The sequence below is a fragment of the Chryseobacterium sp. JV558 genome (assembly GCF_033712365.1).
Lineage (GTDB): Bacteria > Bacteroidota > Bacteroidia > Flavobacteriales > Weeksellaceae > Chryseobacterium.
In genome coordinates, this window is record NZ_WJHU01000004.1 from 519043 (window position 1) to 576713 (window position 57671).

Annotated in this window: 51 protein-coding genes and 1 riboswitch (2 of these 52 only partly in view); of the genes, 31 read left to right on the forward strand and 20 right to left on the reverse strand. The window is 36.4% G+C overall.

Annotated elements, in window-relative coordinates; translation table 11 throughout:
* The 4 genes from GFU89_RS16740 to GFU89_RS16755 form a co-directional block, all read right to left on the reverse strand.
* Positions 1 to 388: the 5' portion of a DedA family protein gene (locus GFU89_RS16740; protein WP_309432818.1), read on the reverse strand. It extends 308 nt beyond the left edge of the window; the window shows 388 of its 696 coding nt (coding positions 1-388); the start codon lies at positions 386 to 388; its stop codon lies beyond the left edge, outside the window.
* A gap of 86 nt (positions 389 to 474) precedes the next feature.
* Positions 475 to 1587: a peptide chain release factor 2 gene (gene prfB, locus GFU89_RS16745; RefSeq protein WP_318848317.1), complete on the reverse strand. Its 1113-nt coding sequence runs from the start codon at positions 1585 to 1587 to the stop codon at positions 475 to 477.
* A gap of 486 nt (positions 1588 to 2073) precedes the next feature.
* Positions 2074 to 3180 carry an FAD-binding oxidoreductase gene (locus GFU89_RS16750; protein ID WP_318848219.1) on the reverse strand — a complete coding sequence of 369 codons (1107 nt, stop codon included), beginning with the start codon at positions 3178 to 3180 and terminating at the stop codon, positions 2074 to 2076.
* Between the two features lie 97 nt (positions 3181 to 3277).
* Positions 3278 to 4633: an ATP-binding protein gene (locus GFU89_RS16755; protein ID WP_318848220.1), complete on the reverse strand. Its 1356-nt coding sequence runs from the start codon at positions 4631 to 4633 to the stop codon at positions 3278 to 3280.
* Between the two features lie 116 nt (positions 4634 to 4749).
* Between GFU89_RS16755 and GFU89_RS16760 the strand changes: the two genes are divergently transcribed.
* The 4 genes from GFU89_RS16760 (at position 4750) to GFU89_RS16775 (ending at position 7863) form a co-directional block, all read left to right on the forward strand.
* Complete coding sequence (locus tag GFU89_RS16760; protein ID WP_318848221.1) at positions 4750 to 5652, forward strand: ABC transporter ATP-binding protein; 903 nt, start codon at positions 4750 to 4752, stop codon at positions 5650 to 5652.
* 2 nt (positions 5653 to 5654) lie between these two features.
* A complete protein-coding gene (locus GFU89_RS16765; RefSeq protein WP_318848222.1) occupies positions 5655 to 6500 on the forward strand; it encodes an ABC transporter permease in 846 nt (281 codons plus the stop codon).
* Between the two features lie 98 nt (positions 6501 to 6598).
* The gene (locus GFU89_RS16770; RefSeq protein ID WP_318848223.1) at positions 6599 to 7237 is read left to right on the forward strand and encodes a hypothetical protein; all 639 of its coding nucleotides are present in this window, start codon (positions 6599 to 6601) and stop codon (positions 7235 to 7237) included.
* A complete protein-coding gene (locus GFU89_RS16775; RefSeq protein WP_318848224.1) occupies positions 7234 to 7863 on the forward strand; it encodes a hypothetical protein in 630 nt (209 codons plus the stop codon). Before GFU89_RS16770 ends, GFU89_RS16775 begins: the two co-directional genes overlap by 4 nt.
* A gap of 42 nt (positions 7864 to 7905) precedes the next feature.
* On the opposite strand, the gene msrB is transcribed toward GFU89_RS16775, so the two are convergent.
* The 5 genes from msrB to GFU89_RS16800 form a co-directional block, all read right to left on the reverse strand.
* A complete protein-coding gene (gene msrB, locus GFU89_RS16780; protein ID WP_318848225.1) occupies positions 7906 to 9003 on the reverse strand; it encodes a peptide-methionine (R)-S-oxide reductase MsrB in 1098 nt (365 codons plus the stop codon).
* A 17-nt stretch (positions 9004 to 9020) separates the two neighbouring features.
* A complete protein-coding gene (locus GFU89_RS16785; protein WP_318848226.1) occupies positions 9021 to 9464 on the reverse strand; it encodes a DUF417 family protein in 444 nt (147 codons plus the stop codon).
* 79 nt (positions 9465 to 9543) lie between these two features.
* The gene (locus tag GFU89_RS16790) at positions 9544 to 9756 is read right to left on the reverse strand and encodes a hypothetical protein (protein WP_318848227.1); all 213 of its coding nucleotides are present in this window, start codon (positions 9754 to 9756) and stop codon (positions 9544 to 9546) included.
* Between the two features lie 60 nt (positions 9757 to 9816).
* A complete protein-coding gene (locus tag GFU89_RS16795; protein ID WP_318848228.1) occupies positions 9817 to 10368 on the reverse strand; it encodes a sigma-70 family RNA polymerase sigma factor in 552 nt (183 codons plus the stop codon).
* A gap of 145 nt (positions 10369 to 10513) precedes the next feature.
* Positions 10514 to 11428 (reverse strand): DUF2268 domain-containing putative Zn-dependent protease, encoded by a 915-nt coding sequence (locus GFU89_RS16800; RefSeq protein WP_318848229.1) that lies wholly within the window; start codon positions 11426 to 11428, stop codon positions 10514 to 10516.
* A gap of 244 nt (positions 11429 to 11672) precedes the next feature.
* Here GFU89_RS16800 and alaS point away from each other — a divergent pair, with 244 nt between their 5' ends.
* The 6 genes from alaS to GFU89_RS16830 all read left to right on the forward strand — a co-directional run bounded on the left by alaS (position 11673) and on the right by GFU89_RS16830 (position 22665).
* Complete coding sequence (alaS, locus tag GFU89_RS16805) at positions 11673 to 14276, forward strand: alanine--tRNA ligase (protein WP_318848230.1); 2604 nt, start codon at positions 11673 to 11675, stop codon at positions 14274 to 14276.
* Positions 14277 to 14884: 608 nt separating this feature from the next.
* Positions 14885 to 16363 carry a hypothetical protein gene (locus tag GFU89_RS16810; RefSeq protein ID WP_318848231.1) on the forward strand — a complete coding sequence of 493 codons (1479 nt, stop codon included), beginning with the start codon at positions 14885 to 14887 and terminating at the stop codon, positions 16361 to 16363.
* 65 nt (positions 16364 to 16428) lie between these two features.
* On the forward strand, positions 16429 to 18243 hold the full coding sequence (locus tag GFU89_RS16815) for a cytochrome-c peroxidase (protein ID WP_318848232.1): 1815 nt from the start codon (positions 16429 to 16431) through the stop codon (positions 18241 to 18243).
* Positions 18244 to 18547: 304 nt separating this feature from the next.
* On the forward strand, positions 18548 to 20875 hold the full coding sequence (locus tag GFU89_RS16820) for a hypothetical protein (protein ID WP_318848233.1): 2328 nt from the start codon (positions 18548 to 18550) through the stop codon (positions 20873 to 20875).
* Positions 20876 to 20950: 75 nt separating this feature from the next.
* Positions 20951 to 21187: a hypothetical protein gene (locus GFU89_RS16825; RefSeq protein ID WP_213278487.1), complete on the forward strand. Its 237-nt coding sequence runs from the start codon at positions 20951 to 20953 to the stop codon at positions 21185 to 21187.
* Between the two features lie 8 nt (positions 21188 to 21195).
* The gene (locus GFU89_RS16830) at positions 21196 to 22665 is read left to right on the forward strand and encodes a M20/M25/M40 family metallo-hydrolase (RefSeq protein ID WP_318848234.1); all 1470 of its coding nucleotides are present in this window, start codon (positions 21196 to 21198) and stop codon (positions 22663 to 22665) included.
* Positions 22666 to 23154: 489 nt separating this feature from the next.
* On the opposite strand, the gene ilvA is transcribed toward GFU89_RS16830, so the two are convergent.
* From ilvA to folP, 7 genes are all read right to left on the reverse strand, one after another.
* Positions 23155 to 24417, reverse strand: a complete 1263-nt coding sequence (gene ilvA, locus GFU89_RS16835; protein ID WP_318848235.1) for a threonine ammonia-lyase — start codon at positions 24415 to 24417, stop codon at positions 23155 to 23157.
* A 12-nt stretch (positions 24418 to 24429) separates the two neighbouring features.
* A complete protein-coding gene (ilvC, locus tag GFU89_RS16840) occupies positions 24430 to 25476 on the reverse strand; it encodes a ketol-acid reductoisomerase (RefSeq protein ID WP_318848236.1) in 1047 nt (348 codons plus the stop codon).
* A 41-nt stretch (positions 25477 to 25517) separates the two neighbouring features.
* Positions 25518 to 25799, reverse strand: a complete 282-nt coding sequence (locus GFU89_RS16845; protein WP_318848237.1) for a hypothetical protein — start codon at positions 25797 to 25799, stop codon at positions 25518 to 25520.
* A 10-nt stretch (positions 25800 to 25809) separates the two neighbouring features.
* Positions 25810 to 27534, reverse strand: coding sequence for a biosynthetic-type acetolactate synthase large subunit (gene ilvB, locus GFU89_RS16850; protein WP_318848238.1), 1725 nt, complete (start codon positions 27532 to 27534; stop codon positions 25810 to 25812).
* A gap of 6 nt (positions 27535 to 27540) precedes the next feature.
* Positions 27541 to 29235 carry a dihydroxy-acid dehydratase gene (gene ilvD / locus GFU89_RS16855; RefSeq protein ID WP_318848239.1) on the reverse strand — a complete coding sequence of 565 codons (1695 nt, stop codon included), beginning with the start codon at positions 29233 to 29235 and terminating at the stop codon, positions 27541 to 27543.
* A gap of 167 nt (positions 29236 to 29402) precedes the next feature.
* The gene (gene ilvE, locus GFU89_RS16860) at positions 29403 to 30275 is read right to left on the reverse strand and encodes a branched-chain-amino-acid transaminase (RefSeq protein ID WP_318848240.1); all 873 of its coding nucleotides are present in this window, start codon (positions 30273 to 30275) and stop codon (positions 29403 to 29405) included.
* A 365-nt stretch (positions 30276 to 30640) separates the two neighbouring features.
* A complete protein-coding gene (gene folP / locus GFU89_RS16865; protein WP_318848318.1) occupies positions 30641 to 31411 on the reverse strand; it encodes a dihydropteroate synthase in 771 nt (256 codons plus the stop codon).
* A gap of 385 nt (positions 31412 to 31796) precedes the next feature.
* Between folP and GFU89_RS16870 the strand changes: the two genes are divergently transcribed.
* From GFU89_RS16870 to GFU89_RS16890, 5 genes are all read left to right on the forward strand, one after another.
* Positions 31797 to 32363: a DUF1599 domain-containing protein gene (locus GFU89_RS16870; RefSeq protein WP_318848241.1), complete on the forward strand. Its 567-nt coding sequence runs from the start codon at positions 31797 to 31799 to the stop codon at positions 32361 to 32363.
* A 1-nt stretch (position 32364) separates the two neighbouring features.
* Positions 32365 to 33474 (forward strand): BT_3928 family protein, encoded by a 1110-nt coding sequence (locus tag GFU89_RS16875; protein WP_318848242.1) that lies wholly within the window; start codon positions 32365 to 32367, stop codon positions 33472 to 33474.
* A gap of 136 nt (positions 33475 to 33610) precedes the next feature.
* On the forward strand, positions 33611 to 33958 hold the full coding sequence (locus tag GFU89_RS16880) for a TerB family tellurite resistance protein (RefSeq protein ID WP_034692300.1): 348 nt from the start codon (positions 33611 to 33613) through the stop codon (positions 33956 to 33958).
* Between the two features lie 41 nt (positions 33959 to 33999).
* Positions 34000 to 34758 carry a triose-phosphate isomerase gene (gene tpiA, locus GFU89_RS16885; RefSeq protein WP_318848243.1) on the forward strand — a complete coding sequence of 253 codons (759 nt, stop codon included), beginning with the start codon at positions 34000 to 34002 and terminating at the stop codon, positions 34756 to 34758.
* 24 nt (positions 34759 to 34782) lie between these two features.
* Positions 34783 to 35064, forward strand: a complete 282-nt coding sequence (locus GFU89_RS16890) for a hypothetical protein (protein ID WP_318848244.1) — start codon at positions 34783 to 34785, stop codon at positions 35062 to 35064.
* Positions 35065 to 35128: 64 nt separating this feature from the next.
* On the opposite strand, the gene GFU89_RS16895 is transcribed toward GFU89_RS16890, so the two are convergent.
* A complete protein-coding gene (locus GFU89_RS16895) occupies positions 35129 to 36397 on the reverse strand; it encodes an esterase-like activity of phytase family protein (RefSeq protein ID WP_318848245.1) in 1269 nt (422 codons plus the stop codon).
* A 233-nt stretch (positions 36398 to 36630) separates the two neighbouring features.
* Positions 36631 to 36824: riboswitch (cobalamin riboswitch) on the forward strand.
* Between the two features lie 62 nt (positions 36825 to 36886).
* Here GFU89_RS16895 and GFU89_RS16900 point away from each other — a divergent pair.
* The gene (locus GFU89_RS16900; protein ID WP_318848246.1) at positions 36887 to 37990 is read left to right on the forward strand and encodes a T9SS type A sorting domain-containing protein; all 1104 of its coding nucleotides are present in this window, start codon (positions 36887 to 36889) and stop codon (positions 37988 to 37990) included.
* A 332-nt stretch (positions 37991 to 38322) separates the two neighbouring features.
* Here GFU89_RS16900 and clpP read toward each other — a convergent pair whose 3' ends face one another.
* Positions 38323 to 39009 (reverse strand): ATP-dependent Clp endopeptidase proteolytic subunit ClpP, encoded by a 687-nt coding sequence (gene clpP / locus GFU89_RS16905; protein ID WP_034726592.1) that lies wholly within the window; start codon positions 39007 to 39009, stop codon positions 38323 to 38325.
* A gap of 113 nt (positions 39010 to 39122) precedes the next feature.
* On the reverse strand, positions 39123 to 41108 hold the full coding sequence (gene dnaG, locus GFU89_RS16910; protein ID WP_318848247.1) for a DNA primase: 1986 nt from the start codon (positions 41106 to 41108) through the stop codon (positions 39123 to 39125).
* Between the two features lie 203 nt (positions 41109 to 41311).
* Here dnaG and tsaE point away from each other — a divergent pair, with 203 nt between their 5' ends.
* From tsaE to GFU89_RS16955, 9 genes are all read left to right on the forward strand, one after another.
* Positions 41312 to 41719 carry a tRNA (adenosine(37)-N6)-threonylcarbamoyltransferase complex ATPase subunit type 1 TsaE gene (gene tsaE, locus GFU89_RS16915; RefSeq protein WP_318848248.1) on the forward strand — a complete coding sequence of 136 codons (408 nt, stop codon included), beginning with the start codon at positions 41312 to 41314 and terminating at the stop codon, positions 41717 to 41719.
* 67 nt (positions 41720 to 41786) lie between these two features.
* A complete protein-coding gene (locus tag GFU89_RS16920) occupies positions 41787 to 42977 on the forward strand; it encodes an alanine dehydrogenase (protein WP_142719438.1) in 1191 nt (396 codons plus the stop codon).
* Positions 42977 to 43348: a hypothetical protein gene (locus tag GFU89_RS16925; protein WP_318848249.1), complete on the forward strand. Its 372-nt coding sequence runs from the start codon at positions 42977 to 42979 to the stop codon at positions 43346 to 43348. Before GFU89_RS16920 ends, GFU89_RS16925 begins: the two co-directional genes overlap by 1 nt.
* Before the next feature lie 15 nt (positions 43349 to 43363).
* Positions 43364 to 44137, forward strand: coding sequence for a histidine kinase (locus tag GFU89_RS16930; RefSeq protein WP_318848250.1), 774 nt, complete (start codon positions 43364 to 43366; stop codon positions 44135 to 44137).
* Positions 44112 to 44822 (forward strand): response regulator transcription factor, encoded by a 711-nt coding sequence (locus GFU89_RS16935; RefSeq protein ID WP_318848251.1) that lies wholly within the window; start codon positions 44112 to 44114, stop codon positions 44820 to 44822. The genes GFU89_RS16930 and GFU89_RS16935 overlap by 26 nt, the downstream gene beginning before the upstream one ends.
* Positions 44823 to 44933: 111 nt before the next feature.
* Positions 44934 to 45323: a hypothetical protein gene (locus tag GFU89_RS16940; protein ID WP_318848252.1), complete on the forward strand. Its 390-nt coding sequence runs from the start codon at positions 44934 to 44936 to the stop codon at positions 45321 to 45323.
* 97 nt (positions 45324 to 45420) lie between these two features.
* Positions 45421 to 47709, forward strand: a complete 2289-nt coding sequence (locus GFU89_RS16945; RefSeq protein WP_318848253.1) for a cation:proton antiporter — start codon at positions 45421 to 45423, stop codon at positions 47707 to 47709.
* A 105-nt stretch (positions 47710 to 47814) separates the two neighbouring features.
* Entirely contained in the window at positions 47815 to 48300 is a 486-nt protein-coding gene (locus tag GFU89_RS16950) for a hypothetical protein (RefSeq protein ID WP_318848254.1), read from the forward strand.
* 49 nt (positions 48301 to 48349) lie between these two features.
* Positions 48350 to 48874, forward strand: coding sequence for a hypothetical protein (locus GFU89_RS16955; protein ID WP_318848255.1), 525 nt, complete (start codon positions 48350 to 48352; stop codon positions 48872 to 48874).
* Positions 48875 to 48881: 7 nt separating this feature from the next.
* Here the strand turns inward: GFU89_RS16955 and GFU89_RS16960 are convergent, their stop codons facing one another.
* Positions 48882 to 49529, reverse strand: coding sequence for a hypothetical protein (locus GFU89_RS16960; protein ID WP_318848256.1), 648 nt, complete (start codon positions 49527 to 49529; stop codon positions 48882 to 48884).
* 395 nt (positions 49530 to 49924) lie between these two features.
* Between GFU89_RS16960 and GFU89_RS16965 the strand changes: the two genes are divergently transcribed.
* The 6 genes from GFU89_RS16965 to GFU89_RS16990 all read left to right on the forward strand — a co-directional run.
* A complete protein-coding gene (locus tag GFU89_RS16965; protein WP_318848257.1) occupies positions 49925 to 50953 on the forward strand; it encodes a LysM peptidoglycan-binding domain-containing protein in 1029 nt (342 codons plus the stop codon).
* A complete protein-coding gene (locus GFU89_RS16970; protein ID WP_318848258.1) occupies positions 50950 to 51780 on the forward strand; it encodes a DUF4280 and LysM peptidoglycan-binding domain-containing protein in 831 nt (276 codons plus the stop codon). The genes GFU89_RS16965 and GFU89_RS16970 overlap by 4 nt, the downstream gene beginning before the upstream one ends.
* Before the next feature lie 3 nt (positions 51781 to 51783).
* Positions 51784 to 54474, forward strand: a complete 2691-nt coding sequence (locus GFU89_RS16975; protein WP_318848259.1) for a hypothetical protein — start codon at positions 51784 to 51786, stop codon at positions 54472 to 54474.
* On the forward strand, positions 54461 to 55588 hold the full coding sequence (locus GFU89_RS16980) for an SH3 domain-containing protein (RefSeq protein WP_318848260.1): 1128 nt from the start codon (positions 54461 to 54463) through the stop codon (positions 55586 to 55588). The genes GFU89_RS16975 and GFU89_RS16980 overlap by 14 nt, the downstream gene beginning before the upstream one ends.
* Positions 55589 to 55601: 13 nt before the next feature.
* Positions 55602 to 56651, forward strand: a complete 1050-nt coding sequence (locus GFU89_RS16985; RefSeq protein WP_318848261.1) for a hypothetical protein — start codon at positions 55602 to 55604, stop codon at positions 56649 to 56651.
* A 237-nt stretch (positions 56652 to 56888) separates the two neighbouring features.
* On the forward strand, positions 56889 to 57671 hold the 5' portion of the coding sequence (locus tag GFU89_RS16990; protein ID WP_318848262.1) for a prephenate dehydrogenase. It continues 60 nt past the right edge of the window; only the first 783 of its 843 coding nucleotides appear in the window; it begins with the start codon at positions 56889 to 56891; its stop codon lies beyond the right edge, outside the window.

Below are 57671 nucleotides of genomic sequence, written 5' to 3' on the forward strand. Positions count from 1 at the left end.
TAGCTAATGCACCGTGTTTTTCAAAGAAATCATGAGCCTGATAAAGGTATTTTTTCTTGAAAAGCATTGAATCTGGTCTTTTATATAATGCAGGTCCTGCTTTTCTTCCAAAGTAATATCCTACTTCATTTCCAATGATAGCGGCAAGAGCTACTCCCGAAGCTAATAATGTAGTATCTAAGAAATCGCTCCCTGTAGAGCCAAAAGTCTCTTTGATGATTTCAACGGCATAAATTCCTGAAACGAACAGAAGTGAATCTCCTGGCAGGAAAAACCCTACAAAAAGCCCTGTTTCAGCAAATACAATAAACAAAATAAGCCAAAACCCTCCCATTTTAATATAAAATTCCGGGTTTAATAAATCCTTCCAGCTATTGAAATCTTCCATAAATATTGATGAACAACAAAAATAAGTCTAAAATGTCTGAAACAAAAATTAATTATAAGATTTTAACTAAAATTCAAACATGATTTTTATAAGTCGAGATCATCATCAGAAACTGCCGTCCCATCGGCCATTAAGAATGCTTTTAAGAATGGGGTAAGATTCCCATTCATTACCGCGTCCACATCTGAAGTTTCATGACCTGAACGTACATCTTTTACCAATTTGTAAGGGTGCATCACGTAATTTCGGATCTGGCTACCCCACTCGATCTTCATTTTGTTGGCTTCTATCTCGTTTCTTGCCTTCAAACGCTCTTCCAGTTCCATTTCATATAATCTTGAACGAAGGAGCTGCATGGCTTTTTCTTTATTCTGAAGCTGGGAACGGGATTCTGAGTTTTCAATGATAATTCCGGTTGGTGCGTGACGAAGACGTACAGCTGTTTCTACCTTGTTTACGTTCTGTCCTCCTGCTCCGGAAGACCTCATCGTTTCAAAGGATATATCAGCAGGGTTAATATTAATTTCGATCGTATCATCTACTAAAGGATAAACGTATACGGAAACGAAACTTGTATGACGTTTCGCGTTACTGTCGAAAGGCGAAATTCTTACTAAACGGTGCACTCCATTTTCACCTCTTAAATATCCAAAAGCAAATTCTCCTTCTATTTCCAGGGTAACAGTCTTCACTCCTGCAACTTCTCCTTCCTGGAAGTTTAATTCACGGATTTTATATCCTTGTTTTTCTGCCCACATCGTGTACATTCTCATCAGCATAGCTGCCCAGTCGCAACTTTCTGTACCTCCTGCTCCTGCAGTGATCTGAAGAACAGCAGAAAGCTCATCTCCCTCATTGGAAAGCATGTTTTTGAACTCAAGATCCTCAATTTTTTCAACCAATTGAGGGAAAGTCTCATCCAGTTCTTTTTCAGAATCCGGATCTTCTTTAGCAAACTCAAGTAAAACCTGCAAATCTTCAAATTGTGTCTGAATTTCGTCATAGCCCTCCACCCATTTTTTCTTGGAACGAAGTTGTTTTAAGAATGCTTCAGCAGTTTTCGGGTTGTCCCAAAATTCAGGAGCTGCTGTTTTTTCGTCATCATTGGCTATTTCTATTTTCTTTTTTTCAATCTGAAGGTATCTGTGTAAGTCTTCAATTCTGGATTGAACTTCTTTTATATGGTCGTTGTTAATCACGAATGTTTCTTTTTGCAAAAATAGGGAATTCTTTTAGAGTGGAGAGGTTTGAGTTTTGAGTTTTCGGGTACGAGTTTCGGGATTTGAGTTGTGGGTTCTAACTAGTGGGAAGATAATTAACTAAAAAAGTAGTCTCTTTTCAACATAAAAACAGTGAAAATACATATAACATGTATTGCAATAATAACTGGAAGGGCTATTTTTGTTCCAAATCTATCCATTAAAAAACCATAAATAGGTAATTGTATTATTCCTATAAATAGAGGTATTTCTTCATTAAAAAAAGTTCCCAGTAAACTAGACGGAAAGATAACTAATAAAGGAAAATAAGTTCCATGACCTCCACCTCCCAAAAGGATTACAAGAAATCCAAGAGGAATTATTAATATAGAGAACCATGTTGTATATTTATAACTATTCATACTATTTTATTCCAGTGTATTAGTGAAATCCTGAATTAAAATCTCAATTTATTTTTATCATTTATCAAATCATTTCTGCTACCATTTCACCCATCTTCGGAGCCAGTGCCACTCCCATTCCTGAAAGTCTTACAGCACAAAACTGTCTTCCTGAAAGTTGTTTTACAATAGGTGATTTTTCATCACCCATGGCCATGATTCCTGACCAACGGAGTGCTATTTTAAAGTCTTTATGCGGAAGTATGACTTCTTTTAAAAAGTTTTCCAAATGATGTTGCAGAAATTCTGTCGTTTCAAAAGCCGTTGTTTCTTCTGTTTTAAAATCCTGATTTCTTCCGCCACCCAGTAACACTTGATTTCCGACATTTCTAAAATAATAATACCCCTCATCATAGTGAAAAGTTCCTTTCAGCTTCAATCCTTCTATGGGTTCTGTCAGAAGAATCTGTCCACGGGCAGGAATGATATTTTCATTTTCCAGAAATCTGGACGTAAATGCATTGGTACAATAGATTATTTTATCTGCTTTTACAGAAAGATCATCAGAAAGACAAACCTCAACATTATTGATAGTTTCTTCAATATTCTTGACCTCTGTTCCGAATAAAAATTCAACTTTCAATTCATAGCATTTCTCCAGCAGTTTTTGCAACAGTTTCCCTGAATGCAGGCTTCCTTCACATGGATTTTCAATCAGAAACCGAGATTTCTCCAATCCGAATTCCTTTATTTTATCCTGTTTCAAAGAGTAGGTTTCTTCAAATCCGGTAATAGGTCTTAACTTTTCATTGATCTCATTGATATGAAGCAAAGGTTCTTCATTATTTAAAATTTCGTAGCCTCCATTGAGTTCAAAGTCAATTTCATCACTTTTAAAATACTGTTTGATCTTCTGAAGACCATCAAACCTCATTCTAACAAGATCTAAAGTTTTCTCCCAGCCCATCTTCTGCGAATCGGCAATCACTTCTGTAAGGCTACCAAAACAGGCAAATCCTGCATTTCTCGTTGAAGCACCTAATGGAATAGCATTCCGCTCAATAATGAGAACAGATTTTTCAGGATATTTTTCTTTAATGGATATGGCAGTCCAGAGCCCGGAAAATCCGGCACCAATAATGATAACCTCTCTTTTTCTGTAGAAAGTGTCCAGTTCCCAGATGCTGTTCATGAGTATTTTTTTGTAAAAATGTATTAATGAAGGATACAGATCTGATAAAAGACAGATAGTAAAAGTTTAAACATTAAACCTTGAACTTTAAACCTTCTTATCCCTTATCTTTCTCCTCATCATTATGTGAAAATCCAATAGCTCTTCTTGGTTCTTCAACAATTCTGTAGGTTTCCAATTCACTTTTTAGGGCCTGAATTCTAAACTGAAAATCATCAAAATTGTTGATAATAGCATCAGCCAGGAATCGGGCTACCTGATCAAGATATTCTTCGGTAAGCTTAGAAGCAGCATCTCTTAAAGCTCTGTTTAAAAGGTTCTGATCAATTTTCAGTTTTTCATTTCTGGTTTTTTGGTACAGGTTTTTGATTCTTTTCTTTAAGCTTTGGGTAAAATCGATCAGCATTGTATTGCTGAAAGCCTTCATTTTTGCAGAGGATTCATGCCAGAAAGGGATTTTATCTGCTTTGTTGTTTTTAAGTATTTTATACAGTAAAGAATCTTCTTCAAGACCTCTTGTCATTGCATATAAAATGATCTCCGAACGTTCTGAAGCGTTGGGTGGAAAGATAGGAATCATTACATCAAATCTTCCCGGAGCAAGGATTTCTTCATCTATTTCTGAAACAGAATTGGCAGAACCCACCATCAAAACGCCTTCTTTTTCAAATTTTCCTATATAATGAAGAATAAGTTCCTGAGCTTCCAGGTTGCATGATGCAATATCGGTTTCAGCTTTTCGCTGCATCATAATTTCATCAAAATCATCCAGGAAAAGGAGCATTTTATTTTCTTTCATCATGCTCAGCAGAAAATCACTGAAATTGATTTCATTGCCGTCAATCAATGAAGTTCCCAAATAGTGTTTTTTGACTTCTTTGAACTGGTAGCCAATGATTTCAGCAATCTTATTGGCCCAAAATATCTTACCACTTCCCGGAGGACCATAGAGTACTATTCCTGCAGGTTTGTTGATTCCCCAGTCTTTGATCTGCTGCGGATTCAGGAATGGCTCCAGCACGGTAGATGTATAAAAGAACACATCTCTGTATCCTATAAAGTCCCTTTGCTGCAGACTGGTTTTGTGTCCGAAATAATCATAGACAAACTGGTAGTTTCCACCCAATTTGTTATCAATTCCATAGCTTGATATCGAGGATTTGAAAAAACCGTTATCAAAAATATTAAGGTTGTTATCTTTAATCACTTTTTCAACCTTTTCTTTAGGCTGATTGATGACCTCGGCAATCTGTTCAAGGGTTTTATTTTTATCCAGGTCTTTTTCATATAACCTTAGAAAATCTATATTTTCCCGGGCAAATTTTTCAAAATCTTCTTTTACTTCAAAATTGGTACTGATGCATTCTACCAATTCCAGATCGAAATCCTGTATAAACTGTTTTATGGCTTCTGCAGAAACATTGAGTTCTTCTGCCAGTTGAATTAGCTTCATAAGTCTTGATTAATTCTATCAAATTTAATGTATTTACCAATAAACTGACATTGATTTATGATAATTCTGTAACATTATCTAATTTAGATAGACTACTACTATGTAAAACAAATTACATGGAAAAGATTTTATCAGTAAAAAATTTGACGAAAAAATTCAAAAGAGTTGTGGTCAACAATATCTCTTTTGACGTTGAAAAAGGAAATGTCTATGGCCTCCTGGGTCCCAATGGAAGCGGAAAATCCACTACTTTCGGAATGCTGCTTTCAACCATCAACCCTACCAGCGGAGATTGGTTTTGGTTCGGTAAAAAAGGAACTGATCCTGAAACTTTAAAAAGAATTGGAGCCATTATAGAACAGCCCAACTTCTATCCTTATTTAAGTGCAGAAACGAACCTTAAAATTGTGGCGGAAATTAAAAATACTCCCTATTCAAGGATTGATGAAGTTTTGAAAACCGTTAATCTGTATGAGAGAAGAAAAGATACTTTTAAAACCTTTTCTTTGGGAATGAAACAACGTCTGGCCATTGCTTCTGCTATGCTGAACAACCCGGAAGTGATGATCTTAGATGAACCAACCAACGGGCTGGATCCTGAAGGAATTATTCAGATCAGAGAAATCATCAGTGAAATTGCAAAACAGGGAATCACGATCATTATTGCCAGCCACCTTTTGGATGAAATAGAAAAAATATGCAGCCATGTGATTGTTTTAAAAGAAGGAAACTCCATCTACTGCGGAAGAGTAGACGAAATGACTTCCAACAATGGCTATTTTGAATTGAAAGCGGATAACAATACACTACTTTTCAATACGCTGAATGAACTACCATGGTTTAGTTTCGTCAATCAGGACAGGGATTATATTAAAGCCCAGATCCGTGATGATGCATCCATTTCAGCTTCGGCACTGAATCAGAAATTGGCGGAGAAAGGGATTTTCTTGTCTCATTTGGCCAAGAAAAAACTATCTCTTGAATCTCAATTCCTTGAACTTGTAAAAAACACCAATTAGTCATGATAAAATTATTAAAACTGGAATACTACAAAAACCTGAACTATAAACCGTTCAAAGTTTTTACGATATTATATTTTGCTATTCTTATTGCTTTACTTTTCATTGGATTGGTTGATTTTGATCTTTTTGGAGGAACCATTAACTTAAAGGAGCAAGGGATTTATAATTTCCCCGAAATCTGGAATTCCACCACATGGATTGTTGCTTTATTGAAGATTTTCCTGGGACTGATCATTGTTTTCTCTATTTCGCAGGAATTCAGCAACCGAATGTTCAAGCAGAATACGATTGATGGCTTAAGCAGAAAAGAATTTATTACTTCAAAACTGCTGACGATAAGTATTTTCACCATTGTTTCTACAGTAATTGTATTTGGTCTTACTATATTTCTGGGCTATCAATATTCAAATACAAAAGAATCTACAAAAGTTTTTGCAGAGATTTTCTTCATTGGAAATTACTTTGTAAAGCTATTTACTTTCTTTTCTTTCTTAATGTTCCTTTCTATTTTGCTGAGAAAATCAGTGTTTGTATTTCTTGCCCTTTTTGTTTTCTGGATTGGTGAAGGAATTTTAACAGCCCTTGAAGTGTATTCAAAAGTAAAAGGAATGCAGGGACCGCAAAGAAATGATATTCTTCAGAATGACTTTTTCATCACGCATCTTTTACCATTGGAAAGTATGTCAAGCCTTATTCCTAATCCAATGATGAGATTAAATATGGCTAAAATGATGGGCGTAAAATATGAGTTCCACTACCCTACGGAAAGTCTTATCGCATGTTTGGTGTGGTCTGCCGTTTTCATATTCGGATCGTACTGGATTTTGAGAAAAAGAGATTGGTAGGTTTCAATGATTAGAATTTAAAGATTATTTTTAAGTGGTTCGTTTTCGGATCACTTTTTTTGGCTTAAAATTTTCATTAGGTTCCGCTAAAACTATCCATGAAAAAAATATACTACATTCCGGGACTGATTAGTGCCGTTCTGATTCCAGTTTTATTCTGGTATTATGGAAATCAGAGAGTACATCCTCAATATACGGTAATGGATCTTGGGCTTCCTGCGAAAGTTAGATCCAATAGTACTTTTGACAATACCTTTGAGCCTTATAGAAATTGGGATTATAAAAAGATTGTTGTACAGCCTAATACAGCTCTTCAAAATCAGAAATTCTATATTTCTCAACTTAAAGAACTTCAAGCCAGAAATAAAAAAGAATCTGGAATTGAATTTGTAATCGGCGATGGAAACAGTTATCAGGATTTTATTGCTCTAATTGATGCTATGACCATTTCCAAACAGGATACGTATGGCGTTGATATGGAAAAAACAGGTCATTTTTTTGCCGTTCATTTTTATAAAAATCCTAACAAAATTGAAAGAAGTTATCATGGAGATGGATGTACAGTGTACTTTGATGATGTGAAAAAAAAGCATATCAATTTTATGGATATTGATGACCTGGCACAAAAGCTCCCGGAACAATCATTTTACATGATCTTCGGATTCTTATTTTTCTTAAATATCTCCATGCTCAGCATTAAAGAAAACCTTCAGGTTAATAAAAAAAGATGGTTATGAAAAAGATTTACTATGTTCCCGGACTGATTAGTGCATTGGTAATTCCGATTCTATTCTGGTATTATGGAAATCAGAAGTTTGAAAACATTAATCTCAATGTCATTGATATATGGATACCTGCTAAAAATGAACCAGAAAAAGAAGCATCTCCTTTAAGCTTTGAACCTTACAGAAACTGGAATTATAAAAAAATAAAAATAGAACCTGGTACAGCCAAACAAAACTCAAAATTGTATGTTTCCGAACTAAGAAACCTCCCAAAAAGAAATGAGAAAGAGTCTGGTATTGAGTTTATTTTAGATCAAAATAATACCTATGGTGATTTTGTTTCAGTTTTGAATGATCTGGCAATTGCCAAACAGGAACAATATACCATTGATATGGAGAAAACAGGACATATTTTTGCTGTTTACAGCTATATTGATCCTAAGCTGCAATATCCTGAATATGAATGTTTGTTGTGTAATGATGTTATCAGACCAGAATATAAACCTGATTTTTTTGAAAAAATACAATTGCTTCTCACAGAACTTCCAAAAGATACCTATTATTTTATATTCGGTTTTCTCATATTCCTGAATATTTCCATGTTAAGCATCAAAGAAAGATTTCAATTACCCCATTAATACAAAATAAAAAGGCTGCCATCAGGCAGCCTTCCTTTCACATTACTTTTTATCTAACAACGGAAGATATTTTCCGTATCCTTTTGTTTCCATTTCAGCTTTTGGAATAAACTTCAGAGAAGCACTGTTGATACAATAGCGAAGTCCTCCTTTATCTGTAGGACCGTCTGTGAAAACGTGTCCCAAGTGGGCATCACCGGTTTTACTTCTTACCTCTACTCTGTCCATTCCGTGGGTACGATCTAGTTTTTCGTCAATCAAAGCCTTTGTAATCGGTTTTGAGAAGCTTGGCCATCCACAGCCGGATTCAAATTTATCTGTAGAAATAAACAAAGGTTCTCCTGTGGTAATATCTACATAAATTCCTTCGCGGGTTTCATTCCAGTATTCATTCTGGAAAGGTCTTTCCGTACCGTTTTCCTGAGTTACGTTATATTGTTCTGCAGATAATTTTTCTTTTAAAACTTTTTTATCCTGTTTTTCATAAGCTGGCTTTGGAAGCGGATTTGCTTTTTTCGCCATTTCAAAAAGTCCCGGTTCAATGTGGCAGTAGCCTCCCGGATTTTTATCCAGATAATCCTGATGATAATCTTCTGCTCTGTAGAAGTTTTTTAATGGAATCGTTTCCACCAATAAAGGTTTATTATAGTTTTTTGCCAGTTTCTGAACTTCATCTTTTACAACCGCTTCATCTGTTTTGTTGGTGAAATAAATTCCTGTTCTGTACTGGTTTCCTCTGTCATTTCCCTGCTGATCTTTACTGGTAGGATCAATGGTTTTAAAATAAAGGTCAATTAAGAGTTTCAGATCTACCTGCTCAGGATCATACTTCACTTTCACTGTTTCAGCAAAACCTGTTGTATGACTTACCACTTCTTCATAGGTAGGATTTTGAGTATTTCCGTTGGCATAGCCCACATCTGTTCCTACAACCCCACGAATCTGTTGAAAAAAATGTTCTGTTCCCCAGAAACATCCTCCTGCAAAATAGATCTCTTTAACGTTTTTATTATCCATAATTTTCTCATTTTCTTTTTTTACTTCCACTTCATTGGGCTTCGTTTTTTTAAAAAGCCCGGATCCTGCAGCAAATACTGCTATACCCAGAACAATTCCGAGTACAATTAATATATTTTTCATATTTACTTTTTTATTCATTACTTATTATTTTGAACGATCATTAATCCAAATCCTAAGAGCATCAGGTCTTTTATAATAAAGAAATCTGTCACAGGAACTCCATCCACCACTTTCCACATTCCCGGCGTTGTAAACAAATAGCTTAATGTTACCAGAAAAGTGACAATCATTCCTATTCCTGCATACTTCTTCAGTACAGCAAATTTCGCACTAAATATGAGGAGTAAGGCAATGATAATTTCTATCGTTCCGATAAGATTTGACACTGCCTGGACGCTTATGATTTTATATACGAAAAAAGTTAAGAAATGGTTTTCCACCAAAGGTTTTATTGCCACAGCTTCTGTAGGGGTAAATTTGAAAATACCGATCCACAGTAAAATAAGTGCTGCTCCGAAAAGCGAGACGTAATACCCTGTTCGGGTGAATTGATTTTTAGATTCCTTTACTGTTCCGACCATGTTTTAAGATTTTAATTGAATACTTTATTGTTTTCAATAGTATAGTCGGAGCCTTTTTACAATCCTGACAGAATTTTTCTTAGAAATTCAATTTATCGATCATTCTATTTTTAAAATCCTGAATTTCAGACTCATTTATTTCAGTTTTTTGTTCAGAAAATGTCTTTTTAAAAACTTGATCCAGAAGTACCAGCTTTTCATTGTAGATTCTGCACCATTTGCAGATCATCAGGTGCATGCTCAGCATCCTGTTTTCTTTGGCAGAAATAGATTGGGCACTTCGTTTTTCCATGAGCAGGGTTGCTTTGCTGCATGGTAAAAATAGTATATGTAATATCTTTCTTATCATTACTTATGATCTTGAAAACCAGTTAAACTCCAGACACTCTCTTAGCTGCATCCGGCTTCTTTGAAGGATCTTCCAAAGGTTAGTCGTAGAAACATTCAATTCCTGACTCACTTCCGGTGCTTTTTTTTCTTCTATATAATACATTTTAAGCAGGATCTTCCACCTGGAGGGCAATTCCTCAATGCATTCCTCCAATGTTTTATTAAAATCATGATTGTCTAAAAGTTCATCTCCCTCTCCCGATACATTCCAGTCATTCAAAACATCATTATTTTTCCATGATCCTGTTTCATCGAAAAAATGATCCAGTCTGATATTGGGCTCTGATTTATATTTTTTCCTGTAAAAATCAGCAATTTTCCTATTCAGAATAGCCATCAGCCAGGTGAGAGGCTGACTTTTCGCTTCAAAAGAATCATATCCAGAGTAAGCGGCAAGAAAAACTTCCTGAACTACGTCCTGAGCATCTTCTTTATTCGAAAGCAGATACAGCGCTTTTTTCAGGAGAGGTCCTGAATATTGTTCTATCCAGCTTTTCAGAATTTCATTTTTCATTATGGGAAAGGATGTTTTTTATCTTTATCAGATCATCACGAAGGTAGGAAGTTAAACGGATAACTCCAAAATTATAGAGTTTATCATTTGTTTCAAATACTCCAAACCTTATAAGTTTATTCAACTTCAATATTTTTAAAGGTTATTACTTCATATAACCTGATTTTATAAAAAATGCGTGATGTTCGCTTTTCGAATAATTGATGCTGATTATTTCTCTCAATGCTGCTTTTTTATCTGCGGCCTTTTCATAATAACTCTTACAGATTGTATATCCTACAAAATAGGCAAGATCTGCGGGTTTATCTTTGGAGGGACTTCCGTTGTACATCCATTGATCTGTATCGTATTGATACATCTCCTTTTTAAAATCTGACCAAAGCTGTTCTTCATGCTGTTTGCCATAATCCATATAAGCAATATGGGGAAGTTTACCCAAAAGCTTTTCAGCAACAAAGTCACAGGAGCCTTCCATCAAAGCCCAGCCTAATAAATCAAGATCACGATATTCTTCTTCATTATTCACTCCGTTGATATAGTCCTGCTGTACATGCACCAGCTCATGGGCAATATTATATTCTGTAGAAAGTTTGATCTCCGAATCAGAAAGTGAGGTAAGTGCGGCAACTTCTGTTCCTATTAAAATAAATTCACGGGTTGTCGTTCCTCCTCTGTTAAAAGTACCTATCACAAAGCTGATCTGAGGACTGTAAAATAGTGGGTATATTTTTTTAAAAGACATATACAATTTTTCTATATCGTAATTCTGCTGTGCTATCTTCAACGTCTGCGCACGTACTTTATTCCAGCGCTTTGGTATTGTATTAATACTTCTTACGTAATCTGAAGCATTCATTGTATCCATTTTTATCAGTGCCTTAAGTGCCGGGCTTGCTTTCTCCAGATACTCTGAATTGATAATTTCCATCTGTTTCAAAGAGTCCTTAGATTTCTGTACCAGATCATAGGCTTTCCAGAAGTTGGTAACATCCGTATTTGACACGCGTTTTTGAGAATAAACGAATATTGTTAAGAATAAAAATACGACACTATATTTCATAGGAAATTCTTTACGCCAAAATAAAACATTTAAATTGATTCCTAAGAAGATATAAAATAAGAATCTTTTCTCATAGCTCTGCAAACCTTACAGGTTTATGCGGGGTCTGTAATGAAAGAAACAAATATCCGGCAAACTCACTCAGCACCATTCAAAACATAGCATAAAATTATTACAAATCGCTTAAAAATAGTAAATTTGCATCTTATCAAAATTTGATATTAAAAAAAGCAAAAGCAATACTATGACATCACAAGAGATACGTCAAAAATTTTTAGATTATTTTAAAAGTAAAGGGCATCTTATTGTTCCTTCAGCTCCTATTGTGCTGAAAGACGATCCTACCCTTATGTTTTCCAACTCCGGAATGACGCAGTTCAAGGATTTTTTCCTTGGCTACAAAACGCCTACCGCCCCTAGAATTGCCGATACACAAAAGTGTCTGAGAGTTTCAGGGAAGCACAATGACCTGGATGATGTAGGTAGAGATACTTACCACCATACCATGTTTGAAATGTTAGGAAACTGGTCTTTCGGGGATTACTTCAAAAAAGAGGCTATTGCTTTTGCCTGGGAATTACTGACTGAAGTATACGGAATTCCAAAAGAAAATTTATACGTAACGATTTTTGAAGGTGATGCTTCTGAAAATCTGGACAGAGATCAGGATGCTTATGATTTCTGGAAATCTCACATTTCAGAAGACAGAATTATCAACGGAAATAAAAAAGATAACTTCTGGGAAATGGGGGAAAGCGGACCATGCGGACCGTGTTCAGAAATCCATGTTGACTTGAGAACACCAGAAGAAAAGGCTAAAGTTTCAGGACTTGAATTAGTGAATAACGACCATCCACAGGTTGTAGAAGTATGGAACCTGGTTTTCATGGAATTCAACAGAAAAGCAGATAAATCGTTAGAGAAACTTCCTGCTCAGCACGTAGATACGGGAATGGGCTTTGAACGTCTTTGTATGGCGCTTCAAGGGAAATCTTCCAACTATGATACAGATGTTTTCACTCCGCTTATTGCTAAGGTTGAAGAACTTTCAGGCAAGAAATACACAGGAATTTTAGAAGACGAAAAAGATATTGCCATCCGTGTTGTGGTAGACCATATCAGAGCGGTTTCTTTTGCTATTGCAGACGGGCAATTACCATCAAACGGAGGTGCAGGGTATGTAATCAGAAGAATTTTAAGAAGAGGAATTTCTTATTCTTACAGATTCCTGGATATGAAAGAACCTTTCCTTTACAAATTGGTGGCTGTTCTTCAGGAGCAAATGGGTCCTTTCTTCCCTGAACTTGAAAAACAAGGAAAACTGGTTGGTGAAGTGATCAAAAGTGAAGAAGATTCATTCTTAAAAACAATTGAAAACGGTCTGATCAGAGTAGAAAAACTGATCCAGCAGACGATTGCAGATAATCAGAAAGTATTACCAAGTGAAGAGGTTTTCGAGCTTTATGACACTTACGGTTTCCCTGACGATTTAACAAGAATTATTGCTGAAGAAAAAGGATTAACTATTGATGAAGAAGGTTTCAAAGCTGAAATGGGAAAACAGAAGCTTCGTTCCAAAGCAGATTCTGCTCAGAAAGTATATGACTGGGTAAATCTTGAATCGAAGCCTGAAATATTTGTAGGATATGACCAGACTGAATCTGAAACGTATATTACAAGATACAGAAAGGTAGAAAATAAAGACGGAGAATTTTATCAGGTGGTACTAAGCAACTCTCCTTTCTACCCTGAAGGTGGTGGACAGGTTGGAGATAAAGGTGTTCTGGAAAATGCTGTTGAGAGCTTCGAAGTATTGGAAACTAAAAAAGAGAACGGACTGATTATTTCGTTGATCAATGGTCTTCCGAAAGATGCAGGCGCTGTTTTCTATGCTAAAGTAAATGCTTCCGAAAGAAAAAATTCTCAGGGAAACCACTCTGTGACTCACCTTCTGCATGAAGCTTTAAGAGATGTTTTAGGAACTCACGTAGAGCAGAAAGGCTCGTATGTAGGGCCTGACTATCTTCGTTTCGACTTCTCTCATTTCAACAAAATGACCGAGGAAGAACTGGCATTAATTGAAGAAAAAGTAAACAAAAAGATCAAAGATAGCATTGCTTTACAGGAATTCAGAAATATTCCTATCCAGGAAGCTTTGGAGAAAGGAGCAATGGCTTTATTTGGTGAAAAATATGGTGACAGTGTGAGAATGATCCAGTTTGGAAGTTCAAAAGAACTTTGCGGAGGAACTCACGTAAAAAACACCAGCGAAATCGGTCATTTCAAAATCACTTCTGAAGGTTCTGCTGCTGCGGGAATCAGAAGAATTGAAGCTATTTCAGGAGATAAATCTGAAGAGTATTTCAACAATCTTGAAAAACAGATCATTGAACTTTCTCAGCTATTAAAGTCTAAAGATGTGGTAAGATCTATTGAAAAACTGATCGAAGAAAATACATCATTGAAGGCTGAAGTAGATGCCCTTAAAAAGGAAAAAGCAAAAGGAGAAATCGGTGAATGGAAGAATGCTTATGAGCAGAAAGGGAACAAACAGCTTCTTGTAAAGAAAACTTCTCTGGATGCAGGTTCTGTAAAAGACATCGTATTCCAGTTGAAGAGAGAAATCCCTAGTTCTGTAACGATCATTCTTTCTGATGCAGACGGAAAACCAATGATTACCATTGGAGTTTCTGATGATCTGGCTGCAGAATACCAAGCTGGTGCTATCGTAAAAGATCTTGCTAAAGAGATCCAAGGCGGTGGTGGTGGAAATCCAGGCTTTGCTACCGCTGGTGGTAAAAACCTTGATGGTTTAGAAAATGCTTACCAGAAAGCTTTGACTCTCTAAAATAGAAATATCTATTATAAATTTTAGCCCCGGCTGTCTCAGAATTGAGACAGCCGGGGTTGTTTTTTACAGTATATCATCTTATTTTAACGCAAAGTTTTTTCTATAATACTTTATAATTTCAGGAGGCAAAGAATGGAATCAACTTCATTGATTCTGACCAAGCGCATGCAATAATCATACTTCGCCTCAAATATCTGTGTAATTCGTGAAATCTGTGGGAGACTAAAGTAATTTAGGAAAGATGATACAGGCCCGTTATACCTTTTTAATGCTAAAGATCGCAAAGAAATATCCATTTTATCTTATATATTTTCGTTCGCAAAGTCGTTACACTCAGCCATAAAATGATTGCGTTTTTTGCTAAATAGAATGCCTTTGCGAATGAAAAAAGTAGATATCTAAAAGACTTAGCGTCTCTGCATTACAATATAGCATTTCTTATTACTCAGATATTCATCAAAGTTTTTTTATTTATATCCGTTCTAATTATTGACCTTATCTTAACAAACCATCATCTAATCTTAAACTATTTGTTTTGTCTTATTAAAACTTAGTTAACACTATACCTTTAGTTTTGCCATAATCGAAATTCAAAAAATGAAATCATGAAAATTAACAAAACTATCGGAGCCCTACTCTTTGCTTCCCTTGTATTTCAAGGCTGCAACGATGACAATAACGGGAACTCTGACACACCTGTCAATGACAAAATCAAACTTGAAAATTTTTCTAAAGAACCTGCTTTCGTTTTTGGGATGCCTGGTTTTGAAAATTTAAATATTACCACCCTTATTTCCAGCTCTGATGTTCTTTCAGGTTCTCCTGATTTCGTTTTCGGAGGTCAGCCGGATGGAATGGGAATCATGAAAGATCCAAACTCTGACGGTTACCTGATGATCACCAATCATGAGATCAAACAGTCTGTATCAAGAGTTTATTTAGATAAAACATTTAAGCCTGTAAAAGGAGAATATATTTTAAATGGAACCGGAGGAATGACAAGATTATGCTCCGCGACATTGGCAACTCCTGAAATTCATGGTTTCAGTGCTTTTCTTACTGCCGGAGAATCTGGTGAAGAAAGTATGGTTCATGCATTGAATCCACTGGCAGCAGTATCTCAGGCATCGGATAAGACAAGAGTAAAACCTGCTTTGGGAAAGGCTTCAATGGAAAATGCAGTTCCGCTTCCTAAAGATGTTTCCAATGGAAAATCTTATATCATCATTGGTGAAGACCAGTCTTATTCTTCTTCTCACCAGTCAGCAGGACAGTTGATCATGTACGTTGCCGATACACAGGGAGATCTTGATAACGGTAAATTGTATTCTTTAAAAAGAACCAACAGCAATTATACTGAAACGGATATGACGAAAGGAAGCAGCTACGATGTAGAATTCGTTGAAATTCCTAACGCTAAAAATCTTACTGGCGCTCAGATTAATCAGAAAAACATTGATAACAACGCGATCCGTTTTTCAAGAGTGGAAGATGTAGATTACAGAAAGGGAGCTGGAAAAGGAAGAGAAATTTACTTTACCGCTACCGGAGAATCTTCTGACGGTGTAAACCCGAAAGCAGGATTAACCATGTGGGGAAGAGTTTATAAGCTTGTTCTGAATTCCAATAATATGCTGACAGGAAAGCTGGAAGTAGTTGCAGAAGGAGATTCTAACCCAGGAAATAATCTTATCAATCCTGACAACTTATGTGTGACTGAAAACTTTGTTTACATTCAGGAAGACGGAGATTCTTATTACAAAAATGCGAACCACGATTCTTATATCTGGCAATTGAATATCGCTACAAAGCAATACAAACCATGGTTGAATATGAAGCACAACAGAAGTGATTCTGCTTGGCAGACTGCTTATAACCAATCCGGAGACCTTCAGAAATTCGGGTCATGGGAATTCGGAGCAATGGTGGATATTTCTGACATCATCGGAATCCCGAATACTTTCTCTGTGAATATTCACTCTCATACCTGGCAGCTGGATAAATTCAAAAATCCTGACGGTTCCGGAATCAACACCAATAAAGAAGGTGGACAGATTGTAATTATCAGAAACGTAGAAAAATAGTTTTAATTCCTTCATATCAAATTAAAGTATCAATAGAAAATCTCTGTTGATACTTTTTCATACTTATGAATAAACTTTCAAAATACCCAATTCTTCTTTTCTTATACTGTGCAGCAGCACTTTTTACACTTTATTATTGTAAAAATGATAAACAGCAGCCCGTGTATGAAGATCTTGGTTCTGTAAAAAGCAGGATTATCAAAACCAATACTGATTTTGAAAAACAGATCAATGAACTGACAGCCCTTATTTCTAAAGATTCTGATGAAAAACTTCTTCAGGAAAAATTTCAGGATATCCGAAAAACCTATAAAAAAATGGAATGGGCTGTAGAATATTTTCTTCCCCACTCTGCAAGGTTTATCAATGGTCCAGCTCTTCCTGAAATAGAAATGGATGAGCATACAGAAATAGAACCCGAAGGACTGCAGGTCTTGGAAGAAATGTTGTATCCCTATGATAAAGGAAATAAAGATGAGGTTACCAGAATGCTCAATAAGCTCATCAATAAAAGCAATACCATAGCAACCAACTTTCAGATAATTACCATCAGTAAAGACCAGGTTTTTGACGCCTTAAGACAGGAAACTTTCAGAATTTCAAGTTTGGGAATTGCAGGTTTTGACACTTCGGTTTCCGGAATATTTTTACAGGAAATGCCTTCTTCGCTGGAAGGGATCAAAGAGACTTTGGAACAAATTTCCACTGAACGCTCGAAAAGCAAAGCCTTAAAAAGTATCATTGCAGAAATCAATTCAGCCATTGAAGTTCTGAAAAAAAATACAGACAAAAATACGTTTGATTACGCCAGTTTTATCCCTGAACATTTGAATAAGATCACCGCTCTGATGCTGGATTTTAAAAATCAGGAGAAAATCCCGGATGTTGAGGTGACGACAGCTTTAAACAAAAATGCAGCTACTTTTTTTGCTAAAAATGCTTTTAATCCTAATGCTTTTACTCCAGGAAAAGAATATGCATTCTCTGAAGAAAAGGCAGCTCTCGGGCATCAGCTTTTTAATGATAAAATCCTTTCCAACAACAATAACCGAAGCTGTGCAACGTGTCATATTCCTGAGAAAGCATTTACTGACGGGCTTGCAAGATCTATGTCCCTGGAAAATTCGGAGCTTGCAAGAAATGCTCCTTCTCTCAACTATGCAGGCTATCAGCATGGTCAGTTCTGGGATATGAGAAAGGATGATCTGGAAGGACAGAGTTCGGATGTAATCTCCAATAAAGAAGAAATGCATGGTGATCTGAATGTAATTCTGGCCAAAATAAATCAGGATAAAAATTATCAGGCGGCATTTAAAAAGATTTACCATTCTCAAAAAACAGAGGTTTGGCAGCTTCAAAATGTACTGGCGAGTTATATTCGTTCTTTATCAACATTCAATTCTGCTTTTGATAATTATATGAGAGGAAATAAGTCAGCAATGACGGAAAGCCAAAAGCAAGGATTCAATCTTTTTGTTGGAAAAGCCCAATGTGCGATATGTCATTTTGTTCCGTTATTTAATGGTACCGTTCCTCCCAATTTCAAGAAAACCGAACAGGAGGTTTTAGGAACGGCAATCAATGGAGAAAATAAAACTTTTGACCATGACCTGGGGAGAGGAAAGTTTCATGAAACAGTACCTTCATTACAGCATTCCTTCAAAACTCCAACCCTTAGAAATATCAATAAAACAGCTCCTTATATGCACAACGGAGGATACAAAACATTGAAAGAAGTGATGAATTTCTATAATAAAGGCGGTGGAAAAGGTTTTGGCTTTAAAGTAGAAAACCAGACGCTGTCTGATGCGCCGTTACAGCTTACAGATAAAGAAATAGATGATATTATTGAATTTATGAAAGCTTTGGATGATCAATAAGCCATCTGAAAGTACAAAATAACAACTGATCAAAAAACTCTTGAACCAACCAGATTCAGGAGTTTTTTTATTCAAAATTTCCAGGAAATGCAGAAAGACTATCTGAGTGTTCCCATCATTCAGTTTTATAAGGCACAAAGTCCATAAAAACATTAGATTAAATCAATGTTATACTATGTTAAAAACTTTTCCAGAACAATAAATATCATTAATTTTGACCTAGTAATTTTACATGAAAAGAGGTTTACTGTTATTATTTTTTCTGATCTGCTTTTTGGGGTATTCGCAATCAAAAATTAAGGTTGTGGATGACGCCAGTCAAAAGCCTGTTTTTAATGCAAAAGTATCGTGTGACAACACCGTCATTGGATACACGAATGAACAGGGCGTTCTGGAATTTAAAACAGGATGCAAAAACATTGATATTGACGCTGATTCTTACCAAAAAGAAACAATATCAGTTGAAAGCAGTATGGAGATTTCCCTACTCAAAAAATCATCAAAAACCACCAGTATTGAAGCTGTAGTTATTGAAGATAAAAGTGATCCCCGGGCCTTGGAAATTCTGAAAAAAGTAAATAAACTTTTTAACGAAAACTCTCCAAAAAGCTTAGGCTCCTACTCCTATAAATCCTACGAAAAAATATCCCTCGATATTGATGAAGACAGTCTTACACAGTTTAATCAGTATTTCAATGATTTAAACATTTTCAAGAAAAAAAGGGAAAAAGACTCATTAAATAATATTTCCGCAAGAAAAGTATTTTCAAAAAGTAAACTCTTTCTCTGGGAAAGGGCACAGGAGTTTTTATATTCCAAAAAATATGGCGAAAAGATCAATATCCTGGACAACAGAATTTCTGGTCTGAAGCAGCCTATCTATGAAATGATCGCGCTCCAGCAGAGTAACAGGGACATTGTTCCTGAGCAGGTGAAGCCTGAGAACAGAGGACTTTACAGGTTCTTTCTCTCGGATACCGTTACTCTTGATGGGAGAAAAAATTTTGTGATCCGTTTCCGTGAAGTCAATTACAAAAAACCGGACAGAAAACGAAAGTATAACGGTGCCATTTATGTAGATATGGAAACCTACGGAATCAAAAAGATTGAAAATTTCAGCAAAAATAAAAACGACGGAATTATTACCAGTACATGGGTATTCTACAATAACAAATGGTTCCTTGCCCATGAAAAAACCAAGCTTAAAATGGGTAAAATGGCGATGGACGACAAGGAGCATGCTGACGATAAGAAAGACAAAAAAAGCTTTGGCACCTATGCTTTCCTCACCTCAAAATATTTTGACTTTGAAGCTCCCATCGAAGAGAATCCCAAAGATTTCAAAGGCTATACTTTTTCCGTAAAAAATATTGACGGCCATTCTCTGGACCGTTACAGAACGGAACCTCTTACTGAAAGAGAACAAAATACCTATAAGACCATCGACAGTTTAGGTAAAAAATATAAAATCGACAGTAAAGCACAGATCTTATCCGGATTACTAAACGGGCAGATCAGAGTAGGTTCTGTAGATTTCGCGGTGGATGAAATTGTCAACTATAACTCTTATGAAGGCTTCAGATTAGGTTTAAAAGCCAAGCTTAATGAAAATTTCAACCCTTATTTTTCACCGGACTATTATTTTGCATACGGTGTAAAAGACAGAAGATGGAAATATGGAATGGGGCTTGATATGAAAACCTCGCTGGAAAAAAACTCAATTTTCAGATTTGAGGTGTATGATGATGTAACCGCATCTGGAGAGTTTAACCGAAAACTCTGGAACTTCAAAATGAGGACGATGAATTTCGGGAATAACCTGAATAATGATAAATACTTTCACTTCAAAGGAGCATCTTTATCGTATATGAATGACGTAACGAATGGTCTTACCCTTGCACTTGCCGTTAGAAGAAATACAGAAGAGGCAGAATTTGATTATCAGTTCAGAGACAGAGGGACTTCATACAGAAATTTCAATACACTTTTTACCTTAAAATATTCTCCGAATTCAACCAATATTATGACTCCCCAGGGAAAATCTCTGATTGACCAGAAATATCCTGAGTTGTATTTTAATTATGAGCAGAGTTACAAACTCCTGCAGGGGAACTTTAATTATTCCCGTTTTGACGCCCTTTTTGTTCATAACTTCAAGACACCGATCGGGACTACCGGTTTCAGGCTGTACGGAGGTGCTGTTTTGGGTGAAGCTCCAATCTGGAAAAACTTTACGATGAATGGGCTTGCTTCTCCGGGAAAAGATTTCAATTTTAACCTTACTTCTTACCTTGGATTTGCTACCCTGGAAGGAGGAAAATATTATAATGACAGGTTTATTGCGTATTACTTCACTCACAAGCTGCCTTGGTATTTCAAGAGTTTCGGGCACAATGTTTCCAGTTTTGATTTTGTTCTGAGAGGAACTATCGGAGATATGAAGCATCCGGAATACCATCAGTTTAAGTTCAGGAAGCTGGATCACCTGTATCAGGAAGTAGGTTTGGAATGGAACAATTTCCTTTCCAGCTATTTTAATCTGGGTCTATTCTACAGAGTGGGTTATTACGCAACTCCTCATTTCAAAGAAAACTTTGCGATTCAGTTTAAACTGAAGTTTCTCGAGTTTTAATCGTCAGAAAAAGACAAAATCTTTATTTTTGAATGTAAATTCAGAAATATTAACCGATACTATATAAAAAAGAACATGCAGAAAATCGAAATCAAAGCAGAACAGTTTTTTGAATTATTAAAATTAAAAGACACTCCAATGTGGGAAATTTTCTCACAGATGATCGATGGGAACGAAAAGGAAATTATCTTTTTAGACAATGAAGACAAGATCCTTTTTAATTATATTTTACCTTCTACAAAGGAAAAACTGGAAGAAGACAGAAAAGAATTTTCAAAACAGTTTTCAGAGAAATTAGCTGAATTTAATTAAATACTGCTATGAATAAAAATTACATTTTCTCTCTGTTGGGCCTTTTCCTGTTTACGCTGGGAAATGCTCAGAATTATAAAAAACCTTTGGTTTCTGCCATCAAAGAATCTGATCTTCGTACCAATATGTATCAGCTTGCCGCAGATCAGTTCTGGGGCCGTGAAGCAGGAACGCTGGATGAATTGAAAGTCTCCATGTGGCTTGCCGACAAAGCAAAAGAAGCTGGGATGAAACCTGCCGGAGATAACGGAACATTTTTCCAGTTTTTTGACATGTACAGACATCAGATTATCCCTCAAAGCAGTCTGAAAATTGGAGATAACAGCTTAAAACTATGGAAAGATTTTCTGGTTGCAGAGCCTGTGAATGCTTCTATAGATGCTGACATTGTGTATACAGGAAACGCCGAACCTGAAGATCTGGCAAAATTAAATATCAAAGGAAAAGTACTTGCTGTAAATGCTTCAGATAAAAATATCTCTAAGGATATGACCCTTTTTGTAAGAAGATATCCAGGATTTGTAAGGAATAAATATTACAATAAAGCTTCTGAATTGGGAGCGAAAGCCATTATCTTCATTACCGATGATACTTCTGAACAAAGCTGGGTAGAAGTACTCCCTCAAATGACTAGAGGAAGCTACGGCGTAGAAGGATTAAGAGAGAAAATCACCAATAACATTCCTGTTTTATGGATCAAAAGGGAAAATGCAGGCTGGGTAAAAAACAATCCTAAAGCTTCTCTGAACCTGATCACTGAAACTTACAAATATCCATCAGTGAATATCATCGGAAAAATAGAAGGTACTGATCCTGTTCTTAAAAACGAATATGTTTTATTAAGCGGGCACCAGGATCATGACGGAATCCGACATCCTGTAAAGAATGATACCATCTACAATGGTGCTGATGATAATGCAAGTACCTGTGTGGCAATGCTGGCAATGGCAAGAGCTTACAAAAAGCAGCCTGGAAAAAGAAGTATCCTGTTTGTTTTCCATGGGGCTGAAGAAAGAGGATTGCTGGGTTCAAGATGGCATGCAGCTCATCCTGTTGTTCCTAAAGAGAAAATTATTGCCGTACTTAATGGTGATATGATTGGAAGAAATGACAATAACGAGGCTGCTTTATTGGGAGGAAATGCTCCGCACAAAAATTCTGAAGAGCTTGTAAAAATGGCTGAAGAGGCCAATAATGAGAGTACGAAATTCAAATATCTGAAAGATTGGGATTCTCCGAGCCATGCTGAATACTTCTATTTCAGAAGCGATCATCTTCCTTATGCTAAAATCGGTATTCCTTCTATATTCTTCACGAGTGTACTGCATGATCAGTACCATACTCCACAGGATGAATCTGAAAACATCAACTACAAAAAGTTGTATAAAATGACGGAATGGATGTATAGAACATCCTGGAAAGTTGCTAATGAAGCAGAACGTCCAAAAGTAATTTCTAATTTTTCGTTAGAAAGATAAAATAAAAAGCTTCACAGATTGTGAAGCTTTTTTCATCATTGTGTTTTTAGAATCTGTTTGAAAACGAAATAATTATTGAATATAATTTGGAACCATTAAGAAAAATTTAGGTTATAAGGAAAGTTAAGATTCAAATGAATTTGAATGAAGTGTTCTGCTTATTAAATATCTGAAGATATTTTCTTCATTATTCTTAAAAACTTAATCAGTAATGGTTTAAAATAATTTTTAATTAATGATACTTCTTTTGTCTTGAAACAAAAGAACCAAAAATTCAAGACTTAGAAACTTCCGCTAAAAATGAAACCTGTTCTCTAAAAACCTCTAAACTCGTGCGGTAGCAATATATGTTTAGAATCATATTGTGTCCCGCACTCAGACAGTAGAGTTTTTTTAACGTTCACAGAATTCATTTTCTTGACGCTGCAGTTTCTTATGTCATTCATATGGTCGTTAAAAGAAAAATTTCTGTTTTAATAAATTTTCTTTTTAAATAAGTAAATTCATCAGTGATGGATCATTATTCAGGTAGTTGACAAAAAAATCATATTGTTTCATCTTATCGATCAAAGGGGTGAAATCTTTGTTTTGTTTTAAAGCTATTCCTACCACCGCAATTCCTTTTTCTTTTGAATTTTTCTGGGTGTATTCAAAATAGGTAATGTCATCATCAGGTCCTAACACATCCATTACAAAAGTTTTCAATGCTCCGGGGCGCTGTGGAAATCTCACCAAAAAGTAATGTTTCAATCCTGCATACAGTAATGCTTTCTCTTTGATTTCTTCCATACGGGTAATGTCATTATTACTTCCGCTGATGATACAGACTACATTTTTACCCTGTATTTCTTCCCTGTATTTTTCCAAGGCAGCCACAGAAAGTGCTCCCGCAGGTTCTACCACAATAGCATCTTTATTATATAATGACAATATGGTTTCGCATACGAGTCCTTCATCTACCATAACCATATCATAGAGAATATCTTTGCAACGTTCAAAAGTGAGATCTCCTACCTTCTGCACAGCAGCTCCATCTACAAACCTGCTTATCTTTTCAAGAAGAACAGGTTTTCCATTTTCCAGCGCTTTTTTCATGCTTGCTGCCGCTGAAGGTTCTACCCCAATAATTTTTGTCTGTGGTGACAGATGTTGAAATACGGAACAAATTCCTGCTGCTAATCCACCGCCACCTATCGGGACAAAAAGATAGTCAACAATACCTTCTGACTGTTCAAGAATCTCGAGTGCCGTTGTGGCCTGCCCTTCAATAATGGCAGGATCATCAAAAGGATGAATAAATGCACTGTTATTGTCTTTACAAAACCTCATCGCAGCATCTTTGGCAGCATCAAATGTATCTCCGTACAAAATGACGTCTATGTATTCTCCTCCGAACATTTTTACCTGTTCAAGCTTTTGTCCGGGTGTTGGTAAAGGCATAAAAATAGTCCCTTTCACTTTCATTGCATGACACGCAAACGCCACTCCCTGCGCATGGTTTCCGGCACTGGCACACACCACTCCTTTTGAAAGTTCTTCCTGTGACATCGTTGCCATCTTATTGTATGCTCCTCTGATTTTATAGGATCTTACCCTTTGAAGGTCTTCTCTTTTAAAACTAATATTCGCCTCATAAATAGCTGACAGATTATTATTGACAGCTAAAGGTGTTTTTACCACTACATCTTTTAATCGTTCCTCCGCTTTATAGACATTCTCTAAAACGGAGGAACTTATTCCCTCTTTCATCATCTGTAATAAGTATTAATTGTTTTCGGGTCTCAGACTTCGTACGGTCTTGCCTGCTTTCCACATTTCACTTTCTCTTAATTCGGTAAGCTCAACTTCCAGTTTTTCACGATAATCCGGCTTGCTGTTACTATCTATTGAACGCTGTGCTTCATTTCCTTTAGCTACGTTATCATACAACTCTTCAAATAAAGGTGAAGTGGCATCTCTGAAACGCTTCCACCAATCCAAAGCTCCTCTCTGGGCTGTGGTACTGCAGTTGGCATACATCCAGTCCATCCCGTTTTCTGCTACCAATGGCATTAATGACTGGGTCAGTTCTTCTACCGTTTCATTAAAGGCTTCGGAAGGGCTGTGTCCGTTTTTTCTCAATACATCATACTGAGCGGCAAATATTCCCTGTACAGCTCCCATCAATGTTCCTCGTTCTCCGGCAAGGTCGCTGTATACTTCTTTTTTAAAGTCGGTTTCAAAAAGATATCCGCTTCCTATGGCAATCCCCAATGCCGTTACTCTTTCTCTTGCTTTTCCTGTTGCATCCTGATAAACGGCAAAACTGCTGTTCAAACCTCTGTCCTGCAGAAACATTCTTCTCAATGAGGTTCCTGAACCTTTTGGTGCTACCAGAAATACATCTACATCAGCTGGAGGAACGATTCCTGTACGTTCGCTGAAGGTGATTCCGAAACCATGAGAGAAATACAACGCTTTTCCTGGGGTAAGATGTTGCTTTACTTTTGGCCAGTATTCAATCTGTGCGGCATCGCTCAGAAGGTAGCAGATAATGGTTCCTTTTTCTAAAGCTTCTTCGATTTCAAATAAAGTTTCTCCCGGTACAAATCCGTCTGCTACTGCTTTATCCCATGATTTTGAGTTTTTTCTCTGTCCTACAATGACATTCACTCCGTTATCTTTCTGATTCAAAGCCTGTCCCGGTCCCTGTACTCCGTATCCAATTACTGCTACGACTTCATTTTTTAATACTTCCTGAGCTTTTTCCAACGGAAATTCATTTCTCGTTACTACGTTCTCTTCTACTCCTCCAAAATTCAATTTTGCCATTTTTTTTGATTTTATTTGTTATTGATTATGATGTTTATTTTTTAGCTAGCGTGTTCTATTGCTGTCAGATAAGGGGTTCTGTGATAATGTACTTCCAGAACGTCTATCTGCTTTTCCATTTGTCTGCTGATTTTCTGAACAGAATCTTCCGTTTCTCTGATCACAATGACAAACTTTTTAACTTTTTCTATTTCTGAAGGACCAACATTGAAGGTCACCATAGAAATTCTTCTTCTTGAAAAAATAGCATTGATACGGCCGATCAATCCTAAATAATCTTCTGTATACGCTGTAATGGTATATTCTTTATGATCTGTTTTCATCTTTTTATTTTTAAAATTTATTATTCAGTACAATTTCCGAAACACTTTTCCCCTGAGGAATCATCGGAAATACATTGTGTTCTTTTCCGGTCATCACCTCAAGAAGGAAAGATCCTTGGTGATCCAGCATTTCCCGAATGGCCCATTTCAAATCTTCTCTCTCAGAGACTCTATTTCCGGAAATATTATATCCTTTTGCCACCTGAACAAAATCTGGACTCTGAATATCTACTGAGGAATATCTTTCTTGGTGAAATAATTCCTGCCATTGCCTTACCATTCCCAGATAACAGTTATTAAGGATTAAAATTTTGACCTCCGGATGATACTGCATAATGGTTCCCAATTCCTGAATATTCATTTGAGCACCTCCATCTCCCATGACAGCAATTACAGGACGGCCAATCTCTGCATAGGACGCTCCTATTGCGGCAGGAAGACAGAATCCCATGGTTCCCAACCCGCCGCTTGTAACATTGGTACGGGAATTTTTAAATTGAGAATAACGGCATGTGGCCATCTGATGCTGTCCCACATCGGTTACAATTACCGCCTCTCCTTCTGTCATCTCATTCAGATATCGGATCACTTCTCCCATTGTAATTTCTCCTTCTTCAGGATAAAGCTCTGTATTGATGAGGTTGATACTTTCAATTTCATGACAGTTTTTAAATCTTTCATGCCATTCCGGATGTTCTCTTTTTGTAATCCATTTTGTAAGAAACGGAAGGGTATGTTTACAGTTTCCAAGAACCGGAACATCCACTTTTACATTTTTATTGATCTCAGCCTTATCGATATCCAGATGAATGATTTTCGCCTGTTTCGCATATTGGTCCAACCTTCCTGTCACACGGTCATCGAAGCGCATCCCGACAGCAATCAAAACATCACATTCGTTGGTCAATATATTCGGTCCATAGTTTCCGTGCATTCCTACCATCCCAACAGCTTGTGGATGATCGGTAGGAATGGCACTCATTCCCAAAACCGTCCATGCCACCGGAATTCCTGATTTTTCAGCAAATTCTAAAAACTCTTTTTCAGCTTTCCCCAGCATAATCCCCTGTCCGGCGATAATAAATGGTTTTTCAGCTTCATTGATCAACTGTGCCGCTTTTTCAATACTTTCAAAACAAGGATCAGGATTCGGTTTATAACTTCTCAACGAATGGCATGAAGAATATCCTTTATAATCAACAGATTGCAGCTGGGCATTTTTAGTAACATCAATCAGTACAGGACCTGGGCGGCCTGATTTTGCAATGTAAAATGCTTTTGCCAGTACTTCAGGAAGCTCATTGGCATCGGTGACCTGGTAATTCCATTTGGTAACCGGGCTTGTAACGTTCATTACATCTATTTCCTGAAAGGCATCGGTTCCCAGAAGATGTTCAAAAACCTGTCCTGTAATGCAAACTAAAGGCGTATTGTCTAATAGTGCATCTGCTAATCCTGTAACAAGATTGGTCGCTCCGGGCCCGCTGGTTGCTAAAACGACTCCTACTTCTCCTGATACTCTTGCTAAGCCTTGTGCGGCATGTACTGCTGCCTGCTCATGACGTACCAGAATATGTTTCAGCGTTTCCCGATAATCATAAAGAGCATCATAGATAGGAATAATAGCCCCTCCAGGGTATCCGAAAACTGTTTTTACGCCTTCGTTAAGAAATGCTTCCAGGATGATCCGGCTTCCAGTAAGTTGTATTTCTGTTGATAAATTCAGGTTTTCCATATACTTTTATTGAGTGATTTCGTCTGTTACACAACCTTCAGCAGCTGATGATACCGTTAATGCGTATTTATAAAGCAGTCCTTTCTTTACTTTAAGAGGTGGCTTTTGCCAACCTTTTTTTCTTCTTTCAATTTCTTCATCTGAAACTTTGAGCTGTATGGTATTGCTTACGGCATCAATTTCAATCATGTCATTATCGTTTACAAAGGCTATCAAACCACCTTCGTGGGCTTCCGGAGTGATGTGTCCCACTACAAAACCATGGGTTCCTCCGCTAAATCTTCCATCTGTAATCAAAGCGACACTGCTTCCAAGACCTGCTCCAATCAGCGCACTTGTGGGTTTCAGCATTTCGGGCATTCCGGGAGCGCCTTTCGGACCTTCATTTCGGATGACAATGACATCACCATGCTGTACGGTTCCATCCTGAATTCCTCTGATCAGATTTTTTTCACCATCAAATACACGGGCTTTCCCTACGAAACGTTCGCCTTCCTTTCCTGTTATTTTCGCCACACTTCCTTTTTCAGCAAGGTTTCCATATAATATTCTCAGATGTCCGGTAGCTTTTACAGGTTCTGAAAGAGGTTTTATGATTTTCTGTGTATTAAAATCCAGATCAGGAACATTTTCTAAATTCTCGGCTAAAGTCTTTCCGGTTACCGTCAGGCAATCCCCGTGTAATAGTCCATGTTTTAAAAGGTATTTCATTACCGAAGGTATTCCTCCGTGCTCATACAAGTCCTGCATCAGGTATTTTCCGCTTGGTTTCAGGTCTGCCAGTACAGGAGTTTTATCACTCATCTTCTGGAAGTCATCCTGAGTAATGGACACCCCGACACTTTTTGCCATGGCTATAAAATGTAATACCGCATTGGTACTTCCTCCCAAAATAACAATCATGCGCAGTGCATTTTCAAAAGCTTTGCGGGTCATGATATCGGAAGGTTTGATATCTTTTTCCAGCAACACTTTCAAATATTTACCTGCTTCATGACATTCTTCCTGTTTTTCTTTGCTTAAAGCGGGATTGGAAGAGGAATACGGAAGACTCATCCCTAGTGCTTCAATCGCAGAAGCCATGGTATTGGCAGTGTACATTCCTCCGCATGCTCCAGCTCCGGGACAGGAATTTTTCACAACACCATCAAAATCTTCTTCTGTGATTTCTCCTGCAATTTTTTTCCCTAAGGCTTCGAAAGCTGAAACGATATTGAGCTGTTCTCCTTTGTAACAACCGGGAGCAATGGTACCTCCATACACCATGATAGATGGTCTGTCTAGTCTTCCCATTGCGATAATAGTTCCCGGCATATTTTTGTCGCAGCCCGGCAATGCGATCAAGCCGTCATAGTATTGGGCTCCACAAATTGCTTCAATACTGTCAGCAATTACATCACGGCTCACCAGTGAATAACGCATTCCGTCCGTTCCGTTGCTCATTCCGTCGCTTACGCCAATGGTATTAAATATTAGTCCAGCCAATCCATGTTCCCATGTTCCTTCTTTTACCATTTTAGCGAGATCGTTGAGGTGCATATTGCATGTATTTCCATCGTATCCCATACTGGCAATTCCTACCTGAGCCTTGTGCATATCTTCTTCTGTAAAACCTATCCCGTACAACATTGCTTTTGCTGCAGGCTGTTCACTGTTTTGTGTGAATGTTTTTGAATATTTATTTAACATATTATTCTTCATTTTCTTTTCTTCTCATCTGCTTAAAGCGATTTTTTTTATTTAATTTTCAGCCAAAACTACAGCTTGTAATATTTCTTTCATTTCTAAATTTCCTAAAAACTACAATATCCAATCATTTAAAAAACAGATGTATTTATTTGGTAATTAGATATTTAAATTCTAAAAATTTACAATGACAGAACTCTTACCCTTTTCAAATAAGCCTGTTGTACCTTCTCACTTACTGTATTTTCCCAGTTCTTTGTAAAAGGGACATCATCCAGGGAATCCAGTGCCACAATTTCGGCTGCTGTACCACAGAAAAACCCTGCATCTGCACCTCGCATTTCTTCAGGTTTAAAAAAGGATTCTTTAACTGGAATATCAAGTTCGTCACAGATTTCAAAAACCGTTTGTCTAGTAATTCCCGGAAGGATACTTCCTTTACCCGGAGTAAATAAGGTACCGTCTTTTTCGTAGAAGACATTGGCTCCTGAACTTTCTGCAACGTTTCCATTTTCATCCAAAACCAATGCTTCATCATAGCCTTTGTCTTTGGCATCCTGACAGGCCAATATTGAGTTTACATAATGACCTCCTACTTTTGCTTCCACTTTAAATGCTTTAGGATTTGGACGTTGAAAGGGTGAAGTCATGATTTTCATTTTATCTGCCAGATAGCCTTTGCTCCATTCCCAGGCCAGAAGAGACAGGTAAGATTTTTGTCCTTTTGAAAGTGACATATTGGGTGAACATGTGACCAACGGACGAATATAAGCATCTGTGAAACCGTTACGCTCCAGAAGTTCGTAGGTAAGCTCTGTAAGCTCTTCTGCGGAATAATCGAAGGGAATATGCATCAATTCTGCTGATCTTCTCAGTCTTTCATAATGTTCTTTTGCTTTGAAAATCTGGGTTCCATGATCTGTGCTGTAAGATTTAATTCCTTCAAAAACAGAGTAACCATAGTGAAGGGACTGCCCGTACAGATCCATTCCGGCATCTTTGGCTTTCATAAATTGTCCATCGAAATAGATGATCGTGTCGTTGTTATAATACATGTTATAGAGGTTTAAAAATTAACAAAAGGGAATAAAAAAAGCCCTCTCACGCTGTGAGAGGGCTCAATATATGTACAGTCATACATCTTCCATCTCACAGACGCAAGGGAATAATAATGACGATAATAATTACTGATACTAACTGATACATATTTTTACTATAAAAATTAAAACAAAAAAAACCGCTTCATAATTGAAACGGTTCTATATATAATTTAAATTAAAATCTATCTAAAATGCCGTTTCCTTCCTGCTGTTAATGACAGCAGCAATAATAGAAATGACAATAATATTTTTCTGATTCGTAAAATTCATACTGCAAATGTATAAACTTTTTAATTACTCACAAGTTTTTTTCGCACTTTTTATTTTTTTCGTAAAAAATGAGTAAGAGTTTCCTTTGCTTCAGCGACTTCATGAACCCTTAAAATTTTCGCACCCTGCTCCAAAACTTTCATATGAAGTTTTTGGGTTTCTTCATTGATATCCAAAGGCGATTTTCCCAGTGGTTTGTAAATAAATGACTTTCTGGAAATCCCTATCAGTAAAGGAAATCTTCCGAATCCCAGATATTCAACTTCGTGAATCATTTTCATCTGATCTTCTACGGTTTTTCCGAAGCCAAAACCGGGATCAAGAATGATATCATTCACTCCTTTTTCTAAAAGTTCTTTTGTTTTTTGGGAGAAATATCTGTTAACTTCCAATGTTATATCTTCAAATCTTATCTTATCATGCATGGTTTCATAAGAAGGATTTACGTGCATCAAAATGTAAGGAAGTTTTGTCTGGGCCGCTGTATCAAAAATTTCCGTATCATATTGACCGCCAGAAATATCATTAATCATATCAATTCCTTCATTAAAGCCAAATCTCACTGTTTTTGCATAAAAAGTATCAAGGGAAATCAGAGCTTCCGGAAATTCTTTTTTAATCAGAGAAATAATATTCCCAATCCTGTTTATTTCTTCTTCAGCAGTCAAAAACTCAGCGTTTGGGCGTGTAGACTGAGGTCCGATATCCAATATTTCTGCACCTTCTTTCAACAATTTTTCGGCATGCTCCAAAGCAGCTTTTTCGGTATTGAATTTTCCGCCATCAGAGAAAGAATCCGGGGTAAGATTGAGGATTCCCATGATTTTTGGGGTAGCAAGTTGTACTAATCTACCGTTACAGTTGATTGAGTAAGTTGCTGCGTTGGAAGGTTGGAGGGTTTGAGAGTTAGAGAGCATGGAGTTTATAATTGATGAATGATAATTGATAAATGATTTTGTATCCTGCAAAATTAGTGATTTGTGAGTGTTTAATGAGATGTTAGAAGCTGGAAATTAGAAATAATAGACAGGAAGCCAGAAGCTGAAGGTTAGAAGTTAGCGCACACCCACTAAACCCCGAAATCTAACCCCCTTACTCTTCAACCCTCAAACGTTCTTACTCTCAAACCCTCTCACTCACAAACTCATCTCCTCAAATTGAAAAATCTAAAACCGAATTCGTATATTTGGAAGATTAAGAAAATTTATGCTAAAAACATCAGTACAGTTCGAGAAAGTTATCAGTCAGTGTCGTGATCTTTTCGGTAAAAAATTACAGGATTACGGAGCTGCATGGAGGGTGCTAAGACCGAGTTCCATTACAGACCAGATTTACATCAAAGTCAACAGGATCCGCACACTTCAGATGACTGATAAAAAAATGGTAGATGAGAGTGAGGAAGATGAATTTATTGCCATTGTGAACTATTCTATCATTGGACTTATTCAGCTTGAGAAAGGGCTTTCCAATGATTTCAATGAAAATAAAGAAGAAATTTTAGGTCTGTATGACAAATATTCTAACGAAGCCCAGGCTTTAATGGAAAGAAAAAATCATGATTATGGTGAAGCATGGAGAGATATGAGAATCTCATCCATTACGGATCTTATTTATCAGAAAGTATTAAGAACTAAACAGATTGAGGACAACCAGGGAAAAACAATCGTCTCTGAAGGGCTTGATGCCAACTATTTCGATATGCTGAACTATGCTGTCTTCTGCCTGATTAAGTTCTCGGAAAAAGAAAATCAATTCGAACCCAAAAATATTTAATATGCTTAAAGGTTTATTACGCTTTGTTATTGCTGTTATTTTTATCCTTTCAGGCTTTGTGAAAGCCGTGGATCTGGTAGGTTTTTCTTTCAAAATGGAAGAATATTTTGCCCCTCCAGTTTTCAATATGCCTTTTTTAGAAAAGTTTGCCCTGCTATTTTCCATTATAGTGGTGGTACTGGAGCTTTTCCTCGGATTTATGCTGCTGCTTAAATTAAAGCTAAAATTTACCTTATCCATATTAATTGCCCTTTGTATTTTCTTTGGATTCCTTACTTTTTATTCGGCATATTTCAATGTCGTAACAGATTGTGGATGTTTTGGTGATGCCATCAAATTTACGCCTTGGCAGAGTTTCCTGAAAGATGTTGTACTTCTTGTAGGATTGATTATCCTTTTCATTCTGTACAGAAAAGAATTCCGTAAAAAAGATGAGTATGGAGTGACCGAGAAAGAACCTTCCAATACATTTAAATATATTCTTTTAACCGTTTTTTCTCTAGGCATGGTTTACATTATGGCACAGGGAATTATGCATGAACCAATCATTGATTTCCGTGATTACAAAATTGGGACAGACATAAAAGGTGAAAAAGGAAAAATTGATAAAAACCCTTCCGAATACAAGACTTTTTATTCTCTGAAAAATCAGAAAACAGGAGCTGTTGTAAAGGTAAATCAGGATGATTATATCAAAAAAACAGAATACTGGGCAGAAGGTTCTCCATGGAAAATTGAGGAAGGCAAAAATGAATCTGTATTGATTAAAGAAGGGTACAAATCTGAGATTGTGAAATTCAAGATTGAAGATCCTACAGGAATGGAAGTTACGAACGAAATCATCAACGCTCCCAAAGCAGTTTTGGTGTTCTCATATCATCCAAAAGATGTTCCTGCTGATCTGCTTCAGAAGGTGGAAGCTAAAGTAAATACGCAGAAAGGAGCCCTTATCTATGGGATTTCTACGTATCCGAATACTTTTAAAACCATTAAAAATGCAATGATGGACGGAACTGCCATCAAAACCATAGCAAGAAGCAACCCGTTTGTACTGATTCTTGAGAATGGAAAAATCATAGATAAACAACCCGCAAAAGATTATATTAATTAATTATAAATGATGAATGATAAATTATAAATGATAGGTCGTTACGAGAAAGAGTTGTCTTCAATTATCAATTATCAATTATCAATTATCAATTATCAATTATCAAATTTAAACACTAAACTTAAACATACCACAACGCATGCAAAAATCAAATAAATCAATCGCCGGATATCACTTATTAATGATCCTTTCTTCTGTAGACGGAGAGTTTGCTCCTGAGGAAGGAATGCTGGTGCAGCAATATATGGCGGATGAATTTCCGTTCAGAATGAATCTTGACAATGAATTGGAAACCCTGGCTCTTTTACAGCCTGAAGAGTGGAAAGATCATTTTGAATTCCATGCAAGATGCTTCCATGAAGATTCTACTGAAGACGAGCGTGTAAAGTTTGTTCAGTTTGCAAAGTCATTGATCAAAGCTGACAATAAAGTAACTGAAGAGGAACATACATTCTATGTTCTGCTGAAAAATTTATGGGGATTATAGCATAAACACGAAAAAAGTAAATAAATCTATATTTAAATCTTATGAGAAGAAAAATAGTTGCAGGCAACTGGAAAATGAACAAAAATGTAATTGATGCACAACAATTGATGATTCAGTTACTAAGCTATAAAAACAACAATGCTACCAACTGTGAGGTTTGGATCGCTCCACCATCTTTGTATCTAATGATGGCAAAAGACATCTTTGAAAAGGACGAGATTGGTGTATTTTCTCAGGATATGAGCGAGCATGAAAGTGGCGCTTATACAGGAGAAATTTCTGTGGATATGCTAGAATCTATCGATGTAACCGGTTCACTGATCGGTCACTCTGAGAGAAGACAATATCACGGAGAAACAGATTCTCACTGTAACAGAAAGATCAAATTAGCTCTTGACAAAGGTCTAATTCCTGTATATTGCAACGGGGAAACTCTTGAGCAAAGAAAAGCAGGACAGCACTTCGAGGTTGTGAAAAACCAGACTGAAGTCGCTCTTTTCACACTTTCTGCTGAAGAAATCAAGAAGGTTGTGATTGCTTACGAACCTGTTTGGGCAATCGGAACAGGAGAAACAGCAACCCCTGAGCAGGCTCAGGAAATCCATGCACACATCAGAAGTATCATCGCTGCAAAATACGGACAGGAAGTTGCTGATGAAATTTCAATCCTTTATGGAGGTTCTGTAAAGCCGGATAATGCAAAAGAAATCTTCTCTCAGCCGGATATCGACGGAGGTCTGATTGGAGGAGCTGCTTTGAAATTAGAGGATTTCTCTAAGATTATTGAAGGTTTTAACTAAAATAAAGGAACTTTTAGAACAGACATGAAAAACTTCATTTTAATATTCTTCGGACTTCTTTTATTTGATCTTATTTATGTCTTTGTTTATGATCAGTTTTTAATTGGCATAAGACCTGACTTTTTGAGTTATCCATTGGCACTGATTAAGGCTCTGGTAAATTCTCCAGCCGTTTTATTTAATAAATTATTGCCTTTTTATGCTGATATTCCAACTTATCAGGCAGTACTTCTATTTATAGGAAATGTTCTGATACAAACATTTTTAGTTTACAGAGTTTTCTTTAAAAGGAGAAGAATCAACTAAGAAATACCATACAATAAAAACGGCGGCATCTTCGATGCCGCCGTTTTCCGTTAAAAAAATCTAATTATTGAATATCGACTACATACATAGTTCCTTTGTCTACCTTCCCTGTTTTAGGAAGAATTTTAGCCTTAGGGTTTCCGTTTCCATCATCCACTACTCCAAAGTCATCATCATTGAAAACAGCCAGTTTATTATTTCCTAAATAAACAATTCCCTCAAACTTATCATGTTCGTAGCCCAGCTTTGCAACCAGATCTACGGCCAATGTTTTTGAAACAGCCTTTATCCCGGCATTGGTAATTTCGTCCCATGAACACTGTTCTAAGGCCTTACCATTAATTTTCATTCCGTCAACCGCATTAATATCAGTTCCATTCACATCCGAAGCATTGCTCAGGTTGATTCTGTATACTTTTTTAATTCCTCCCTGAGATCCGAAATTTCCATCTCTTTCAATCACCAGGAATTCATTATTACTTAAGGCTGTAATATCACAAACTGAATCGGAAGCTCCTCCATCCTGCTTGTATAAAAACTGTTTGGTCTGCCCTGTAACAGTATCAAATGTTACAATTCTCGTCAAAGTAGTATTGGTAGCCAATGCTTTGCTGGGTACATACATCATTGACTGTATGGTTCCTACCAATGTTCTTCCATCGGGTGTAATAGCAAGTCCTTCCATCCCTCTGTTCGCTCTTCTTTTGGCTAAAACAGCAGGTAATTTTCTTGGTCCTGTATTTACGCCAATCGGGCTTATTCTTTCCATCTCCATTCCGTCTGCACTATAATGCACGATGTGTGGCCCGTATTCATCAGAAACCCAGAATGTACCGTCTGCCGCTGCTACAATACTTTCACTGTCTAATCCGTATTTATCCGTCCCTAAAACATTTCCGGAAGCATCATAGGCTATTTCTCCGGTACTTCCCATTCCTGCAGGGTTTGGTAATCCTGTAATAGGCTGTCCTGATGGGTTTTTAAGCTTAATATATTTGATCACTTCTATATTTCCATCAGCATTGATTTTAAAGTGCATAATGGTTGGCGTAAAGTTAGGGGTAAGAAATTTTTTCCCATTCTGGAAGTCAGTATTAGGTCCTCTATCTGTAATGACATAGAATTCACCTTTTCTTGTAGGGTGAGCGGCTGCTCCAGAACCAAATCCACCATTGATAACATCTACTCCGTTTATCGTAGCCAGTTTTGTAAATGGAAATTCCTGAGGCAGTTTGGAATAATTAATATCCTGATTAATTATTGTAGAATCAGCCTCACTGTTGCATGAAGCTAATACTGCCAGCACTGCAACAGACAATAGTAATTTTTTCATATTCACTTTTATGGCTGCGAAAATAGAGATTGATTATAAACTGATCTTGAATATAATGATAATTCTATTTTAACAATAGAATTGCAAAATGAATTGAATATAAACAGAAAAACAGAAGATTTTAAAATAGAAATCCAGCAATCTAACTCAATTATTAATTAATATGAAAATCAACTTTTTAAGCATCTCAGAAAAAAGATAATTCACAAAACGGACTCACAAATTTATATGATATATTTGCAGCGTTTTAAGGCTGAACATTGTTCATTAATAGGGAATCAAGTGAGAATATTATTCAAATCTTGAGCTGTACCCGCAACTGTAAACTGTTTGAACTTACAGCATAATCATACCACTGGAGCTAAAAATCCGGGAAGGAAGCTGTAAGATGTGAGCCAGGAGACCTGCCTTAAAATACTGACTTTAGAGGAAATTTTGTTTTCTTTTAAAGATAAGTTTCGGGAGTAAAACTTTAATTTAAATTATATCATGAGAAAAATCTATTTTTTTTTCTTGCTGCTTTGTATGCAGTTATTGTCAGCCCAATTCACAGAAAATGACATTAAATTTTGGGTAGGAACCGGTTCTAAAAAGGCTTATTTCATTGCAGATTTTAATGACAACAGCACTCCCAATTCTTATGCATGGGGATACCGCTTTGATAGCAATGATTTAACAATGGAAGATCTTATTAATGCTATTGTGGCTGCAGAACCCAAAATGCAGGTTGACATTCCTACAGGATATCTTTCTATTCTGAATTATAATCATCACACCTCCACTATTGATGACAGCTGGATAACATGGTCCGGATCCAATGCATCAACCATGACATGGAACAATGGTGTAGGTTATACTCCTTTGGTTGACGGAAAATGGTATGGAGCTTCATACGGTCTTGATCATTACGACACCCCTCCTTCAACTCCCGTTGCAGCTTACAGCTCTTCATGGTACGCACCATCTCAGGTTACCAACTGGGTAGGAACAGGAAGCAATAAAAGCCTTGTGGTGATTGATTTCGGAACTGATAATGCCAATGGTGCCAATTCTTTCGTTTTCGGAATTAAATATAACGGGAGTATCACTGCTGACCAGGCTTTACAACTGATCCAGACTCAGGTTTCATATTTTAATTTTACATCGGCTAACAATCAGATTTCAAATTTATCATTAAATTCATTCACAGGGAATGCTTCCGGATCAGACAGCTGGAAGTTATATAAAGGAAAAGATTTGTCAAGCTGGCAAACGAAAGCTAATCTTTCTCAGATTCAATTGAACAACGATGATTGGTTGGGATTAAGTTTTGGCCAAAGAAGACCATTTACTCCAAGTGAAGCACAATTAACCTTGGGTATTTCTTCTGTTACAAAGAAAAAATTCATTATTTATCCTAATCCGGCAAGTGATTTCATTCAAATTGAAACAACTGAGAAACTAAAAGAAGTGAATATTTATTCAGCTACAGGACAAAAGGTACTAACTTCTCAGGAGTTAAAGATTCCTATCCGGGCTTTATCTTCAGGAGTTTATTTTGTTGAGATTAAAACAAATGGTGGTTCAACGATACATAAGATGGTTAAGAAATAAAGAAAAGCGCCTTTTAAAGGCGCTTTTTTCATGAGGATATGTGGGGGAAAACCACCCCGTCAAAAATTCTTTGAATTTTCGCCACCCCTCCAAAGGATGGGAATTCTTATTTCTTCAGTTGGGAATATGATCTTTATAGATTCATCTTAAGTATTTCTTCATGATTGATTGCGGCTAGATTTCTACGGAATGACAAACTGTATGGATAAACCATTATTCCAATTGTGTCATTCCGTAGGAATCTGAATAGTCAATACAGTTCAAAATCCATAATTACTTCAACAAAAAAAACCGCACCAGATAGGTGCGGTTTCTTATGATTTTACAATCAATTATTTTTTCTCAGTAGACCTTTGCAAAACCTCATCTACCATTCCGTAGCCTTTCGCTTCTTCAGAAGTCATCCAGTAATCTCTGTCAGAAGATTTTTCTACCCACTCATACGTTTGTCCTGAGTGGTGACCAATGATTTCATAAAGTTCCTGCTTCAATTTCAGCATCTCTCTCAAGTTGATCTCCATATCAGAAGCAACTCCCTGAGCACCTCCTGAAGGCTGGTGAATCATTACTCTTGAGTGCTTAAGCGCAGAACGTTTTCCTTTTTCTCCAGCAACCAATAATACAGCTCCCATTGAAGCAGCCATACCTGTACAGATTGTCGCTACATCCGGCTTAATAATCTGCATGGTGTCATAAATACCCAACCCTGCATAAACGCTTCCACCAGGAGAGTTGATATAGATTTGAATATCTTTTGACGGGTCTGCACTTTCTAAGAATAAAAGCTGAGCCGTAACGATATTTGCAACCTGATCATCAATACCTGTACCCAGGAAGATAATTCTGTCCATCATCAAACGAGAGAAAACATCCATCTGAGCAACGTTTAATCTTCTTTCTTCCATGATGTACGGAGTAAGATTCGTTGGGCCATACATTCCCATATACTGATCGGTAACCAAACCGTTGTTTCCTAAATGTTTTACAGAGAAATCTCTGAAATCTTTTTTAATGTCCATATTTCTATTATGTATTATTTTTTATACTATTCTCGAAGTTTAAATTACAATATTTATTCCTAAAATTTTATAGGACTTTTTGTCACAGAATATCAAAAAAACTGACTTAAAAACTATCTTTTTCTATCGCCATAGATTCCTTTGATGGGCGAATATTCGATGATATTACTCAATCGCATGGAAGCCTGTTTCAATAAGGTAATTTTTTTGATAAGCTCATAATATTTCCCTTCATCTGTGGTACTGTACTGATCAAGATCTTTAGCCGTTTCCGTGATTAAATAATCAATATACCTGTATTTATGCAATAAAACATCTCCCTGGATCTGATCTGCCACTTTATCTCCATAATTGGGAGGATAAATATTTCTGGAAGCCCAGTTTTCAAGATCATCCAGCGGAATCAAAGCATCCACCACCTTCGTGGTAATCTCTTCATCCATAAAAGATACAAAAAAGTTTCCACTTCTAAGCTCATCTTTCTGAATTCCCTCTCTAACCTGGGTGATAATGATTTCATTGCCTTTGACTAAAAACGTATACTGTTCTTCTTCAAAATGATGAAGAATTTCTTCAATTACTGTAATCTGATATTCTTCACCTTGTTCATTTCTACGTTTCAGAATAATATCCCCAAATGCCAGCATGTGTTCAACAAGTTTATTCTCCATAAACAGTACATCAAACAGGAAAGGATCTTCTTTTTCTTTTTCAAGAGGAACAATCTCCATCTTTGGAGCTGCTTTCTCCTTTTGCTGCTGTTGAACGTGATGGGTCTGATTCTGTGTGATCTGCTTCTGAACATCCAGTTCATTGAAAAGACTCTGCTCAGAAAGCCCGAATTTATTGGAAACCTCTTTAAGGTAAACTTCTCTTTTCAGTGCATTCTGTACAAAAGAAACAGATTTTACGATATCCCTTATCGCTTCTGCTTTTTTAATAGGGTCATTACCAACATCCTTCAACAGAATTTCCGCTTTGAAGTCGATGAAATCCATCGCTTCATTTTCGATGTACTTTTCTACGTATTCCTGCGGATGTTTTCTGGCGAATGAATCCGGGTCATCTCCATCAGGGAAAAGCAATACACGGATATTCATTCCTTCCGTAAGCAACATATCAATGCTTCGGAAACTGGCTTTAATACCGGCATTATCACCATCAAAAAGAATGGTTACGTTTTCCGTAAGCCTTTTGATCAGTTTGATCTGCTCTGTAGTCAAAGACGTTCCGGAGCTGGCCACCACATTTTCAATTCCGGACATATGAAGTGAAATTACATCCATATACCCTTCCACCAAAAGACAGCCATTCTTTCTTGAAATAGCCTGCTTACTCTGGTTTAATCCATAAAGGACATTGGATTTATGATAAATCTCGGTTTCTGGGGAATTGAGATATTTCGCTGTTTTGACATTATTTTTAAGAATCCTTGCTCCAAAACCCAGCACCCTTCCTGAAAAACTGTGAATCGGGAAAATTACCCTTTCCCTGAAACGGTCTATTCCTGCAGGAGTATTTTCCGGGAAAATAGAAAGTCCGGACTTCTCAAGGATTTCTTTGTTGTATCCTTTTTCCAGTGCATACGCAGTAAAAGCATTCTTCTTTTCCGGAGAATATCCCAACTGGAATTTTCTGATAATATCGTCCTTAAGCTCTCTTTCTTTAAAATAAGCCAATCCGATACTTCTCCCCTCCTGGTCATCCCAAAGAATTTCCTGGAAATAAGTATTGGCAATCTCATGAATTTTATATAAAATATCTTTTTCGGTCTGTGCATTTTTTGCTTCTTCAGAAATTTCACGCAGATCCTCTTCTATTTCAATTCCGTACTTTTTTGCCGCGTGGCGAAGAGCTTCGGGATAGGTAAAGTTCTCAATTTCCATCAAGAAAGAAATCGCCGTCCCTCCCTTTCCGGTTGAGAAATCTTTCCAGATCTGTTTGCTTGGTGAAACAACAAAACTTGGAGATTTTTCTTCATGAAAAGGACTGAGCCCTTTAAAGTTAGACCCTGCTCTTTTCAACTGCACATACTCTCCCACAATCTCTTCAACCCGGATCGTGGAGAATATTTTATCAATGGTCTGTTTGGAAATCATGCTGTAAAATTAAGTATTTTTATAGAAATTGAAACTGTTTGAGAATGCGAGTTTCGAGTTTTGGGTTGCCGATTTTAGCTTTGATACTTACAACCAATTTTAGGTTCAATAATATTCACATAGATTTACTGTCCTTTATTCTTTTCTTTTTATTCTCAATTCCAATCTTTTAATTTCATTATTTTTGCAGAACAAATTAGCATATGCAGTTCACTATACATACAATCGAAGACTGGCAGGAAGTTGTTGACAGCATCATTCCGGAATTAAAACATAACATTTTTTTATTAAAAGGAAATCTGGGGGCAGGTAAAACAACTTTCACTCAATTTCTGCTTAAAAATATGGGCAGCAAAGATGAAGTAAATTCACCAACCTACTCTATTGTTAATGAATACAATACAGAGAAAGGAAAAGTATATCATTTTGATCTTTACCGCTTAAAAAACATTGAAGAAGTGTATGATATCGGAATTGAAGAATATCTGGACAACTCTTTTTTATGCATTATCGAGTGGCCGGAAGTGTATGAAGAGGAGCTTTACGGCCTCAACTATCACACAATGAGTATTGTGAATACGGGTGAAAACAGAGAAGTTTCATTCGATTAAATATTATGTATCTTTGCTCATTAATTGAGTGTAAATAACAATCTGTAAGACATAATTTAATTTAAGGATGAGTACAAATATTTTTACTCCTTTCACAGAAGAAGAATTGATGCCGAAAGAGGAAAAATTGGAGGTTATTAAAAAGGGAAAACAGTTTAGCATTGGAATTCCTAAAGAAACCTGTCTCAACGAAAGGAGAACCTGCATCACTCCTGACGCCGTACAGGTGTTGGTAGAGCATGGCCATGAGATTATTATAGAATCCGGGTCCGGCGAGGGCTCGTTTTTTACAGATTTACAGTATTCCGAATCTGGAGCAAAGATCACCAATGATCCTAAAGAAGCTTTCGGACAGGATCTTATTCTGAAGATCAACCCTCCTACTGAAGACGAAATTGAGTACATGAAACCTAATACATATCTGGTTTCAGCACTTCAGATCAACCTGAGAGACAAGGAATATTTCTTAAAGCTTGCAGAGAAAAAAATAAATGCCATTGCTTTTGAATTTATCGTTGATGAATACAAACAGCTGTCACTGGTAAGATTAATCGGGGAAATTGCAGGAACGGTCTCTATTTTATATGCTTCAGAATTATTAGCCTTATCAAACGGGTTAATGCTTGGAGGTATTACAGGAGTAAGACCTGCAGAAGTTGTTATTCTTGGAGCCGGAATTGTAGGTGAATTTGCTACAAAAGCAGCAATAGGTTTAGGAGCCAGCGTAAAAGTTTTCGACAACTCTTTATCAAAGCTGAGAAGACTTCATACAATTGTTGACAGCCGTGTACCGACTTCCATTATTGATCCTAAAGAACTCAGCAAAAGCTTAAGACGTGCTGATGTAGTGATAGGAGCGCTACCTAGATTGAATATGACCCCTATCGTTACTGAAGATATGGTAATGAAAATGAAAAAAGGCAGTGTCATTATCGATATCACCATAGACAACGGTAAAGTTATTGAAACCTCAGAACTGACTACCATGGAAGATCCTTATGTCATCAAACACGGTGTCATCCACTGCGGACTTCCGAATCTTACCTCAAGAATGCCGAGAACCACCACCAAGGCCATCTCGAATTTCTTCCTTTCCTATATTTTAAATTATGACGAAGAGGGCGGCTTTGAAAACATGCTGATCCGCAAAAACGAAATGAAGCAGAGCTTATATATGTACAAAGGAAGACATACCAAGAAGATCATCTGCGACCGTTTCGGACTTACATACCACGATATCAATCTTTTAATTTTCTAATGAAGAAACTGAAATTTTATGCAATAGGCTTCATTCCGGGGCTTTTACTCGTATTTTTTATTTTAAACAAAAAAGGGGCAAGCTGCAGCGGATATTTACCCAACAGCCGTGTTATTGCTGAAAGTCTTTCCAAAGAATTCAAATATTCTGAAGAGGCCAAAAGTGCAATGGCAGCCTACAAGATTGATGAAAAATTTATAAAAGACAGCATCATTACCAAAGGAAAAGTAGATTTTGACCGCAGCCATGCACAAAAGAAACCTTGTCCGAGCTATCTTTTAACCTATCCTGAAAAAAATCCGTCTTACGAGATCACATATGAAAAATGTGAGGAAACGTTGATGGTAAACGGTCTTAAAAAACTTAAATAGTTCTAATACCATAGTATGGGCGGCAATTACTACATGATTCATGATTATCTGATATTCATCGGAGTTTTTGCTATTTTCCTGTTTCTGACAACCAGTATTTATCTCTACAGCCAGCATGAGAAACTGAAACAAAGAAATTCCAAATTATCAGAAACCAACAAACTTATTGAACAGCGTCTGAATGAAGTCCGTCTGGAGCATATTGGCACAAAGCTGAATCCGCATTTGTTTAAAAACATCCTTAATTCGGTTCAGTCTCATGCCTATCAGACGTATATGTCACTGGATAAGCTGGCCAATGTACTGGATTATATTTTATATGAAAGCAACAATAAGTATGTAAGCCCGAAAGAGGAACTCAATTTTGCTTTAAGCCTTATTGAAATTAATAAAATTAAGATCAATCCTCTTTTCGATTTTAGAATAAAATCAAGGATTGACAAGTCTGATTCTCTGTATGAAGAAAAGGTATTTGCTCCGCTGATCTCCGTGGATCTTATTGAAAATGCCTTCAAACATACGGATTTCCTGGCTCAGGACTCTTTTATTTCCATTTATATGGAGCTTGAAAACGGTATTTTCACCATGAAAGTAAGCAATAAAGCTTCGCTGAAAAATATTCTGGAAAAAGAAAAAAGCGGTTTTGGAAGCCAGTCATTTGATCAAAGGCTTAAAATGATCTACAGCACTTACTACCACCTGGAAAGAAGTTCAAAAAACGGAGTCTTCACAGCAGAATTAAAAATCAATTTAGGAGAATTCTATGATAAAATGCGTTATTCTGGATGATGAATTATTGGCTATCAGCTACTTAAAACTTCTATGTGAACAGATCGACAATGTAGAAGTGGTAAAGGCATTCAATGATCCTAAAATCTTCCTGAGTGAAATAGATACCATCGACTGTAATCTGTGTATTCTGGATATTGAAATGCCCGGAATGACAGGCCTGCAGGTGGCTGAGATTATTTCAGGTTCAAAAAAAATCATCTTTACAACCGCTTATAAAGAATATGCAGCCGAAGCTTTCGACCTGAATGTGGTAGATTACGTAAGAAAACCTATAAAAAAGGAAAGACTGATCCAGGCCTTCGAAAAAGCTAAAGAACTGGTGGAAAATCCTCCTAAAAAAAGCTTTATCGAATGGAATACCAATATCGGGAAAACCGTCATATTTACAGAACAGATTTCTTATATCAAAACTTCTGAGATAGACAGCAGGGATAAAGATATCATCCTCAGCGACGGAACCACCATCGTATTAAAAAACCTGAATTTCAAAAACCTTCTGGAAATGCTTCCTGCCAAAGATTTTGCCCAGGTCAACAAAAAAGAGATCATTGCACTTTCTTCTATTAAAGTATTTTCAACCAACGAAATTATCACAACAATCGCCACCGAAGATCACACTTTTCTGAAACTTCAAATCGGTGATGCCTACAAAAATTCCCTGATGGAGCTATTCGGGAAATAAGTCCTTTTTCAAATTTTTCCAGTTTCGTTACAGAATTACTGCACTTTATTACAACTCCCCTTTTTCGATGTACAATCCATTTATTTTTGCACAGAATTAATTGATTATATAATGAAAAACTGTTTTTATGCTGCAGGACTTCTCATATCCGGCTTTTATTTTTCCCAGGAAACTTCTTCAAAAATTAAGGTTTCATTTTTTGACGGAATAGCAGTGGCCGGATATGTAGATCATGGTGCTTTTATTAATTTTACCGGACCCAATGTAAGCCTTACCCACCAAAACATAAAATTCGTATTGGGAATGCTGCCTTCATTGAGAATTAAAGAAGACCGGTCATTGGGAACAAAAAATAGTCCGATTATGCCCACTCTGGGTGCTGGTCTTACTATGGTTTATAAAAAAATTGCCCTTCAGATCCCGGCTTACTATAATACCAAAACTGCTGATCAGAATGGGAGCTGGAAAATAGGAATCGGGCTCGGCTATTCTTTCAGGTAGATTTTATTACATTTTTTAGAACATTCATTACATTTAAAAACAAGAGTATTTTAATCTTAATATATTCTTATCAACTTTGCATCAAAATATTGGAATCATGAATTTGGGGAAATACAAAAATATTATTTTTTACATCAGTACCATTGCATTTTTTTCTTGCATCATGTACTGGTTCTTTATCCAGGGCAAAACACTGGAAATTGGAGAAAATATCACTCCAAGCAAGGCTACAGGGGCAACGATGTGGGAAAATTTCGCAGATTCTTTTCTGGCAAATCTTCATCATCCTTTAGCGCTTCTTCTTACTCAAATTGTAACCATTATATTGGTAGCCAAACTTTTCGGATGGATCTGTATAAAGCTGAAACAACCTTCTGTAATAGGTGAAATGATTGCAGGTATTGTTTTGGGACCGTCACTTTTCGGATTATATTTCCCTGAGCTTTCTGCCTTTATCTTTCCTAAGGAATCGCTTCCCAATCTACAGTTTTTAAGCCAGATCGGTCTGATTCTCTTCATGTATATTGTAGGAATGGAACTTGATCTGAGTGTTCTGAGAAAAAAGGCTCATGATGCTGTAGTAATCAGCCATGCAAGTATTATTTTCCCTTTTGCATTAGGGGTTGGGCTTTCTTATTTTATTTATAAAGAATTTGCACCGGAAGGTATTCAATTCAGTTCCTTTGCCTTATTTATAGCGATTGCCATGAGTATTACAGCCTTCCCGGTTCTCGCAAGAATTGTTCAGGAACGAAATCTTCACAAAACCAAAATAGGAACAGTTGTCATTACCTGTGCGGCGGCAGATGATATTACGGCATGGTGTATTTTAGCAGCCGTAATTGCTGTGGTAAAAGCTGGATCTTTCTCAGGATCAGTATTTGTTATCTTAATGGCTATTCTGTATGTTTTCATTATGATAAAAGCGGTAAGACCCTTCCTGAACAGAATTGCTGAGTCGCAGAAAGGAAAAGGCTTCATCAACAAATCTTTGGTTGCTGTATTTTTCCTTATCCTTATTATCTCTTCTTACGCTACAGAAGTTATCGGTATTCACGCACTTTTCGGAGCATTTATGGCAGGAGCTATTATGCCGGAAAACGTTAAATTCAGGAATCTTTTCATAGAAAAAATAGAAGATGTTGCTTTGGTTTTATTGCTTCCTCTTTTCTTTGTATTTACCGGATTAAGAACCCAGATTGGATTATTGAATGATCCTCACCTTTGGAAAATTGGCGGGCTTATCATTCTGACAGCCGTTACCGGAAAATTTGTAGGAAGTGCCCTCACCGCAAGATTTTTGAGAATAAGCTGGAAAGACAGTCTTACAATAGGTGCCTTAATGAATACCAGAGGGCTTACAGAACTTATCGTTCTTAACATCGGTTATGATTTAGGTGTATTAGGGCCGGAACTTTTTGCAATGCTTGTCATCATGGCTCTATTTACAACCTTTATGACGGGGCCTTGTCTGGATTTTATCAATTACCTTTTTAAAGGAAAAAAATCAATGGTAGAAGAAGATGAGCCTGAAGATAATGATACAAAATACAGAGTCCTTTTATCTTTTGAAACAGCAAAAGCAGGAAGTAAACTGTTGAAACTCGCAGATAATTTCACCCATAAAATGAATGGGAACAAAAGTGTGACCGCAATGAATATTGCTCCTGTAGATGAACTTCACGCCTTCGATATAGAAAACTTTGAAAAAGAACAGTTCAAAAATATCATTGAAACGTCTCACGAGCTTCAGCTTGAAGTGACTACCCTTTTCAAGGCTTCTACAGATGTTGAAAGTGACCTGACCAATATTACCAACAAAGGAAATTATGATCTTCTTCTGATCATGCTTGGAAAATCTATGTATGAAGGAAGTCTGCTGGGAAGATTATTAGGGTTTACCACCAAAATCATTAATCCTGAAAAATTACTGAACACCGTAAAAGGAAAAGGGAATATTTTCAACAACTCTCCTTTTGATGATCTTACCCTTCAGGTTTTAGATAAAGCAACCATTCCTGTCGGAATCCTTGTTGATAAAGATTTTAAAACAGCAGACAAAATATTTGTCCCTATCTTTAATCTAAGTGATTTTTACCTTCTTGAATATGCTAAAAGGCTTATCAACAACAATAATTCTCAGGTTATCATTCTGGATGCTGCAGGACAGATCCGAAACAATATTGAAGTAAAGGAACTGATCAGAAGTATTGAACAGGTAGCTCCCAATCATATTACGCTGTATAATGAGAAAAAGATTGAGAAAGAATTTCTGAATTCTCAGGATCTGATGCTGATCAGCAGTAAAAGCTGGAAAAACCTGATAGATACAAAAAGTCTTTGGCTTTCTGATATCCCGTCCACATTAATAATTTCAAACCCATAGTCCCAAATAACACACCGATATTTCTATTTCTATTAGAAGCTGTAAATATTATTCGTTGTCTGTAAAGAAAAAACGGGTATATTTATAGCTTCAATTTTTTGGGACATGCTGATTAACAGTGAAAATGGAGTTATAGAGCTGGAAGTCTTTACTACTAAGCTTTATAAAGGAATGAGTCTTGATCAGCTGAAACAGACTGATTTTTACAAAGAGAAGTATCAAACTATGTGGGATGTAAAAACCGGATATTTTTGGTATTATTTTCAACATATAAAAATAAAAGGATACCAGGTATCTTTCAGTTTGTGCTTTTTCGGAGATCAGCTGGACATCATCCATATGAACACATGGGAAAATGGAGATGCAAAAGACTGGAATGAATGGACAGAGGAAAAAGAAATGAAAGTTTTTCACAGAAACAATACCTTTCTCACCCAGATCCTGGAAATGCCTCCAACCCAAAAGAAGAAAACCCCTTACCCAAGCTGTACCTTCAAATTTCTCTGGGGAAATATATGGTCGGTCTACGATCCGCGAAGTGCCAGCAGCCTGATGGGAATCAATTTTAATGAAGAGGAAAAAAACAAATAAAAATAACTTATAACCAAAGCAATAAGATCGTAATATGTGCCGATATTCCATGATGGTTTACAAAGGACATTATGCCTGTTTTAACTGCCAGAAAACTTTTAAACGCCGTCACTTAAAAGACGTGGACCGGGATACTAAAACCTCGGTAGAAGCCAAGTGCCCCGAATGTGGAAACCTGATGGCCAATATGGGACTCGATTTTAAATCTCCTCCCAAAAATGACGACAAACAATGGGCTCACATCCGTGATTTGTATACCGTAGGAATCACTTTTCATTCATGTGGATGCTCTGGTCCCGGCTATATCCCGCAGGACAGAAAGGCCATTATTACCTATCTGGAAAAAATCCGCTCAGAATATATGCATTCTCTGGTATTCTGGAGATATCGGATAGAACCTGAGAATAAAAAGGAACGGGAACTGGATTATCAAAAGTACAGTGGTCATTTGTGGGCTGTAAACCGTAACGCTTTTAAAGAAACAGTGACCAATCAGGAAGGAATCAACTATTGGCTCAAAAGAATCAATGAACTGGAAGAAAGACTGAATATCATCAAAGCTGATAAACAATAACAACCATTTAATCAGCTAATTTCACAAGTCTTTTAAAATCTTCTTTAATATCTTTCTCCTGCTCAGCCGGATAATCCGCACTGATATTATATCCGCGTCCCGTAGTAGCATTGATTAAAATAACATTTCCGTTTTCAAAATAATTTCGGGTCATTGTAATTTTTGATTTTTTTAAATCAAAGGCTTCCGTATCATTATTCTCTTTCATTGCTTTAGCATCATAGAAAAGCGGTCGGTTATACCTGTACTCTTTCCCGAAAACAAACGATAGCTGCCCGTTCAGAAGATAATATTCTATCAACACCTGCCTCATTTCACCGTAATGCCTGGCAATGACTTTTTCCAACCCTTTATCTGTATAATAAAATGTGGCCTCCCCGCCTTCTGCAGATTCTCCTTCAATATCCTTCTTTTTAACAGAAGTCCATTTGGTCATGGAATTGATTCTTTTAAAATTGGACTGAATAGGTTTCAGTTGTTTTTTTAAACCCTTACTATTTGTTGTATCATTTTCATTGAATGTTTCGTTGATCCTTACAGTATCCTTTGCTTTCGTAGTGAAAAAAACAGATGACTGATCATTGGACTTCTGAGCATATGCAGAACCTAAACTGATCAATATTATTAAAACTCCGTATAAGAATCGACTCTTCATGTTTGCTGTTTTTATAACTTTAAAATTAATAATAACTTTTGGTTGTATTGTATATTATGAAACCACAAAAGTCATAAAAGTTTTTTATTCTAACTGTTTTAAAAGTGCACAAGCTTTGAAAACCCTTATAGCAGCTAAGATTCCTACGGAATGACACAATTGGAATGATAATCTTACCCGTAAAGCTTGTCATTCCGTAGGAATCCAGCCCGCATTGCATTATTGAAGTATTGGAAAATTACAACTCTGAGCAACACCCCAACTGAATTTTGACGGGGTGGTTCCCTGCTCCATTTATCTTCATGTCGTAATTCTACTACACTTTTTCAAATTTAACCCTAAAAATGAATTTCAAATAGAGTTTTTTAATAGCTTTATCACATAATTCACATTGGATGGAAATTGATTTCTTACAATATAAGGTACGGAATGGAGACACGCTGACCTCTATCGCTTCCCGGCTGGGCATGACCGGCGAGGAGCTGAAGCTGTTTCACAATTCTCATTGCGAAAAAATGGATAAGGTTTGGTTTGAAAGTCTTAATGACGTTAAAAACATCTTTGTTCCTACGAATTTCAAAACAGAAGCACAAAAAGAACAGGAAAGAAAAAATAGTCTTCCTTCTCAATTTTCAGATACTTTTTTTGCTAAATCATATACCGTTAATGAAACTTTTGAAAGTCCGTTTGAATCTCCCGTTACTATCGATTATACCATTGAACTTGATCTTCGCAAAGACAGAAACAAAGGCCACCATATTCTGAGCTATAGCCAGAACGATTTTAAATCCAATGGAAATACACCCGATGATAAGGTAAGCAGCTTATCCATTGCTTGTATGAAAACCATCATGCCTATTGAATTTATCCTCAATGATAAAGGTCAAATCACCGGATTTGCAGACCACAAAAAAATCACAGATACCTTTACCCAGCAGCGCAAAGAACTTGAGGACTTTTATGTAGGAGAAGTTGCCCAAAATTACATGGATTCGTTTGAAAGAAATATCAGCGATGAAGCATATTTCTTACAGCAGTTAAAAAGTACACTCCTATTTCAAACTTTTTTACCTACAATAGATTGGTTCCAAAAGAAAGCAAAATGGACAGAGCCCTTCTATTTTTTACAGAATTCATTTCCGGCAGCATGTGAAATTAACCTTGAACAGAAAAATGAAGAGAAAGATTCTGTTTTAACTATTTTAAATGGTAAAATCACAGAACTATGTACTCCACAAGAGATTATGCGCGGAATAAGACTCACAGAATCAGCTGCAGAACCTGCTTCAGGAAATATAGTATTAGAATACACCACCCACACAAAAAATAAAAATCTTCTGCAGGCTAAAGCTTCAGTTTTACTCAGTCATGAAGAAGTAGTTATACATCAACACCACATCAACATAACACAAGGATCAATATGAAAAATTATGTCACACAAAAAGGCGATACTTTCAGTTCGCTGGCCCGGCAGTTTAAGCTGAAAAACGAGGGTATTTTAAAAACCTATCATAACCTCCACTGCCCGCCTGAAGATGTTATGCAGGAACCTGTTGCCGGAACAACCATTTTTATTCCGGAAGATCCACAGCTTATAGCCAAGGAAACAGAACCTCAGAATATCTCTGCATCCTCTCAGGAGGAGTCTACAGAAGATGCTGCTTCTGAAGAAGAAAATTCAACGGAAGAACCTTCGCAAAATGAAGAACAGCAAACTAATAAAGAAGAAAAGAAAGATAAAAAAGAAGATAGCGGTTCCAGTCCTCATGAAGGAAAATATTTCATTGTGCAGAAAGGAACAGTACAATGCAATCAGGGATTTAAATTTCCAAAATTTAAAGTCACCAGCCATCAGAAGCATTATTGGAATGACGGTGAAGGACAGGCCGATTATCTGGCCGTAACAGAAGATGATCTTCAGCTTGATCCTGCAGCACAACCGTTTGGACAGTGTAAACTTAAGCCAACTTCCGGAGGATATCTTTCCTGCGCCTATGCTCCCGCTGGAAAATGGCAGAAGACTTATGAAAAAGTAAAAGTGATGGGAAAAAGCTGCCTTACGGAAATCTCAGAACTGATGTGCAGTACGGGAGGAAAAATAACCATCCTCAAGCATGGACAGCAAAGTGAAGTCGGTAAAAGCCAGGTTGCCAAAGCGAATACGCAGGAACAACAAGTTTACAATCCCGTGGTGGATTTTGATGAATTCAAGGAGGATACAAAAGGTACAGACGAACTTTATTACAGCTAAGCCATGACAGGAACTATAATCGGGAATCAGAATCCTCTGGTAGGAACGACCTATACCTACGAAATAAAACCTTTTGGACTGTCATTCGGCCTAAAAGGAGATTATGAATGGTATCTATACAAGAAGCAGAAAAACGGAATATGGAAAGACATTACCAACAAGCCTAAAAAGGGTGAAAAGGTAACGTACAGATTCGGAGAAATAGGTCTGGGTATAGAATTTCAAATGAAAGTTTATGAGACTAAAAAAGGGATTTTACCCGGCATGTCTGCAACCCAACAACTTGCTGGCAGCTGTATATTAATTCCGACCAGTGATAAGGTTTCAAAAATAGAGAAAGTGATTCTTTTCAACAGAGGAGCAAAAGATGTCAATAAGGCAAGTTACCGCGATACTCTTATTGCACAGGCACATTGCATTGCGATGTTTAATAAAGAGATCGAATTTCATCTTTGGGAAGATGATGCGCCAGGAAAAGGTCACGATGCTAATATTAATAAAAATAACCGTCATACAAGAAGTTACAAGGCTTTGGTGAATGAAAAAGGTATTGCGGAAGTAAAAATACCCCTGATGTCTGATGAAAAAATTCTTCGTCAGGTGGCCAATCAGTTTATGATGAAAGGTGACAGGAATGAAGGCGCTAATCATGAATATTATGTTACCGCAACTTACTCCGGGAAAATCCAGGGAGCCAGCCAGGTAAATGTAGACGTAGCTAATCCTGATTATAAAGGCGGGCCTCAAAATCAACCTAAACCTAAGCCTCAACCCGGCACACACACACCAAAATTTCCGACAAAACAAGGAGGAGCACCCAAACAGCCGGATCCTAAGGGTAATATTATAGAAGCTCTTTTCATTGATGATACTGGAAATGAACTGTCCAAAGTAGCTGTAGGAGATAAAGTAAGAATAAGAATCCACTCCAAAAATATGGTGGGAAAACACATCCAATATGTAGTTTGGGAATATGATTCCACTTCCAACGATGAAGTTTACAGAAGTGGAAATATTAAAATTCCTGCTGATGTATGTGACACTTCAGGATTTATCATTACAAAAGCTATTTTTGAAAAAGGAATAGACTCCCCTATCGGCGACCCTGACTCCGATAAACAAAATTATTTTATAGAAATTATCTCCAAAGATCTTTCCGCAGAATCTCAAAAATTTGGGGTAAATTCGGAAGGTCTGATGCAGGTGGAGAAGGTGAAGAGTGCGGCGGGGGTGCAGAAAACACAAGATCCAAAGCCGGAAACCGGGAAATGTCCTAATTGCGATAAGCCTGTAACAGCAGATGATTTAAAAACCATCTTCCCTAGTGCTTCCGAAACTAATAGAAAAATTGTTGCAGACACATATACCAAATATATGAAGGACCTGGGAATGAATACATGTTGGAACAAAGCTCATTTCTTTGCACAAGCTAAAATAGAATCAGGAGATGCACTATCATTAAAAGAAGGAGAAGGTTTCAATTATTATTGGGAATCTTTAATTGGTACATTTGGTGCATTTAAAACTAAAGAAGGTCGAGAAAAAGCAAAACTTTGGGGACGTACAATAAGAGACAGAAGAGACCCTAAAGCAATTGATGTTTCAAAGGAAACACAAATTAAAATTGCAAATTATGCATACTCTCCTCCTGCTGCCAAAGCTAAAGAATTAGAAAATACAGAACCAAATGATGGTTGGAACTATAGAGGTAGAGGATTAATACAAGTTACTGGAAAAGGATTTTATAAGTACTGTAATCCTTATACCTTAAAATATAATAATATTGACGTTTTAAAAAATCCTGATGCTATTGGACAAAGTATAGATTTAGCTGTATCAAGTGGAATGATTTTTTTCAAATGGAAAGGTATCAACAAATTAACAAATACAACAAAAGATGTTAAAGGTAAAATATGTCCTTTAGTAGGACTAAATGCAGATAAAACCATTGGAAATAAAAAATCAACAAATTATGATGAAAAACAAAAAGCGTTTACTGATATTACATCAGTAGTTTTTAAAATTGATTCCTGTAAATTTGGCAAGGGGGCTGAACCTAAAAAAGAAAAAGGAAAGTACGCAACATACGACTCAAAATATATCGCTGATGACACAACAATATATATTGATGTAATTGTACCAAGCGATAGAAAGAAAGAAGGGCTTCTTGTCTTTTTCGACAATACTGGCATATTACATAAATGCTATGTTTTAGGTTTGGGAACTGGTGGAGAGGATAGATATACTAATGGAGGATATGGAAACGTTCCTAATGGATTATGGAAAACCAAACAGGAACTTAATGTACCTAATGTCAATGGCCAACCATATCCTAATTCTGGTGTTTCTTTTGGAAATCATGGAACAATTCGTTTAAGTCCAAAAGCTGGAGATGCACTAAATGCCTCTAGCCGCTCAGGAATTTTATTGCATTGTGGACATACAATCGGTGACGGAAAAACGGGATTAACAGATAATGGTGCTCTTATGGTAACACATGGATGTTTAAGGGTTTATAATAAAGACATGCCTATTATTCAAAAGATATATACAGAGCAAGCTAAAAAGGGTAAAACCATATACATATATGTAGAAGAAACTACTGATTTAAAAGCAATGTTTACCAATTATGGTACTGTACCAGATCCAAAAGATACGGTAATTAGAAAAAATAAAAAATATGATCCACAATAAAAAAATAAGAAAAGCAGTATTCTTAATCATGTCAATACTGACAATTAATTCCTGTCATTCACAAGAAAAAGAAAATACAATGGATAAAAAAGAAACTGAAATAATTGAAAGTTATTTCACCCATCATAAATTCAAAAATACCAAGGAAAATTTTGATAAAATAAACATGGATCTACTTGGCATTAAACCTGATAAACTTCAAGACGGATATAATGATATTTTAATATTCAATGAAGCTACCAATTATCAGATATCAAAGGAAGGAAAATATATTAAAATAGGTAATGATATTCTACCTGATTTAGATAATGTCAAAGCAAGTATAAATAGTAATCAAAAACATCCTTATTTTGAGGAATTATTAACCCTAAACAAAATTATTTACCAAAATGACTTGACCTCAATCTTAAATGTAGCATCTAAAAATCCAGACCTTGCAATCGATTTAGTAGTTATGTTTAACTATGAAAAAAATGAAGCCCTTTTTAATTCTGCGGTTAAAAATATCCAAAGCTGGGATGATATCGAACAAAGTTCTAGGCTATCATTTGTATTCTATAATAACACTACAAATTCATTTAAAATTAGAGAAAAACTATTAGAAAGTTTAAAATCCAAAGATTCTTTTCTGTATGCACTAACATCTTATTTAACTGATAATAAAAACAATATCACAAAAACAAATGGTATCACACCTGCTTCATTAGAAAAGGCTATTGCCTATCTTTTACAACTTGGCTTTGCCGGTAAGGAAAATGTTGATATTCAATCCGACAAATCTTACTTATTATTAAATAATGTCTATGTTTCTCACCCAGAACTAAAGGACTCTTTTCAAAAAAACAAATATTATGGTTATCCATCTCTTGAAAAATACTCCAAACAGTATGGGCTTTTACAAGAAGATAATCAAGAAAAAACATATTCAATAATAATAGATCCCGATGGTTTCACTAACCTAAGAAAAGAAAAAAATACATCATCTCAAATTCTTCAAAAAATTAAAACCGGAGAACAGGTTGAAGTTTTAGATCGAAACGGAGATTGGTGGTTGGTAGTATCTAAAGAAGGTAAAAAAGGATATGTTCATAAAAGCAGGATAAAATCTGAATAAATAACTTAACCAAATGATGAAACCCTTTTTAATTCTATTATTACTTATTTTCTTTTCATGTAAAGAAAATAGCCTTAAACAGAAAAGCGCAAATAAACTTGAAACATTTCCTATTGATTTTAAACAAGAACAATTAAACTGTACTGGGGAAAAGTACAACTCAAATCAATGCTCTGATAGAGACAATAATTTATCAATTTCTTTCAATAAAAATTCAATCCTAATTACTAGTAATAATAAAAATTACATTGATGAATCAAATAATTCAAGTGATCTAGGATATGAAACTTTCTTATTTAAAAACAATGATGAAAAAGTAATTTTAGTAGACAATTTTTTAGAAAATGGTCACCTATTTCTTGTTTATTATATTAACAATAACAGTATAAAATTTTTAGGGAAGAAAGAAATTACCAACACTACAGATCAAAATCCAAATTATAGTTTTAGAATTGAAAAAAGGGATACTATAATAGATATGTTTTTAAATAAAAAACTTAAAAATATTTCATTTGATATAACAAAAGCAATTGATCTTCATATTAATGAAATTAAAAAAATTACAGATTCTCTTGCAGGAAAAAAATATATATTGGAAAAACAAAAAAGTTGTGATTTAAATGGAGATGGTCTTAAAGATATAGTTCTTGTATTTCAAACCTTAAGAACTTTTACCCAAGAAGATGAGACTACTATGGATTCTCCCGTGTATGTATTGATTAATAATAGTAAAAATAAATTTGATATTTATAAAAATAAAAATATCATTTATACATTCATGCCTAACTCTCCAGCAGAAGGATTTAGAGATATCGTTGTTAAAGATAACTTTTTCACTATAGAGCAACAAGAAGGTGGTGGCTGGTACTTCGTTGATAGCTATACTACTTTTAAATTTGATAAAAGTCGAAAAGAAATAGTTCTAAGTAAATACGGAAAATCATTTATAGATAGAAGAGAGCCTGAAAAATCAATTCCAGATCAAATTTTCACTCCTAAAGATTTTAATACTATTAGTTTTACAAATTTTGATGCTGAGCAATTATCCACGTTAATGGAATAGGCAGTAGTCATAGAAAAGAGCTAAAGCCTAAAAAACCAATTCAACCCACCTACACACAATTTAGAAAAGAAATTTCGTTTCATTTAAAAAATATTTATACCTTTGCTCTGTGATTTTTAACAACGGAACATATTATTATAGAATTTTTACCTCAGCTCTGGGATAAGGATTCTTATGAATATAATTTAAAACCTCGTCCTAGGGACGAGGTTTTTTTATTTTAAAAAATTTTAAAAGATGAAAATAAGTATTATTGGAGTAGGATTGATCGGAGGTTCGATGGCTTTGAAATTAAGAGAGAAAAACCTGGCCAGCTTCATCTACGGAATCGATAACAATACACAGCATATTAGTGAAGCATTAGATCTTAAAATAATTGATGCAGGAGCAGATCTGGAGGAAGGAATTAAAAATTCGGATCTGATTATTCTTGCCATCCCAGTAGATGCTGCCAGAAAACTATTACCTTCTGTTCTTGATCTTGTATCTGATCAGCAGACTGTAATGGATGCAGGTTCTACAAAAGCAGGTATTGTAAATGCTGTAAAAAACCATCCGAAACGTTCAAGATTTGTAGCGTTTCACCCGATGTGGGGAACAGAAAACAACGGTCCGAAATCCGCTATTTCAGAGAGTTTCTCCGGAAAAGCAGGTGTGATATGCAACAAAGAAGAATCTGCAGATGATGCACTGAATACCGTAGAAAAAGTAGTCAATGCTCTTGACATGCACATGATTTATATGAATGCAGAAGCTCACGATGTCCACACCGCTTATATCTCCCATATTTCTCATATTACGTCTTATGCCCTTGCCAATACGGTACTCGAAAAAGAACGTGAGGAGGAAACTATTTTTCAGCTTGCCAGTTCTGGTTTCTCAAGTACGGTACGTCTTGCCAAGTCGCATCCTGAAATGTGGGTTCCCATTTTTAAGCAGAACAAAGAAAATGTACTGGACGTTCTGAACGAACATATTTCCCAGCTTAGAAAATTTAAATCCGCTCTGGAAAAGGAAAAC

Excerpts from the sequence above, each read along its gene's own strand:
- GFU89_RS16765 (WP_318848222.1), top strand. The coding sequence starts at position 5,655 with ATGATAAAATTATTAAAACTGGAATACTACAAAAACCTGAACTATAAA.
- GFU89_RS16935 (WP_318848251.1), top strand. The coding sequence starts at position 44,112 with ATGATAAAATGCGTTATTCTGGATGATGAATTATTGGCTATCAGCTAC.
- GFU89_RS16760 (WP_318848221.1), top strand. The coding sequence starts at position 4,750 with ATGGAAAAGATTTTATCAGTAAAAAATTTGACGAAAAAATTCAAAAGA.
- ilvE (WP_318848240.1), bottom strand. The coding sequence starts at position 30,275 with ATGTATTATAACAACGACACGATCATCTATTTCGATGGACAATTTATG.
- tpiA (WP_318848243.1), top strand. The coding sequence starts at position 34,000 with ATGAGAAGAAAAATAGTTGCAGGCAACTGGAAAATGAACAAAAATGTA.
- GFU89_RS16920 (WP_142719438.1), top strand. The coding sequence starts at position 41,787 with ATGAGTACAAATATTTTTACTCCTTTCACAGAAGAAGAATTGATGCCG.
- GFU89_RS16845 (WP_318848237.1), bottom strand. The coding sequence starts at position 25,799 with ATGAAAACAGATCATAAAGAATATACCATTACAGCGTATACAGAAGAT.
- GFU89_RS16825 (WP_213278487.1), top strand. The coding sequence starts at position 20,951 with ATGCAGAAAATCGAAATCAAAGCAGAACAGTTTTTTGAATTATTAAAA.
- GFU89_RS16940 (WP_318848252.1), top strand. The coding sequence starts at position 44,934 with ATGAAAAACTGTTTTTATGCTGCAGGACTTCTCATATCCGGCTTTTAT.
- dnaG (WP_318848247.1), bottom strand. The coding sequence starts at position 41,108 with ATGATTTCCAAACAGACCATTGATAAAATATTCTCCACGATCCGGGTT.
- GFU89_RS16870 (WP_318848241.1), top strand. The coding sequence starts at position 31,797 with ATGCTAAAAACATCAGTACAGTTCGAGAAAGTTATCAGTCAGTGTCGT.
- GFU89_RS16830 (WP_318848234.1), top strand. The coding sequence starts at position 21,196 with ATGAATAAAAATTACATTTTCTCTCTGTTGGGCCTTTTCCTGTTTACG.
- folP (WP_318848318.1), bottom strand. The coding sequence starts at position 31,411 with ATGGGAATCCTCAATCTTACCCCGGATTCTTTCTCTGATGGCGGAAAA.
- GFU89_RS16785 (WP_318848226.1), bottom strand. The coding sequence starts at position 9,464 with ATGGTCGGAACAGTAAAGGAATCTAAAAATCAATTCACCCGAACAGGG.
- GFU89_RS16775 (WP_318848224.1), top strand. The coding sequence starts at position 7,234 with ATGAAAAAGATTTACTATGTTCCCGGACTGATTAGTGCATTGGTAATT.
- clpP (WP_034726592.1), bottom strand. The coding sequence starts at position 39,009 with ATGGACATTAAAAAAGATTTCAGAGATTTCTCTGTAAAACATTTAGGA.
- GFU89_RS16960 (WP_318848256.1), bottom strand. The coding sequence starts at position 49,529 with ATGAAGAGTCGATTCTTATACGGAGTTTTAATAATATTGATCAGTTTA.
- GFU89_RS16925 (WP_318848249.1), top strand. The coding sequence starts at position 42,977 with ATGAAGAAACTGAAATTTTATGCAATAGGCTTCATTCCGGGGCTTTTA.
- tsaE (WP_318848248.1), top strand. The coding sequence starts at position 41,312 with ATGCAGTTCACTATACATACAATCGAAGACTGGCAGGAAGTTGTTGAC.
- GFU89_RS16900 (WP_318848246.1), top strand. The coding sequence starts at position 36,887 with ATGAGAAAAATCTATTTTTTTTTCTTGCTGCTTTGTATGCAGTTATTG.
- GFU89_RS16790 (WP_318848227.1), bottom strand. The coding sequence starts at position 9,756 with ATGGAAAAACGAAGTGCCCAATCTATTTCTGCCAAAGAAAACAGGATG.
- ilvC (WP_318848236.1), bottom strand. The coding sequence starts at position 25,476 with ATGGCAAAATTGAATTTTGGAGGAGTAGAAGAGAACGTAGTAACGAGA.
- GFU89_RS16895 (WP_318848245.1), bottom strand. The coding sequence starts at position 36,397 with ATGAAAAAATTACTATTGTCTGTTGCAGTGCTGGCAGTATTAGCTTCA.
- GFU89_RS16955 (WP_318848255.1), top strand. The coding sequence starts at position 48,350 with ATGATGGTTTACAAAGGACATTATGCCTGTTTTAACTGCCAGAAAACT.
- GFU89_RS16930 (WP_318848250.1), top strand. The coding sequence starts at position 43,364 with ATGGGCGGCAATTACTACATGATTCATGATTATCTGATATTCATCGGA.
- GFU89_RS16755 (WP_318848220.1), bottom strand. The coding sequence starts at position 4,633 with ATGAAGCTAATTCAACTGGCAGAAGAACTCAATGTTTCTGCAGAAGCC.
- GFU89_RS16770 (WP_318848223.1), top strand. The coding sequence starts at position 6,599 with ATGAAAAAAATATACTACATTCCGGGACTGATTAGTGCCGTTCTGATT.
- GFU89_RS16810 (WP_318848231.1), top strand. The coding sequence starts at position 14,885 with ATGAAAATTAACAAAACTATCGGAGCCCTACTCTTTGCTTCCCTTGTA.
- GFU89_RS16795 (WP_318848228.1), bottom strand. The coding sequence starts at position 10,368 with ATGAAAAATGAAATTCTGAAAAGCTGGATAGAACAATATTCAGGACCT.
- ilvA (WP_318848235.1), bottom strand. The coding sequence starts at position 24,417 with ATGATGAAAGAGGGAATAAGTTCCTCCGTTTTAGAGAATGTCTATAAA.
- GFU89_RS16975 (WP_318848259.1), top strand. The coding sequence starts at position 51,784 with ATGACAGGAACTATAATCGGGAATCAGAATCCTCTGGTAGGAACGACC.
- GFU89_RS16965 (WP_318848257.1), top strand. The coding sequence starts at position 49,925 with ATGGAAATTGATTTCTTACAATATAAGGTACGGAATGGAGACACGCTG.
- GFU89_RS16750 (WP_318848219.1), bottom strand. The coding sequence starts at position 3,180 with ATGAACAGCATCTGGGAACTGGACACTTTCTACAGAAAAAGAGAGGTT.
- ilvD (WP_318848239.1), bottom strand. The coding sequence starts at position 29,235 with ATGAAGAATAATATGTTAAATAAATATTCAAAAACATTCACACAAAAC.
- GFU89_RS16800 (WP_318848229.1), bottom strand. The coding sequence starts at position 11,428 with ATGAAATATAGTGTCGTATTTTTATTCTTAACAATATTCGTTTATTCT.
- msrB (WP_318848225.1), bottom strand. The coding sequence starts at position 9,003 with ATGAAAAATATATTAATTGTACTCGGAATTGTTCTGGGTATAGCAGTA.
- alaS (WP_318848230.1), top strand. The coding sequence starts at position 11,673 with ATGACATCACAAGAGATACGTCAAAAATTTTTAGATTATTTTAAAAGT.
- GFU89_RS16950 (WP_318848254.1), top strand. The coding sequence starts at position 47,815 with ATGCTGATTAACAGTGAAAATGGAGTTATAGAGCTGGAAGTCTTTACT.
- GFU89_RS16815 (WP_318848232.1), top strand. The coding sequence starts at position 16,429 with ATGAATAAACTTTCAAAATACCCAATTCTTCTTTTCTTATACTGTGCA.
- GFU89_RS16970 (WP_318848258.1), top strand. The coding sequence starts at position 50,950 with ATGAAAAATTATGTCACACAAAAAGGCGATACTTTCAGTTCGCTGGCC.
- ilvB (WP_318848238.1), bottom strand. The coding sequence starts at position 27,534 with ATGGAAAACCTGAATTTATCAACAGAAATACAACTTACTGGAAGCCGG.
- GFU89_RS16880 (WP_034692300.1), top strand. The coding sequence starts at position 33,611 with ATGCAAAAATCAAATAAATCAATCGCCGGATATCACTTATTAATGATC.
- GFU89_RS16890 (WP_318848244.1), top strand. The coding sequence starts at position 34,783 with ATGAAAAACTTCATTTTAATATTCTTCGGACTTCTTTTATTTGATCTT.
- GFU89_RS16980 (WP_318848260.1), top strand. The coding sequence starts at position 54,461 with ATGATCCACAATAAAAAAATAAGAAAAGCAGTATTCTTAATCATGTCA.
- GFU89_RS16875 (WP_318848242.1), top strand. The coding sequence starts at position 32,365 with ATGCTTAAAGGTTTATTACGCTTTGTTATTGCTGTTATTTTTATCCTT.
- GFU89_RS16945 (WP_318848253.1), top strand. The coding sequence starts at position 45,421 with ATGAATTTGGGGAAATACAAAAATATTATTTTTTACATCAGTACCATT.
- GFU89_RS16985 (WP_318848261.1), top strand. The coding sequence starts at position 55,602 with ATGATGAAACCCTTTTTAATTCTATTATTACTTATTTTCTTTTCATGT.